This window comes from Salarchaeum sp. III (assembly GCF_036418315.1).
Taxonomy (GTDB): domain Archaea; phylum Halobacteriota; class Halobacteria; order Halobacteriales; family Halobacteriaceae; genus Salarchaeum.
The window spans coordinates 1-55,822 of sequence record NZ_JAZHPG010000021.1; the positions used below are offsets into that span (position 1 = coordinate 1).

The 55,822-nt window shown below is 58.9% G+C and carries 53 protein-coding genes and 13 pseudogenes (1 of these 66 cut by a window edge); 21 read left to right on the forward strand and 45 right to left on the reverse strand.

Going from position 1 to position 55,822, the window contains the following annotated elements; all coding sequences use genetic code 11:
- The 4 genes from U3A55_RS04640 to U3A55_RS04655 all read right to left on the reverse strand — a co-directional run.
- Positions 1-234, reverse strand: a 234-nt coding sequence (locus U3A55_RS04640) for a DUF7567 family protein (protein WP_442978270.1), incomplete at its 3' end; no start/stop codon positions are given.
- A gap of 73 nt (positions 235-307) precedes the next feature.
- A complete protein-coding gene (locus tag U3A55_RS04645; RefSeq protein WP_330990318.1) occupies positions 308-673 on the reverse strand; it encodes a DUF7568 family protein in 366 nt (121 codons plus the stop codon).
- A gap of 3 nt (positions 674-676) precedes the next feature.
- Positions 677-1,168 carry a hypothetical protein gene (locus U3A55_RS04650; RefSeq protein ID WP_330990416.1) on the reverse strand — a complete coding sequence of 164 codons (492 nt, stop codon included), beginning with the start codon at positions 1,166-1,168 and terminating at the stop codon, positions 677-679.
- Positions 1,169-1,272: 104 nt separating this feature from the next.
- Positions 1,273-1,689 (reverse strand): hypothetical protein, encoded by a 417-nt coding sequence (locus U3A55_RS04655; RefSeq protein ID WP_330990319.1) that lies wholly within the window; start codon positions 1,687-1,689, stop codon positions 1,273-1,275.
- 127 nt (positions 1,690-1,816) lie between these two features.
- On the opposite strand from U3A55_RS04655, the gene U3A55_RS04660 reads away from it, so the two are divergent.
- The gene (locus U3A55_RS04660) at positions 1,817-2,995 is read left to right on the forward strand and encodes an outer membrane protein assembly factor BamB family protein (RefSeq protein WP_330990320.1); all 1,179 of its coding nucleotides are present in this window, start codon (positions 1,817-1,819) and stop codon (positions 2,993-2,995) included.
- A 279-nt stretch (positions 2,996-3,274) separates the two neighbouring features.
- A complete protein-coding gene (locus U3A55_RS04665) occupies positions 3,275-5,149 on the forward strand; it encodes an ABC transporter permease (RefSeq protein ID WP_330990417.1) in 1,875 nt (624 codons plus the stop codon).
- A 5-nt stretch (positions 5,150-5,154) separates the two neighbouring features.
- Here the strand turns inward: U3A55_RS04665 and U3A55_RS04670 are convergent, their stop codons facing one another.
- From U3A55_RS04670 to U3A55_RS15205, 6 genes and pseudogenes are all read right to left on the reverse strand, one after another.
- Positions 5,155-6,057, reverse strand: a complete 903-nt coding sequence (locus U3A55_RS04670; protein ID WP_442978274.1) for an ATP-binding cassette domain-containing protein — start codon at positions 6,055-6,057, stop codon at positions 5,155-5,157.
- Between the two features lie 190 nt (positions 6,058-6,247).
- Positions 6,248-6,892 (reverse strand): hypothetical protein, encoded by a 645-nt coding sequence (locus tag U3A55_RS04675; protein WP_330990322.1) that lies wholly within the window; start codon positions 6,890-6,892, stop codon positions 6,248-6,250.
- Positions 6,893-7,015: 123 nt separating this feature from the next.
- Complete coding sequence (locus U3A55_RS04680; RefSeq protein ID WP_330990323.1) at positions 7,016-7,678, reverse strand: DUF6735 family protein; 663 nt, start codon at positions 7,676-7,678, stop codon at positions 7,016-7,018.
- Between the two features lie 90 nt (positions 7,679-7,768).
- Positions 7,769-9,880, reverse strand: coding sequence for a hypothetical protein (locus tag U3A55_RS04685; RefSeq protein WP_330990324.1), 2,112 nt, complete (start codon positions 9,878-9,880; stop codon positions 7,769-7,771).
- Between the two features lie 101 nt (positions 9,881-9,981).
- Complete coding sequence (locus U3A55_RS04690) at positions 9,982-11,094, reverse strand: KAP family P-loop NTPase fold protein (RefSeq protein WP_330990325.1); 1,113 nt, start codon at positions 11,092-11,094, stop codon at positions 9,982-9,984.
- A gap of 440 nt (positions 11,095-11,534) precedes the next feature.
- A pseudogene (locus tag U3A55_RS15205) lies at positions 11,535-12,416 on the reverse strand (biosurfactant protein 1).
- A 148-nt stretch (positions 12,417-12,564) separates the two neighbouring features.
- Between U3A55_RS15205 and U3A55_RS04705 the strand changes: the two are divergent.
- The 3 genes and pseudogenes from U3A55_RS04705 (at position 12,565) to U3A55_RS04715 (ending at position 13,942) form a co-directional block, all read left to right on the forward strand.
- Positions 12,565-12,876, forward strand: a complete 312-nt coding sequence (locus U3A55_RS04705; protein WP_330990328.1) for a hypothetical protein — start codon at positions 12,565-12,567, stop codon at positions 12,874-12,876.
- A 6-nt stretch (positions 12,877-12,882) separates the two neighbouring features.
- A complete protein-coding gene (locus U3A55_RS04710) occupies positions 12,883-13,380 on the forward strand; it encodes a type II toxin-antitoxin system VapC family toxin (protein WP_330990329.1) in 498 nt (165 codons plus the stop codon).
- Positions 13,381-13,391: 11 nt separating this feature from the next.
- Positions 13,392-13,942 (forward strand): annotated as a pseudogene (locus tag U3A55_RS04715) (DUF7342 family protein).
- Positions 13,943-14,023: 81 nt separating this feature from the next.
- On the opposite strand, the gene U3A55_RS04720 reads toward U3A55_RS04715, so the two are convergent.
- The 4 genes and pseudogenes from U3A55_RS04720 to U3A55_RS04740 form a co-directional block, all read right to left on the reverse strand.
- Entirely contained in the window at positions 14,024-14,161 is a 138-nt protein-coding gene (locus U3A55_RS04720; protein ID WP_004043292.1) for a hypothetical protein, read from the reverse strand.
- Positions 14,162-14,163: 2 nt separating this feature from the next.
- On the reverse strand, positions 14,164-14,454 hold the full coding sequence (locus U3A55_RS04725) for a hypothetical protein (RefSeq protein ID WP_330990330.1): 291 nt from the start codon (positions 14,452-14,454) through the stop codon (positions 14,164-14,166).
- A gap of 292 nt (positions 14,455-14,746) precedes the next feature.
- On the reverse strand, positions 14,747-15,907 hold the full coding sequence (locus U3A55_RS04730) for an ABC transporter substrate-binding protein (RefSeq protein ID WP_330990331.1): 1,161 nt from the start codon (positions 15,905-15,907) through the stop codon (positions 14,747-14,749).
- 204 nt (positions 15,908-16,111) lie between these two features.
- A pseudogene (locus U3A55_RS04740) lies at positions 16,112-16,806 on the reverse strand (hypothetical protein).
- A gap of 170 nt (positions 16,807-16,976) precedes the next feature.
- Here U3A55_RS04740 and U3A55_RS04745 point away from each other — a divergent pair.
- Positions 16,977-17,372, forward strand: coding sequence for a CopG family ribbon-helix-helix protein (locus U3A55_RS04745; RefSeq protein WP_330990334.1), 396 nt, complete (start codon positions 16,977-16,979; stop codon positions 17,370-17,372).
- 50 nt (positions 17,373-17,422) lie between these two features.
- Positions 17,423-17,518, forward strand: a pseudogene (locus tag U3A55_RS15210) (DUF7342 family protein); the annotation flags it as partial.
- A gap of 7 nt (positions 17,519-17,525) precedes the next feature.
- On the opposite strand, the gene U3A55_RS04750 reads toward U3A55_RS15210, so the two are convergent.
- The 3 genes from U3A55_RS04750 to U3A55_RS04760 form a co-directional block, all read right to left on the reverse strand.
- The gene (locus tag U3A55_RS04750) at positions 17,526-17,978 is read right to left on the reverse strand and encodes a hypothetical protein (RefSeq protein WP_330990335.1); all 453 of its coding nucleotides are present in this window, start codon (positions 17,976-17,978) and stop codon (positions 17,526-17,528) included.
- A complete protein-coding gene (locus U3A55_RS04755) occupies positions 17,975-18,487 on the reverse strand; it encodes a winged helix-turn-helix domain-containing protein (protein WP_330990336.1) in 513 nt (170 codons plus the stop codon). The genes U3A55_RS04750 and U3A55_RS04755 overlap by 4 nt, the downstream gene beginning before the upstream one ends.
- Before the next feature lie 76 nt (positions 18,488-18,563).
- A complete protein-coding gene (locus tag U3A55_RS04760) occupies positions 18,564-19,490 on the reverse strand; it encodes a transcription initiation factor IIB (protein ID WP_330990337.1) in 927 nt (308 codons plus the stop codon).
- 265 nt (positions 19,491-19,755) lie between these two features.
- Here U3A55_RS04760 and U3A55_RS04765 point away from each other — a divergent pair, with 265 nt between their 5' ends.
- Together U3A55_RS04765 and U3A55_RS04770 are read left to right on the forward strand one after the other, a co-directional pair.
- Positions 19,756-20,739, forward strand: coding sequence for a hypothetical protein (locus tag U3A55_RS04765; RefSeq protein WP_330990338.1), 984 nt, complete (start codon positions 19,756-19,758; stop codon positions 20,737-20,739).
- A gap of 3 nt (positions 20,740-20,742) precedes the next feature.
- A complete protein-coding gene (locus U3A55_RS04770; protein WP_330990339.1) occupies positions 20,743-22,611 on the forward strand; it encodes a hypothetical protein in 1,869 nt (622 codons plus the stop codon).
- 193 nt (positions 22,612-22,804) lie between these two features.
- Here U3A55_RS04770 and U3A55_RS04775 read toward each other — a convergent pair.
- The 7 genes and pseudogenes from U3A55_RS04775 to U3A55_RS04805 form a co-directional block, all read right to left on the reverse strand.
- Positions 22,805-23,672, reverse strand: a pseudogene (locus U3A55_RS04775) (DNA-binding protein).
- 548 nt (positions 23,673-24,220) lie between these two features.
- Positions 24,221-25,462, reverse strand: a complete 1,242-nt coding sequence (locus U3A55_RS04780) for an RNA-guided endonuclease InsQ/TnpB family protein (RefSeq protein WP_330990340.1) — start codon at positions 25,460-25,462, stop codon at positions 24,221-24,223.
- On the reverse strand, positions 25,459-25,635 hold the full coding sequence (locus tag U3A55_RS04785) for a hypothetical protein (protein ID WP_330990341.1): 177 nt from the start codon (positions 25,633-25,635) through the stop codon (positions 25,459-25,461). The genes U3A55_RS04780 and U3A55_RS04785 overlap by 4 nt, the downstream gene beginning before the upstream one ends.
- Positions 25,636-25,891: 256 nt before the next feature.
- The gene (locus U3A55_RS04790; RefSeq protein ID WP_330990342.1) at positions 25,892-26,575 is read right to left on the reverse strand and encodes an ABC transporter permease; all 684 of its coding nucleotides are present in this window, start codon (positions 26,573-26,575) and stop codon (positions 25,892-25,894) included.
- A gap of 86 nt (positions 26,576-26,661) precedes the next feature.
- Complete coding sequence (locus U3A55_RS04795; protein ID WP_330990343.1) at positions 26,662-27,597, reverse strand: ABC transporter ATP-binding protein; 936 nt, start codon at positions 27,595-27,597, stop codon at positions 26,662-26,664.
- Between the two features lie 582 nt (positions 27,598-28,179).
- Entirely contained in the window at positions 28,180-29,226 is a 1,047-nt protein-coding gene (locus U3A55_RS04800; RefSeq protein ID WP_330990344.1) for a PAS domain-containing sensor histidine kinase, read from the reverse strand.
- A 133-nt stretch (positions 29,227-29,359) separates the two neighbouring features.
- A complete protein-coding gene (locus U3A55_RS04805) occupies positions 29,360-29,869 on the reverse strand; it encodes a hypothetical protein (protein ID WP_330990345.1) in 510 nt (169 codons plus the stop codon).
- 337 nt (positions 29,870-30,206) lie between these two features.
- On the opposite strand from U3A55_RS04805, the gene U3A55_RS04810 reads away from it, so the two are divergent.
- Positions 30,207-31,913 (forward strand): MBL fold metallo-hydrolase, encoded by a 1,707-nt coding sequence (locus U3A55_RS04810; RefSeq protein WP_330990346.1) that lies wholly within the window; start codon positions 30,207-30,209, stop codon positions 31,911-31,913.
- A gap of 100 nt (positions 31,914-32,013) precedes the next feature.
- Here the strand turns inward: U3A55_RS04810 and U3A55_RS04815 are convergent, their stop codons facing one another.
- On the reverse strand, positions 32,014-32,220 hold the full coding sequence (locus U3A55_RS04815; protein WP_330990347.1) for a hypothetical protein: 207 nt from the start codon (positions 32,218-32,220) through the stop codon (positions 32,014-32,016).
- Between the two features lie 618 nt (positions 32,221-32,838).
- Entirely contained in the window at positions 32,839-33,204 is a 366-nt protein-coding gene (locus U3A55_RS04820) for a hypothetical protein (protein ID WP_330990348.1), read from the reverse strand.
- A 90-nt stretch (positions 33,205-33,294) separates the two neighbouring features.
- Here U3A55_RS04820 and U3A55_RS04825 point away from each other — a divergent pair, with 90 nt between their 5' ends.
- On the forward strand, positions 33,295-33,519 hold the full coding sequence (locus tag U3A55_RS04825; protein WP_330990349.1) for a hypothetical protein: 225 nt from the start codon (positions 33,295-33,297) through the stop codon (positions 33,517-33,519).
- On the opposite strand, the gene U3A55_RS04830 is transcribed toward U3A55_RS04825, so the two are convergent.
- Both U3A55_RS04830 and U3A55_RS04835 read right to left on the reverse strand, forming a co-directional pair.
- Complete coding sequence (locus tag U3A55_RS04830; RefSeq protein ID WP_330990350.1) at positions 33,520-33,711, reverse strand: hypothetical protein; 192 nt, start codon at positions 33,709-33,711, stop codon at positions 33,520-33,522. It lies immediately after the preceding gene.
- Between the two features lie 50 nt (positions 33,712-33,761).
- A pseudogene (locus tag U3A55_RS04835) lies at positions 33,762-34,265 on the reverse strand (transposase); the annotation flags it as partial.
- Here U3A55_RS04835 and U3A55_RS15215 point away from each other — a divergent pair.
- From U3A55_RS15215 to U3A55_RS04850, 4 genes and pseudogenes are all read left to right on the forward strand, one after another.
- A pseudogene (locus tag U3A55_RS15215) lies at positions 34,250-34,654 on the forward strand (hypothetical protein); the annotation flags it as partial. The pseudogenes U3A55_RS04835 and U3A55_RS15215 overlap by 16 nt on opposite strands.
- 235 nt (positions 34,655-34,889) lie before the next feature.
- Positions 34,890-35,789: an ABC transporter ATP-binding protein gene (locus U3A55_RS04840; protein ID WP_330990351.1), complete on the forward strand. Its 900-nt coding sequence runs from the start codon at positions 34,890-34,892 to the stop codon at positions 35,787-35,789.
- A 97-nt stretch (positions 35,790-35,886) separates the two neighbouring features.
- Entirely contained in the window at positions 35,887-36,354 is a 468-nt protein-coding gene (locus tag U3A55_RS04845; RefSeq protein ID WP_330990352.1) for a pyridoxamine 5'-phosphate oxidase family protein, read from the forward strand.
- 181 nt (positions 36,355-36,535) lie between these two features.
- Positions 36,536-36,676: a rubrerythrin-like domain-containing protein gene (locus U3A55_RS04850; RefSeq protein WP_330990353.1), complete on the forward strand. Its 141-nt coding sequence runs from the start codon at positions 36,536-36,538 to the stop codon at positions 36,674-36,676.
- Between the two features lie 82 nt (positions 36,677-36,758).
- Here the strand turns inward: U3A55_RS04850 and U3A55_RS15220 are convergent.
- A pseudogene (locus U3A55_RS15220) lies at positions 36,759-36,902 on the reverse strand (type II toxin-antitoxin system PemK/MazF family toxin); the annotation flags it as partial.
- A 102-nt stretch (positions 36,903-37,004) separates the two neighbouring features.
- Positions 37,005-37,172: pseudogene (locus U3A55_RS15225) on the reverse strand (RNA-guided endonuclease InsQ/TnpB family protein); the annotation flags it as partial.
- A gap of 235 nt (positions 37,173-37,407) precedes the next feature.
- Between U3A55_RS15225 and U3A55_RS04855 the strand changes: the two are divergent.
- Both U3A55_RS04855 and U3A55_RS04860 read left to right on the forward strand, forming a co-directional pair.
- Entirely contained in the window at positions 37,408-37,695 is a 288-nt protein-coding gene (locus U3A55_RS04855) for a hypothetical protein (RefSeq protein WP_330990354.1), read from the forward strand.
- Positions 37,644-38,366, forward strand: a pseudogene (locus tag U3A55_RS04860) (hypothetical protein); the annotation flags it as partial. The gene U3A55_RS04855 and the pseudogene U3A55_RS04860, both read left to right, overlap by 52 nt.
- A 180-nt stretch (positions 38,367-38,546) precedes the next feature.
- On the opposite strand, the gene U3A55_RS04865 reads toward U3A55_RS04860, so the two are convergent.
- The 4 genes and pseudogenes from U3A55_RS04865 to U3A55_RS04880 form a co-directional block, all read right to left on the reverse strand.
- Positions 38,547-39,788: a tyrosine-type recombinase/integrase gene (locus tag U3A55_RS04865; RefSeq protein WP_330990356.1), complete on the reverse strand. Its 1,242-nt coding sequence runs from the start codon at positions 39,786-39,788 to the stop codon at positions 38,547-38,549.
- A gap of 22 nt (positions 39,789-39,810) precedes the next feature.
- Complete coding sequence (locus U3A55_RS04870; RefSeq protein WP_330990357.1) at positions 39,811-40,338, reverse strand: hypothetical protein; 528 nt, start codon at positions 40,336-40,338, stop codon at positions 39,811-39,813.
- The gene (locus U3A55_RS04875) at positions 40,335-40,871 is read right to left on the reverse strand and encodes a DUF7437 domain-containing protein (protein WP_330990358.1); all 537 of its coding nucleotides are present in this window, start codon (positions 40,869-40,871) and stop codon (positions 40,335-40,337) included. Before U3A55_RS04875 ends, U3A55_RS04870 begins: the two co-directional genes overlap by 4 nt.
- A gap of 511 nt (positions 40,872-41,382) precedes the next feature.
- A pseudogene (locus U3A55_RS04880) lies at positions 41,383-42,416 on the reverse strand (transposase); the annotation flags it as partial.
- A 10-nt stretch (positions 42,417-42,426) separates the two neighbouring features.
- Here U3A55_RS04880 and U3A55_RS04885 point away from each other — a divergent pair.
- Positions 42,427-42,645 carry an ATP-binding protein gene (locus U3A55_RS04885; RefSeq protein ID WP_330990360.1) on the forward strand — a complete coding sequence of 73 codons (219 nt, stop codon included), beginning with the start codon at positions 42,427-42,429 and terminating at the stop codon, positions 42,643-42,645.
- 2 nt (positions 42,646-42,647) lie between these two features.
- On the opposite strand, the gene U3A55_RS04890 is transcribed toward U3A55_RS04885, so the two are convergent.
- Genes U3A55_RS04890 through U3A55_RS04925 form a run of 8 tightly spaced genes read right to left on the reverse strand, consistent with a single transcriptional unit; the run spans position 42,648 to position 52,655 of the window.
- Entirely contained in the window at positions 42,648-43,337 is a 690-nt protein-coding gene (locus U3A55_RS04890) for a dolichyl-phosphate hexose transferase (protein ID WP_330990361.1), read from the reverse strand.
- Positions 43,338-43,378: 41 nt separating this feature from the next.
- Positions 43,379-45,019, reverse strand: coding sequence for a GMC family oxidoreductase (locus U3A55_RS04895; protein WP_330990362.1), 1,641 nt, complete (start codon positions 45,017-45,019; stop codon positions 43,379-43,381).
- Complete coding sequence (locus tag U3A55_RS04900; RefSeq protein ID WP_330990363.1) at positions 45,016-45,537, reverse strand: gluconate 2-dehydrogenase subunit 3 family protein; 522 nt, start codon at positions 45,535-45,537, stop codon at positions 45,016-45,018. The genes U3A55_RS04895 and U3A55_RS04900 overlap by 4 nt, the downstream gene beginning before the upstream one ends.
- 26 nt (positions 45,538-45,563) lie before the next feature.
- Complete coding sequence (locus U3A55_RS04905; protein WP_330990364.1) at positions 45,564-47,573, reverse strand: ArnT family glycosyltransferase; 2,010 nt, start codon at positions 47,571-47,573, stop codon at positions 45,564-45,566.
- On the reverse strand, positions 47,570-48,673 hold the full coding sequence (locus tag U3A55_RS04910) for an ABC transporter ATP-binding protein (RefSeq protein WP_330990365.1): 1,104 nt from the start codon (positions 48,671-48,673) through the stop codon (positions 47,570-47,572). The genes U3A55_RS04905 and U3A55_RS04910 overlap by 4 nt, the downstream gene beginning before the upstream one ends.
- Positions 48,666-50,294 carry an ABC transporter permease gene (locus U3A55_RS04915; protein WP_330990366.1) on the reverse strand — a complete coding sequence of 543 codons (1,629 nt, stop codon included), beginning with the start codon at positions 50,292-50,294 and terminating at the stop codon, positions 48,666-48,668. Before U3A55_RS04915 ends, U3A55_RS04910 begins: the two co-directional genes overlap by 8 nt.
- Positions 50,291-51,445: an extracellular solute-binding protein gene (locus tag U3A55_RS04920; protein ID WP_330990367.1), complete on the reverse strand. Its 1,155-nt coding sequence runs from the start codon at positions 51,443-51,445 to the stop codon at positions 50,291-50,293. Before U3A55_RS04920 ends, U3A55_RS04915 begins: the two co-directional genes overlap by 4 nt.
- Positions 51,446-51,488: 43 nt before the next feature.
- On the reverse strand, positions 51,489-52,655 hold the full coding sequence (locus U3A55_RS04925) for an alpha-1 4-glucan-protein synthase (protein ID WP_330990368.1): 1,167 nt from the start codon (positions 52,653-52,655) through the stop codon (positions 51,489-51,491).
- Between the two features lie 75 nt (positions 52,656-52,730).
- On the opposite strand from U3A55_RS04925, the pseudogene U3A55_RS04930 reads away from it, so the two are divergent.
- Together U3A55_RS04930 and U3A55_RS04935 are read left to right on the forward strand one after the other, a co-directional pair.
- Positions 52,731-53,035 (forward strand): annotated as a pseudogene (locus U3A55_RS04930) (beta-CASP ribonuclease aCPSF1); the annotation flags it as partial.
- Positions 53,036-53,171: 136 nt separating this feature from the next.
- Positions 53,172-53,405: pseudogene (locus U3A55_RS04935) on the forward strand (sensor histidine kinase); the annotation flags it as partial.
- A 133-nt stretch (positions 53,406-53,538) separates the two neighbouring features.
- Here U3A55_RS04935 and U3A55_RS04940 read toward each other — a convergent pair.
- Positions 53,539-53,889 (reverse strand): type II toxin-antitoxin system PemK/MazF family toxin, encoded by a 351-nt coding sequence (locus U3A55_RS04940; protein ID WP_330990369.1) that lies wholly within the window; start codon positions 53,887-53,889, stop codon positions 53,539-53,541.
- A complete protein-coding gene (locus tag U3A55_RS04945; protein ID WP_330990370.1) occupies positions 53,886-54,257 on the reverse strand; it encodes a MarR family transcriptional regulator in 372 nt (123 codons plus the stop codon). The genes U3A55_RS04940 and U3A55_RS04945 overlap by 4 nt, the downstream gene beginning before the upstream one ends.
- Positions 54,258-54,588: 331 nt before the next feature.
- Here U3A55_RS04945 and U3A55_RS04950 point away from each other — a divergent pair, with 331 nt between their 5' ends.
- The gene (locus U3A55_RS04950; RefSeq protein ID WP_330990371.1) at positions 54,589-55,620 is read left to right on the forward strand and encodes a hypothetical protein; all 1,032 of its coding nucleotides are present in this window, start codon (positions 54,589-54,591) and stop codon (positions 55,618-55,620) included.
- Positions 55,621-55,643: 23 nt separating this feature from the next.
- On the opposite strand, the gene U3A55_RS04955 is transcribed toward U3A55_RS04950, so the two are convergent.
- On the reverse strand, positions 55,644-55,822 hold the final stretch of the coding sequence (locus U3A55_RS04955) for an ATP-binding protein (protein ID WP_330990372.1). The gene runs 1,012 nt beyond the window's last position; the window shows 179 of its 1,191 coding nt (coding positions 1,013-1,191); the start codon falls outside the window, past its right edge; the stop codon is at positions 55,644-55,646.

Consider the following 55,822-nt stretch of genomic DNA (forward strand, 5'->3'; position numbering starts at 1 on the left):
GCGCAGTTTCTCGTCGACGTGGAGGTTCCAGGTCGTGGTTGTATCGAAGCAGGCGAGCACGGCCTCCTCGTAGCCGCGTGTCTCGCGGGATTCCTGGAGTTCGACCTGGGTGTTGCAGTTCTTGCAGAACACCCCCTCGAACGGGATGTGAGTGAAGATCTCCTGCCCGCAGACGGGGCACCAGAGGAACTCGAACAGTGCCTCACTGTGTCGGTCAAGTACTTCAAGGGTCATTGGTTGACTTACCCGGTCGTACCGGGCCACCACCTCGTGCCCGGCCGAAAAACAGCGCCCACCGCTCACTCACTCACCGTTCGGCGCCGTAGACGATACGGGAGGGAGCTTCGTACCCACAATCGGGGCAGTCATACCACCGCTGGACTTTCGCCCCGTCTGCCGCCTTCTCGCCGACGCGAACGTCGACGTTCGGACACTCCGGACAGCTGAGGTCCGGTGCGGGCCGCTCCCGGAGCTCGTCACGGAACGATGTCGCATCCTTCGTCTCGTCTCCCCGCGACCAGACCGGGTAGCCGTCGACGAGAATCACCCCGCGCCACTTGTACCGGTAGGAGTCCGGCGCACGATGCAGGACGGCTCGCGCACCGGTCTCGGTGTTCCGATACGCGAGTGTCGGCGAGCGGCTCTCGCGTCGCCAGTTGGTGATGTGGGGCATTATTCAGAAGTGGACGTCAGCGGGTACGATCCAGAGCTCTTCACTCTCCTCGAGGAGTCGATCCAGCTGTCCACGGTGGCGAATGCCGGTTCCGTGTTCGGTGTACAGGAAGATCGTCGGGCCATCGTACGCACCGACCTTGTGGAAGGCGTGCCGGGCGAGGTCCTCGTCGCGCATGATCTCCTCGTCGGAGAGCTCGTCGATGGCCTCTTTCACCCGGTCGAGATTCCGCTCGAACTCTTCCTTCGTCACCTCCCAGCCACGCTCGAGGAGATCCTGGCCGTCATCAGAGTCGACGGGGGCTGCCGTCGGCAACTCCCCCCATCGTGCCTTCCCCGCAACGGACGTGTCCTCCTCGTCGAAGGTCACATAGTAATCGAAGACGGCGCCGGCGTGTGGGTTCGCGCCGACCAAGCGGTCGAACACCGACTTTCCGGTGGCCAGCGCGTCGTCGTGCGTCGATGCCTCTACCAGAGCGTAAATCACCATATGCATCTCGAACACCTCGAAACGCCGACGCCCCGGGAATCGTTGCTCGCTCCAGCTGCGCCGGCACCCATCGCCGGCGCTCGAAAAACTCTCCTCGTGACGGCGGATTCTTAGGATTCGTCCGCTCGTTCGACAGTGATGGTCAGGGCGCCCGATTCGTAGTCGGCCTCGAAGTCGACCGCGAACGCATCCGCCTCATAGGCGGCGTGGTAGGCGCGGTGGCGTTCGAGCGAGCCAGTTGCCTTGAAGTGGAAGAATGCGGCCGCCGTGTAGGGCTTTCTCTGGGCTTCGACCTGCGACTCGACGGATACGGGGAGCGCGATCTGGGGCGTCTCCGTGTCGATACTCGCAGCGAACTCCTTCGCTTCCTCGACGGTTGCTTGCGAATGTGCCGGTGTCTCGCCGGTGAGCACGTTCACCGGGGTTTCCGTCTCGTCGGTGAACAGGACGCCTTCGAAGGTGTGTGTCCCGAGGATCGCCTCGGGATCCAACTCGCAGTCGTGAAACGGGTCGTCGTCTGAGGTCATCGAATCACGAGCCTATGGCGGGGCTCACCCATTCCGGCCCCTGAAAAACAGCAGTTGCTACGAAGCAGATCTGCCATCGATAGATCTCCAAAACCCCTATGGGTTTTGTATCCGATGTTTCGGTTAGATGCCCTCCATATCGCGCCGTGAATACCTTGCAGTCTCAGCCACGACAGCTCTCGCGGCAACTGCCGGCTGCCAGACCAGCTCGTGTACGCCCACAGATCCTGGCGTCGCGCAGTGGCCACAGACACGTGCCTCTCCGCACAATACGAACGCCGTTCCCGAGCAGCCGACGCTCACGGCTGGCGGTGACTATTGGACGAGTTCCCTTACGGACGATATCGATATCACTGGACTCGTTGCCGCAAATGATACGGCTGTCGTCGTCGGCCGTACGTCCGGCGAGCACAATGGCATCCTGACCACCGTACAACTCGACGATGGGTCCTCCGATACGACCCACGAACTCAATCGGCGTCCAACTGGCCCACCAGCCCTCGCAGGTTCGATCGCTGTGACGCCCGTCCTTGGCGACTATACCGAGCCATCGACCGGTGGGCTCGTCGCACTCGACACCGCTAGCTGGACGACCACCTGGACACACGAGACGGCTGGACGGCCGAATCCACTGACCGTTGCTGACGATCTCCTCGTCGCCACGAGCGACCAGGGCGATGTCACTGCGCTTGCGGCGTCGACTGGCGACACGCAGTGGACGCGGACGTTCGGTGACGATCATCAGCGTGCAAGCATCCCTGCACCGCCAGCCGTCGACGACGACCACGTGTACATCACCGCAGATGGCTCTGCCGCCCAGGGCATCTACGCACTGGATCGCGAGACGGGTGAAACACAGTGGGAAATCCCTGGACCAAATATTCCGGTCCCATTAGTTCGCGCAGGAGATGTTGTCCTCGCGAGCTACGACCGCTATGAACTCGCGGCGTTCGATGCTGGGAATGGAGACCGGCAGTGGTCGAAGGCGATGTATGACGGTAGCTTGTTCGCGCCGGCAGTCGGCCATAGCCGCGTCTTCAGTGCGGACGAGGAAACCGTGTACGCGCTTGCCGTTGGGGGTGGCGATGTCCACTGGGAACAAGACCTCGATGTCGCAGGCTCCCCAATGGTCGTTGGGGAGTCGGTCGTCGTTCCGACAACCGACCGGATTGTGGGTCTGAGTATTGAGGACGGGAGCGATCTGTGGGCGCTGTCTGAGACATCTGCGACCGGATGTGTTCCTGTCAGTCGGGGCCTGCTTTACACGGCAGGCAATACGGTGACGCTGCGAACAAATTGTGAGTGAACTGGGGGGCCTCAAACCCACCGAACTCACCACATTAGCGAGAGCTCCCCCTAACCGTAGCGGGAGTAAATAAAGTCCGTGTTGGCAGCTACTGTTATCCAGAGGCGGTATCCCAACCCCTCCAGTTGCGGTCCTCTTGAAATGTCACCAGTGAGTGCAACGACGCCACACGAATTCAAACTCATAAAGCAGTCATTATCTCTCAAGGACTTCAATAGAGCCGATAGTCCCTAAGTTCGAGACTATTAAGTCTGATATGCTTTAGATACTCAAACAGTGATGCCCTCCATCTCAGTCACCCGTACTGAATGCCGCCGTTATCTTCGCGGCAAGACACCATGGATAGTAGGACTCTGTTTCATCCTGTTTAGCCGTCTTGTAGTTCAACCGGAACCCCCAGAACTCCAAATCCTCGGCGGAGCAGCCCCCCTCGTTAGCGCACAAATCGCAACCACGATCGTTGTCCCGTTCGTCACTGCTGTAATCGGCTTCCGTGCGATCACTCGAGAACGTGAATCCGGCACCGCCCGACTCATCCTCGGCACCAAAACCACGCGTTCGCAACTCGTCCTAAGTGTTGTCCTCGGGCGCGGAACGGCTCTTTTCGCCCCAATCGCAGCCGGGACGGTCCTCGTTGTCAGCTACGACGCCTTCCAGTATGGTCAATTCTCACCATTGTTGTTCCTCGGCTTCCTCGCCCTCACAACCATCTACGTGTATGTGTGGATGGCGCTCATCGTTGGCCTCTCCGCAGCGAGCTCGTCGACGACTCGCGCAGTGATTCTCGGGACGATCGTCACACTCGCGCTAACGCTTTGGAACGATGTGACACTGGCAGTCCTCTGGCAACTCACCACCGGCACAACACCTGGACCGCAGATGGATCATCAAACAGCATTCCAGATTGCTGGTTGGCTGTCGCCCCTCAGTGCGTTTCAGGTCCTCACAAACTGGCTGCTCGGCGTTCCAGTCGGCCCCGGTAATGCCGTCGCCCAGATATCTAACGCCCTCACTGAAACTGGAGAACTCGCGACGACGTCGCCACCGCTCTCAGCGTGGTGGGGATTCGGCGTCCTGCTCAGCTGGCCGATGCTCTCCCTCCTCGGTGGCATCACAGTCTTCCAGCGAAGCGATCTCGCGGCCCGTAGCCAACTCAAGATATTCCGAACGCTTCAACGGGTTTCTCCCTCACTTTCTCGAGTTGAGAGTCGGCTATTTACCCGTCTCACCGGGAATGGTGGGCTGATTGATGCGCTTCCTGGGTCGTGGCAACCGCTCGCGCGCCGTGAATTCCAGCGGCTCATTCGTACTCCACTCGTCTGGTGTGTCGGCATACTCGTGTTCGTCGCTGGTATCCTTAGCCTCTCACCAGCGATGTACGTGCAGGACGCACTGGGGTCTCGTGTGCCGCTTGCTGCCCTGCAACGACCGCTCACGTTCATCGGCGCTATCGGCGTGCTGTTCGGTACGTTCCGTTCGGTAAATCACGAACGTGATACGGGCGCAATTCGGTTCACCGCAGGCACTGCTATCTCACGAATGGGGACGCTGATCGGATTTACGCTTGGTCGAGCAGGTGCCTTCGCTGTCCCGATCGTCGGCGCGATTGTCCTGACGTGCCTGCTAGCAGTACCCCAGTATGGCATTGTTCCACTTGGTATACTTGCCGGCTTTCTGGTCTTCGCAGTCTTCTTTGTGACCGTGATCGCTGGGATTGGCGTCTCGATTTCGACGATTTTCCAAAGCCAAGCTATAGCCGGATTTACAATTCTCGTCTTTGTGGGCGTTCAAATCGCCTGGTTCACCGTTTCAAACACCATCTATAGCTTAATTACAGGTGTGAGTGTAAATGGACTCAATCCGCCGAGTGACCCGCTATATCTATTCCTCCGATGGGTACCTCCGCTACGACTCCCGAACGTCGTGACAAATGCTATTATTGAGGTTCCGAACTCCGCAGCGCCGGCCTCATCTGTGATTGGGGAGCTGCAACCCAATCAGTTCTCAAATATCGTTGTTGCACGATTAGTCCACGGGACTGACGTTCCAGCTTGGTATCTACATCCGTCAGTCGCACTCGGACAACTCCTCCTGTGGCTCATTCTTCCACTAGGAGTTGCACTCTGGGTTTATCGAACGAGAAACATCGATTAGTTGAGCTAACTTTCGGTCGCGAGTTCGACGAAAGCGTCCTCGATTGTGCCTTGTTCGATATCGAACGACTGGATATTCACACCAGCACTATCCAGTGTTTCGAGGACACGATAACAAACTGTCCGCGGACACGTCACTATGACCCGACCAGAATCATAGAAGACGTCCTCGACATCGGCAAGCTCACTGATTGCTTGTAGCGGCGGGTCATCGCTGTTGGTCTCAATGCTGAGTTGCGTTCGGACGCCAGCCATATCGCGGAGTTCTTTCGGCGTTCCTTCGGCAATTAGGTGGCCGTCGGAGAGTAGGCCAACGCGATCACAGACCCGTTCTACTTGATCGAGGACGTGGCTGGAGAAGAATACAGTCGCTCCTCGATCGCGTTCAGCAGCGACAACTTCTCGAACCAGCCGCACTCCGTAGGGATCGAGCCCGGAGAACGGTTCGTCGAGGATGAGTAGTTCCGGTTCGCCGGCGATAGCCATCGCCAGTCCGAGGCGTTGTTCCATTCCTTTCGAGTACCCGCCGGCACGTTGGTCGACAGCGTCACCGAGGCCAACGCGCTTGAGGATTGCTTCGGGATCGCCGGTCGCATCGTTCGCGTCGAGGATGTAGCTGGCGTGTTCGCGTCCGGTGAGCGTACTGTAGACGCCGAACTGGTCGGGGAGGATGCCAGTTCGAGCGTGAATTTCACTCGCATCCTGCTGGGCGTCACGTCCGAGAACGGTGAGTGTGCCTGTTGATGGACGGGTATAGTTCATCAGCATATCGATCGTCGTGGATTTTCCTGCACCGTTCGGACCGAGGAATCCATACACTTCACCGTTTTCGACTTCGAGATTGAGGTCTGAAACAGCTGGATTACCACTATACAGCTTGGTAAGTCCGGTTGTCTTAATCACGGACATGAAGAGTCCCCAGGGTTTGATCGGAACCGCCTGCTGGTTGAGAATGTTCTGTTGGAGGGCCCACATGCGATGTAGAAACAGGACTGTTAAAATATTTCTCGTAGCTCACGGTGTTCTGGACCTTTTTTGAAACCATCCTCTTTGTGACCGAATAATCTCAACTCCTCAACAGTTCCATCTCCACTTGTTCTCACCCAAACTCGAAGGTACCTGAATCCGATGCGGTAACGGTCTCCCCAAACGTCCCTGATTCGGTTGCCTGAACCGAGAACGAACACTGTAACATCGACGGGAGGGCTTGCGCGTCTCGAATGACAAACGGGAACTGGATTGTCCCATCGAGGCCGATTTCATCCATCTCCATTACGAACTGCCGGTGGGTCGTCCCATTCTGGATCCGCTGAAAGTAGGTGTTGAAGCTGTCACTCCGCGTTGGTGGGCTGATCAGGTAGGTGAGTTGGCCGTGTTGGTCGAAATAGGTGCTCGGGGTGGCGAACGTCGCCGTGAACTGGTCCAGTGTGTAGGCTGATGACGGGTCGATACTCGCGTTGAAGGTGAACCACCGTGACGGAATTGACTCCTCTGAGTCGAATTGTGGTTTCCTACTGATTTCGACGTACCCGATGTTCTCTGCGTTGGATTGGCCTGGGAAGTCCCACGACAGTTCGTCTGCCGAGTTTTCATGAACGACGGTATCAAGCGTTCGTGACCCCGTTCCAGGCAGTCCACTACATCCAGCAAGCGCGGCGGTGGCAACCACTCCTCCGGCAGCGAGGAACTGCCGACGTGTTCGGTTCCCGTGATCGTCCTGTGGAGAGTGCGGGGACTCAGGCATTCATAGCGAAGTGGTAAACAACTCGATTAGTGTCTTTGGTCTTACCGTTCCACCCGAATTACTTGCGATGGCTGTTTCGGAGGGTTCGATCAAGGTACAATCCGAATCGTACTGTTCAGTCCTCTAGGAGTGGTTGAGGCTCGCCTTCTCGAAGGGGGATTCCCCAGTCGGGGTGAGCAGCTCCTGTCGGTCTCCGGCTCGCTCGACCAGCTTCCGTTTCAGGTACTGTCTCGCCGTCGACGGCGTGAAGACCCCCTTGTCAAGCATGTCGCCGACGATGTCTTTGAGGGCCGCGAACTGGCCCTGTAGGTGGCCGTCGCCGACTGGCTCGCCGTCGTACCAGCGCACCGTCGCAAGCGCGCCGTTCCCGGCCGTCTCTCCCTGTTCGACTGTCTCCGAGTCGTACTGGAGCCCGAACCACAGCGTCCGATAGGCGGTCACCTCGAACGTCGTCGACACCACGAAGAACGCCTCGTGGTGGAGGTAGTCGAGATGGTCAGCGACGATCTCGTCGAGGGTGAGCCCGGTGGCGCGGGGCTTCGGCTCGATGATCGTCGACGGGCGATCCTCGTCGGCGAGGTAGCCGTCGACGGCTTCTGTCTCGAGGCCATCGGCCAGTTCAGCCAGCAGCTGTTTCGCCCACTTGGAGTCGGTGTCGTCGCCACCGAACGGCGACTCAGCCGAGATTCGGTGCTTGAGATTCAGGTTCGCCGCTCCCCAGTGGCTGTAGTGGAGCGTGTACTGTCCGTCCGTGCGTTCGTACGCAACGAATGCGCGGTGTCCCATCGAGCAATCCCCTCACGGGGCGACCGCGACTGGATCGCCCCGCACCCCTCTCGGGGGACGAACAACGCTACTTGTCGAACGATTCGCACCCTACGTTTTCAGATGTTTTTGGGCTTCTTCTAACCGACTCTGATTGACTTCTCCAGTGTCTTCCAGAGCATCGATTAGTTTCTCAGCACTTTGGTGGATCCTGCCGTTATTATTACTTTTGAGTAGGCTCTCAAGGCGTGTCAAGGTCTGTTCCTCTGTACCATAGTATTCAGAAAATCCCGTCAGTTCATCAATAAGAGTCGACACATGGTTGTTGTTCAGATTACGTCCCTCGAATGCATCCGTAAGGCGTTCAATCACCCACTCACCATCATCCTCATCCACATCTCCCGTTTGGACAAGCGAACTGAAGACATCTACTAACGGGAGCAGTTGATTAGGTTGTATGTTACCTGAGAGTTCTGACTGTAATTGACTCCGAATATTTCTGGCTATAGTCGTCTTCCGCTCCGTTACGATCTCATTCCCAATCTGGTTCCAAATCGCTTCGAAGGCCTCGTGATCACTCTGGTTGCCGGACAAGAGAGAATCTAACCGCTTGATGAACCCCTCCTTTTCTGGATTCTCCAAACGGTCATAGACTGCTGCCTCAGCCCGGAGATAAGTCTTCTTCTGATTGGTGTTTGCGTTACTAATCTGACGCTGGCAACACTCCAGCACAGAATCTTGAACCTCCTCAAACCGATCTGGATACTCCGAGAAAATCTTGGCAGCTATCAGATTCTGAGTATGGTCATCCTCCTCGGTAAGCCGTTCCACCATTTCGAAGAGTTGGTTATCATACTCTTCGGGGATAGCAGGGACTAAAGTCCCCATAATCCAATCAACATTACCCAGGGGTTCCGGAATCCGGCCTAATACACCAGCCACCGCTTGCTTATTATCGAGAATATCTACATCCTGGCCTGAGGTATGACTGATGATCTGCTGGGTGTTGCGTTGGTTCCATCTACTAATCAGATCAGCAATCCAGTCCCCAAAGTCCTCACGCGTCGCTGCATCATATGAGTCATAGAAATTGATAGCCACCTTCACCATATCCGTATCTTGACCGGACGAGGATACCCTCTGCTTCAACTCCCGGAACAGACGCGAACCGACATCTAAGGTGATCTGCCCCTCTAACTGATTCAATTCCTGTCGAAGCTGATTGTAATACTGATCCTCATTCTCACTATCTACGTCATTTTCCAAGTTGAGAAGTTGCTCGACGAAGTATTGTCGTCCACGCGGCTGGGCCTGACTATCGAACTGTTTGTAGTGCTCTGTTCCTTCGAACCGGTTCCGGTTTCCACTCCACGATACAAATGTTGCGGCACGCTCCATTAGCTCCGGTGAGGCCAATTTTTTCGATTCCTCTCGACGGCTCAACGTATCGAGCGCACCTCCGAGCTCATTATCACCCAAGTCTAGAAGCGACGAACACAGACTTTCGGAAGCCCTTCGTGGAACGTCTTCCGAGTTCTCAACGAAAACCTCTAGGACGTTCTCTCGTAATTCGCTATTTGTAGCTACGGTTGTAGCGAATCGGTTGAAAACCGTCGTCCGATCTGGCTCTGATACTTTGAGAACAACGGGGAAGAACTCCTCAGGATCAAAGTCAGTGTAAAACTCCTGTACCAGGTCTAGAACCAGGTATTCACCTACAATTTCTGCGACTTCTCTTTGGTCTTCTTCCTTGAGCTCGTCAAAGACAGCGACCAAGGTGTCTATCGTAGAGAAGAGCGGCCCCTCACGCCCTTCTCGTATATAATCATCCAACGCAGTATCAATCGCGCTGAGATACGGATTAAGCGGTTGTTCCTCCCGTTGCACGGTTTGAAGCTCTTCCCGGACTTCGTCTTCTTGGTTGGTCCGAAGGTTCTGGATAAGTGCATCCCTATCCGAAAGCTCGCTCGCGAACGATGGCTCCCCTAATTGGAGGAACGGTTTCGAATTATCCACCTTATAGCGGCGAGTGGAACGCAAAAATCGCTCTAGCTCTGTCTCACTTTCTTTCCCCTCTCCACCCCTTCCTAACAGTTCTTCAATACGCTTTCTTCGTCTGTCATCTGATAGATTTCCCGGAAAATAGTTATTCACATCTTCTAAGAGACGCGGATCATCCTGCAATTCACTATAGAACGAGGGATAGTCTTCTTCGAGAATCATTATTTTCGCCAGAAAGTCCATGTTATTAGTGAGCCTCCCCCTACTCAAGTGGTCAGCATCTTCCATCTGCTCAGAAAGGATTCGGAGCGTCGTCAATCGATTCAAAGACTGCTTGATTCGCCGGGGGTTTTGACATATGCCTTCGTGATAACATCTAAGACTGCGTCATCAAACGGTTCCGCTAGTTCTTCGTTCTGAGCCTTTGCATACTCTTCAATATCTTCTGCAATAAAGTCCGGGATACGAATATGTGTCTGGAAGAACTTACGCAGGAACTCGCGCTCGTTAAGCTGGTCTTCAAAGTAATCCCCCTCGGTATCGATTGATTCTATGTGGCTCTGAAGTGCCCGATCATCACACGGAATAATGTAGATACAATCCTCACTCTGAAGGAACGTCTTCAGCGAAACTAAGACATCATAGACCGTGTCGCTTTCACATCTGTCCAGATTGTCAATTGAGATTAGGACCTTATCGGCATCTGTCTCCTCGAGAATTTCGTCGAACAGTTGTTCGTACGCGCCCGACCACTCCTTCCGCGGGTGTTTTCGTCGAAGGGCAGAGGTTGCCTGCCGAACCTCACCCGCCATAAAGACAAATACAGAGACGAATAGCGGGAAGAGAAATGCACTCAGAACGCTATTAATTGAGGAAATCGTCGGATCCATAATTTCGACGAGACCCACAATATTCAACAGATTCACCACCGCCCCGACCATGATGATACCCAATATTAGGAAAGTGACTCCGCCAACGAGAGGAGATTCAGTATAGATCCGTTCTGCTTCCTCCCAAGCAGACAGATCCTCTCCACCTTGTTTCTCTTCAACATCGTATAGCTCCCTCGTAATCTTATCCTCTCCAAGTACTGCGTCGTTTCCTTCGTCATCAGTCTGACCGGTCTTTTTACCGATTGCTTGGTCCAGATTCAGCAGTAGATCGGTCCGAATCGATTCTTCGGCATGCTTCCAGGCATCGAACTCTACGCATACGTAATTGGTGTCCCTCTCTCGTAGACGAGAGTACAACATCCGGATAATCGAGGTTTTCCCGGAGCCCCACTCCCCGAACACCCCGATATTCCATGGGGGATTTACATCTTCAACCATCCGCTCCAGAGTGTCGACATATTCCTGGTGGCGGAACTCATCCTTGTCAACATCCTCGATCGGAGAATCAGACAAAAAGCGGTCCTTGTTCTCTTTACTACTCATATTGAAAACTCACACCTGAATGATAAAAATCTAATGTAGCGAAGAGAAGGGGAATACTAAACACCGCCCCCAACAAGACAACACAGGCTGTTGGAAATCTTCTTCATAAATCCTCCTTGCGGACCTTCTTACACCTCTTGAGGTCGATGCACTGACCGAAGTACCCCATATAGTGAATGGAGACGCCCTCTCGCGGTCTCGACTCGCTCTCGATCCGCGTCGTCCAACCGGTTGACGTCGAGTCGGTTGAGATTGCTGAGTATATGATGCATCCGGTAGCCCTGTTTGAACTCTTGCTCCATCGGAAGCGCCTCACCGCTCGCCGACGCGGAAAGACCCAGCATCGAGACTGGCGTCGGGCTTCCAGGAGCTCGCGGTCTTAACCAACAAACCTCGACGATACCGGTAGGCTGTTGGTTAATCGGCGGCCAGCACTGGCCCTACTCGAGACTGGGGCCGTAGCGAGCCGAGCCACACACCCGACACTCCCAGATCGGTTGTCCCGTCCACGCCGCATCTGGGACTGATTCATGGGTCTTGAACCGATGGTCGGTCGCCCGTCCACAGTCTTAACAGTCGAATTCCTGCGTCGTCGGTACCGACGACACCTGGCGATCAGCCGCAGCCTCGCCAGTAGATTCGGTCAGCGCCATCGCTGGAACCAGCCACACCGCGTCGTCGGCGTCGTCGAGGACCCTGTCGAGACGCGACGCGTCGCGGATGCCGTTCCCCCGCTGGTCGTAGAGCCGCGTCGGGGCCTGCTCTTGGTACTTCGACACTCCCTGCCCGTGCCACTCAGTCCGGTCACGGGCGGCACTGAGAAGCCGCTCTCCCTCCTCTGACGACACCTGTACCGCGTCGGGGAGTGAGGGCCATTGCTCGGCCAGCTAGCGCGCCGGCGCCTCGTCGAAATCGTAAATGAGACTGTCGTTGTCGACGGCCGGCTCCGCCGCATTGGCAGCGAGGTGGGTCGCCGCGGCGCCGCCCTTCGCCACGGCGCCGTAGAACGCCGTCGACTCGACGACCAGCTGGACGATGCCGAGGACCGTCGTCGACGCTGCCACGTTCGTGCTAGTGCCGTCACTCCCGAGATGGTTGCTGAGACAGAACCGGCATTTCGTCTGGCCGTCTGGGACTGACGCCCCACACGACTTGCACTCGCCGTCGGTTACCGTCGGCGCATCAGGATAGCCATCAGAGTTCGTCGCGACGCGTTGCCGCCGGGGGGCACTCTCACAGCAGTCGTCCAGCCTCGTGTCCGGAATGTGGGACGCCTCGCCGGTCGGCCGCAGTTCCTCGAAATCCAGATAGCGATCACGTATCGGTTGGTGTGGTTTGTCTCGGATTCGTATTTCAATGTCAGGGCCAGTAGTCCGCCCTGTCTCCCGCTCGAGTATGGGTAATGAACTAAGTCATGCGAACATCTTATACTTCATGAGCAAGTAGATGGGAGTAGCAACTGAGGTCCCTATGAGCAGCAACGACACCAAGCACGTGCAAACGGAACTGAACGAGGACGAATACGAACGCTTCCGGGAGTTCGCGCGAGAGCACGGGCTCTCGCTCAAGGAAGCCGGCCACGAGGCACTGGTCGAGTGGATCGAACGTCAGCAGCAGGCCGACCCGAACGACCCGGCGTTCACCGTCCTCGATGACCTCGAGGACGAGTCCCTTCCAACATCGGCGGCGACGGATGCCCGCGAGGAAGACGATCTCGTCGAGGAGTGGGACGGCAGCGACGAATCGTTCACGCTCGCCGATGACCCGTCTGCGCAATCCTGAATTTGGATGGCTGAACCAGCCGAAACCCCGATTGGGGCGATCACGCCCGAGCATTTTCGCCCGGGGCACGTCCGCCATCAGGTTGTCGTCGGGCCGAAGTTCCTGTACGCATTATTCAACCCTCAGGATCAGATGCACGCAGTCTCGCGGGCGTTCATGACCTTTGTCCGCGACGGTGACCTCCCCTATCGTCGCCTCATCGTCAACGATCACATTGTCGACGAGGCTGCCACACGGCTGAAAAAGCAAGCGTCGATGCGGAACGCAGCCTCGTTCCTGACGACGCTCGACGAGAGCACGCTCTATCAGTTCGAATCCGTCTCCGAGGACGTTTTCGATGACGCCAAAGCAACGTTCGTCGAGTGGACGGATCTAGATGCGTCACTCACCGATTTCACTGTTGCAGCCCATATGGACGCCGTAGGGGTCGATCACATCCTTACGTACGACCGGCACTACGATGCGTTCGACGTGACAACACTTCCGTATCGCAATCAGAGCTAGAAGTGCCCAGTATGTCCGAATCCCCGCAGGACGGCGTTCAGTCGTGGCCTGAGTCGATGAGCGTCCGCGACCGTATTCGAGCGGTCGCCGAGACGCTTCGCGAACCCCGGTCAGTCAACTGGATCAGCGAGCAGGCCGACGCCGCATGGAGTACGACCAACGAGGAACTCCAAGATCTCGTCGACCAAGGCCAACTGCGTCGCGTCGAGGTCGGCGAGACCACGCGTATCAGCCGGACTACACGCGACTGCTATTCGAGGAAATCCGCACGCTCATCGAGAAGAACACGCCCGAGGAGCTACGGAACGAACTGGCCGCGATCACGGAAGAGATCGAGGCGTGGCAGGCGACCTACGACATCGAGACGTGGGAGGAGCTCGAACAGTCGCTCGCCGACGGCGACCTCGCAAGTGACGAACTTCGCGAAAGGCGGGACGTAATTACGCGGTGGGAGGAGAATCTGGAAGATCGCCGGCTCATCAAGCATGCGCTGGCGCTCTACTCGGATGTTGAAGCTGCTCGCGAACAACTGATTGATTATAGCAATTCCCGTCAGCAGTAGAGGTGATTCGCTGGACTGATGGAAATCGGTATTGTCCGAACAGTCTGCGTACTTGATAGAACCCGCAGCTAAGAGATAGTCCTACTCAGTCGCGAGCTCGTCGTAGATTTCCTCGTGCTCGTCGAGGTCTTGGCGTCCGAGGAACCGGATGAGATACTGGCGTGCCTCCTCGGGGGACAGCTCATCGGGAATCTCGGGCTGCTCACTTTCAGCGGCCATCCTTACTCCTCACTATGGGGGTCATCGTCATAATCGTTCGGTTCGTGAGACTCATCATCAACTGTGCCGTGCTCCGTTGGCAGTTGGTCTGTGCCTTCGATACGTGACAGCCACAGGTTGATGGTTGCCTCGTACTCGGGGGCGAGCGGCTCTGTGTGCGCTCCGAGATACTCGATCACGTCATCCTCATTAACACTGCTCTCATCCGTAGCGAGCGCTTTCAGGATCTCTTTAATCTCCCGATTGTAGTCAAAGCGGCGGCCATTCAACGCGTAGAAAATTCGGGTCGACATGAGCGCCGTTCGCTTGTTTCCATCGACGAACCGTGGGACGAGTACAGGGAGATTCACGAGGATCTCCCGCTGTACAACGGACCGAAACCCGCTGAACTGGCCTCCTTCTTAATGGAACAGGGAATCGACGACGTCGAGTATGAACCGCTCCCCGACCCGGTCCTGTGGGGGAAGGAAGTCGAGTACGAAGCGTACGTCGTTCGAGGACAGCTTCCCGAATAAGTCTCAGTTGCGGCGTCGAACCAGCTATTTCAAATCGTTCTGACGGAAGCGCATCCGTGGCTACCAGTATTCAGACATTCCCGCTGACGATTTCTGCGATGCGCTCACGGTCGAATAGTGTCGCCCCCTCAAATGCATCGGGATAGATGTCCTTCGCGGCCTGATCAGTGTGATAGAAGTTGATTATCGGTCCTTGGTCGAGATACCCAGCATTATAGATCTCATCGTTTTCGACTGCGGTTATCCGACTGGTGACTGAATTCTCTTTTAATGGTTTGACAACGTTTTTCTGGAACTCGGATTCCGGTGTGCCGCCATAATTCCGTACTAATAATGCTTCAGGGTCAATCTCAACGAGGGCTTCAGGGCCAAGGGTTCCATCATCGGAGTAGCTGTAGTGGCCGACGTCAGTTTCAGCGAGCGCGTCACTCAGTCCAAGATCGCGCCACTGTTTGGTGCTAACTCCCCCATTGTTGATCCGGAATGGATAAAATGAGGTCCCGTTCTTGCCGGCCGGGTAGACGAGGAGAGCCGTTGGCCGTTGGTCGGCTGGTGGCAATCGCTTGTCAATCGTGTCGAGCATCTGATCGTGAAGATCAACGAATGCTTCGTATCGGTCCTGTGCCTGAAAGACGTCCGCCATCAACGCAAAGGCCTCATAGAGGTCGTAGTAGCGATAATCGTGCCACTTATCACTGTGCCGCCGGATGAAGCTCCCGAACAACGGGCCGATATTGCTCCTGACTTCATCGATATCGGATTGGTCCCAGTCGTACCAGAGCCGCAATATATGTGGGTCGATGAAGTGAGCCTCCGCATTCATCTCATAGAACAATTCCTTGTCAACATTTCCACTGACCAGCTCGACAATCTCATCTTGGTCGTGTTCGAGGCCCGGAAGTGCGTCAAAAGCCTCGTTTGCGTATCGATGGTGATTCTGGATTCCGAGCGTTTGGCCGCCACCAAGCGCAAAGCCCATATCCGCGAACGTTGGGAGCAGTGCGGTCCACTGCTCAGGTGGCCCGTCAAATTCAACGTCACCTACGGGTTCAATACTGACAGTATACGTGTCATCGGTAGTGGTTTCTTGGCTTGACGTCGGCGTGCTATTCTCTGTGGGTTCTTGGTTTGAGTCTGAGGAGCCACTACTGATGCAACCCGCAAAGAGTAGACTGCCAACTGCGCCACTTGCTCCGAGGAATTTTCGCCGAGTTGCTTTGTTATGCTGCATAACTCATTCTTTTAGGATCACCTAAAGTAGCTTGCGGAATTCGTCAAATCCCTGGTCGACTTACGCCCAGCAACCGAAGTTGGTTGACGAATGCCAGTCGCATATCGCCCGTCGCTGCCGTAGCCGACCGTAGAGCCATCAATCGGTATCAAGTCCGCCAAGAGATGGTCTACCTGAGGACAGCAGTCTCCTTCCCGGACAGGCTCAGAACAATCCAGCGATGAATCCGAGTCCCATAATGATGAGCGCAGCCGCAGAGAACGCCGGCAGATACGGGGTGTACTGTTTGACCTTCGCTTCGTAGTGCTGATAGCCGGCGATCAACAGCATCGTCAGCCCGACGATACCAATGATGACGGTAATCGCGTAGGCGCTCATCAGCTCAAGACAATAGTTCGACCCGGCACACAGCGCTCAAATTCTTCCTCGTGGGCGAACCCGAGTACGAACGCGAACCATGCGATGCCGAAGAGCCCACGTTCTGCAGCCTGATGACCGTCGTCGTGTGAATGGGAGTGACCGCCCACGAACGGAATAACGCCCTTTACTCGTTCGAGCAGGCCAACTTCTCCATGGTCATGTGAGTGCTCGTGGTCGTACCCGTGCGAGTGGTCGTGAACGTATTCGCGGATTCCGAGCGTAATCAGCAACACACCAGCGACGAGGGCAACCGGTCCACCGATGGAAATTGTCGTCGAGAACAGATCGACTGTGATTGGTTCGTTGACCTGTGTGCGGTTGAAGTATTCTTTCGCGTAGAAGAACACTCCCACCATCGCTATACTACTGATGAGGTGGCCCAGGCCGAGAATGAAACTCGCGACAAACCCGTAGACCCACTTGTTCGTTTGATCGAGGGCGTACGATGCGGCCACAGGCCAGCCGTGGCCTGGCTCGATTCAGTGAACCGCACCGAGGAGAACTGCCCCGACTAGGAGCCCGACCGCTTCACCGTGTAACATCGTAGAAGACACTCGGCTAACGAGGTGAATAACGGTTGTTAATACCGAACCGGTGATTCGTCATACGGAACGAGGAACTATTGTAGACTGGTGGCGACGGAGAACATATGCGAACGAGTTTCAACATTCCAGACGAGGTGGTCGCAGAGTTCGATCGCATCTGGCAGGACGAAGCACTCGAGAATCGCTCCAGAGCCGTTCGGGAAGCGATGCTCGAATATATCGAAGCCCACTCTCGGCTCGAGAACATGTCCGGCGAGATCGTCGCACTCGTCGGATTCGATTATCGGCACCACGACGTTATTCAGGAACTCCACGCCACCCAACACGACTACCAGGACGTGATTCTCAACACGAGTCACACGCACCAAGGCGAGTGGTGTCTCGAGTCGCTCTTCTGTCGCGGGTCAGCCGAACAGATTCGTGACCTCACCTACCGACTGCGGGATTTCGATAGTGTTCGGCGTGTGAAGGTGATGGTCATTCGCGATAAAGAGGTGTAGCGGGATAGCTACCAGAGCTCGTTGCAACGCGTTGCCGCCGCGATCACCTCCATTCCCGCCTAATCAAGCACGCGTTGGCGCTCTACTCAGATGTCGAAGCCGCTGGTGAACAGATGATGGATGTGGCTGACCGCGCTATCCGCTAATCCCGTCTTAGGGCGGGTTTGAGGCGCTATTCAGCTGCTCTATGTCGTCGTTCTCGTACGCCGCCCGCCACATCGCATGAACTGCACGCGTCACGAGTGACACCTCAGTCACGTCGATACAGGACGGTTCGGCGTCCGTTGTCGCGGCTTCAGGCGGCTGGTGGAAATGACTCTCGGGAGAGTGTGTGTTCGGGTGGCGATCGAAGCGCCAGTTGATATCGTCGCTATCGACGTAGTGGAACGAATACATCCCCAGTTCGCTCCACTGGATATCGAGCCGAGCGCTCTCGGCATCGGCGAGCCCATCGCTGAAGCTGATCTGCAGTTCCGTGGGGGCGACGACATCGTCGTACGCTGTTTCATCGACAAGCGGTTCGAGTTCGAGCCAGAGATCACGAATCCGCTGGAGCGCCGGCAGATAGATCGGCCCGAACTCGCCGGCGCGGTCGTCGTCGCTCATACCGCGAGCTGGTGGCTGGCCTCGTCGTACGCGAGTGCTGCTTGCGCGACGGCGAGATTCTGCCGCGTCGTGCGCCACGCGGTGAGGTCATCCCACCCCTTCATCTCGCCGGCTTCAAGATGCTGGGCGAGTTCTTCCGGGGACACCACATCGTACCGGTCCTCGTAGCGCCGGATCTCGGCCTTCATCTCCTTAATACTGTCGAGCAACTCCGCCCGGTCGACTTCCTCACGCAGCTCGCGAATCCGGGACATCAACACCCGGTCGCTGTTGCGCTTGTACAGCGTTGTTTGGCCGTCCTGTTCCGTTTCGGCGAATCCTGTGTTCACCAGCGTCTTACAGTGGCGACGTGCCGTCGGCTCGCTCACGAGGGCCCGGTCGGCGATCTCGGCCGCCGACTGCCCATCGTGGGTCTGTTCGACGATTTCGTACACACGTTCGAACGGTGTGGTGTCGTCCTTCCAGTCCGCCTTGACCTGCTCGTTGACGTCGTCCCACGTCTCAGTCATAGTGGGCCCTACGCAATCGAGAAACAAATAGTTTCCTCAGAAAATTATCTAACGTCCCAGCTGTGCAGGAGCGTTGTCAGGCTACATGCTCCGCTAACGTCTCGTGATGCGTCCGAACCGCGGTTGGCGTGACGTTTCCTGTCTCCGCGACGCTGCTTTGCGTCACCCACTTTCCCTGTTCCTGTCCCGCTTTGTAGAGACAGGACGCTGCGAACCCGGCCGGATGGACGCCCGTCGTGACGCCGCGCTCCTCGGCCTGCTCTGCGAGGGGTCGGGCCTGCTGTCGGATCTCGTCCGGACACTCGAGGTCCGAGGCGAGGCGCGGCACGAACATGCTGGGGGAGACGGGCTCAGCGGGGAGGCCCAGCTCTTCGTTCAACGTTTTGTACGCGTTCGTGGCTCGTGACTCCGCCACGCGGGCCATCTCGCTGACGTCGTCCACTAATCGCGAGAGGCCGTTGCACCGGCAGGCTCCGTAGACGCTGGCCGCGGCGATGGCCTCGATGGATCTGCCACGAAGCAGATCCTCGTCTTGGGCGCTCCGGAAGAGCTGACACGCCTGGTCGCAGACCGAATCGGAGAGTTCGAGGGCACTCGCCAACCGACGCACTTCGCCCAGCCCGTGTGCGAGATTCCGTTCCGCTTTCGAGCGCCAGCGCCCACGGGTCTGCTCACGGCGCATCCGTGCGAGTCGCCGTCGCTTCTGCCCGGAGAGTTCGTTCCCCTTCGCGTCGGTGCCGCGACCGATCTCCGTCGACAGGCCGCGATCGTGGCGAGCCGCAGTGAGTGGGGCGCCCGTTCGTTCGCGCTCCTCGTCGTCGTACGCCCGCCACTCCGGCCCGTGATCGATACGCTGTTCGTCGATGACCAGCCCACAGTCCTCGCAGACCGTTTCGACCGCGTTCGTGGTGACCCGGCCGTCGCACTCGGGACACTGGTTCGCACTCGATTCCGTTCGGACGTCTTCGTCGAAACCGCTCTCATAGATGTCTCTGGTTGCCATTGTTCTCACCGGAATATCGGGACCTCGCCTTCACGACGGGCCCCTCACCCATCGAGGGGTTAACAGACTCAGAACGAACGATACCCCTTCTATGATACCTACGACTTAGGAGCCAGGAAATTTACATAATGAAGATGTCATTAATCAAGTAGCTAATAGCCCGTTTTCTATCTTCAGCATAACCGGTTTTATATTGGTAGCGCAAAATGGTTGATTCGAGAATATTATGACCACAGTCCGTTCAATTTGCCTAATTGGCTGTGAGATGTCCGAAGACGGTTCGGACCCAGAGTTCGATGTTTTAGGAACTTTGCTGGAAGGGGATCTAGAAGAGGGCGAAGACGAATCTGAAGTACATCAGACCTGTCGTAGACTTATAGAGGATGTGTGGCACAAAAAATATGAAAGAGAGGATATTGCTAACGCTAGAAATCACCAATGGACAGAGAATGCATATGAGGCTATAGATATCGATTCTTCTGATAGTACCCCGATAGGCCTTCTTGAAGATCTGAGAGAAGGGACAGACTTTGAGAATAATTCTCGGAAGCTCACGGAACTATTTCTTCAACAGGTCAATCAGGTCCCTAACGAGATCGCAGTCTTGGATTTGCTTATATTTGGCCGGTTCAGTAGAGGGAATGACGATTTTGTAACAATAATTAAAACCCCGTATATAGACGATGCGTATAATATCAATCCAGATGCTGAGGATATCCTCACTGAAAACGAACAAGTAATTCGGGAACAGACCGATAAGAGTCTTCTCTACCCTCGTCATGACGGTGTAGATGAAGCAATTGATGATTCAAAAGTTCAAGTATTCCAAAAACGGGGTAGTTCTAACTGGGCTAATTACTGGTACGAGTTTATCGATCTTGGAGAGAATGAATACCCTGACGAACTTGTTGAAACTACATTCAAAGAGCGGGCAGCTGAAGGCGAGAGTGATGCTGTGTTTTCATCATATAGTGAGTTTGATGGAACTGATCTCGATGAAGAGTTCGATACAGATGGAGATCTCCATAGTGGCGATATTGCGATCCAATTTGCCGGTGAGAGACTGAAAATATCTATCGAGAAGGTGAAGACAGACGATCGGATTCAGTTAGCCAGATCGGATGATGGGGAAGAATACTATCTAATTCTCAAAGATTCTGACCCTGAATTCCCAGTTGGTCCATCAGGCTCGACAAATCCGCTGTTCGAGGACATAAGTGATTTGCCTGTAATTCAGGATCTGTTTTGAATTATGGTTGCTGACGAGGTCTCCGCTGTGAGGTCCTTAGTCGATTTCTTTCCTGAAGCAAACGAAGATCTGGATAGAATCAAACTCAGCGGCCAATATTCCGAGGTTGAATCCTCTCTTGAAGAAATATTGGAATATGTTTCTGAATACAGTCATATTTTGACTTCATTTGAAATCGAAGAAAGAAACGGACCTCGAATATTTTTCGAATTGTCTGGTGCTACGATTCGGAACGTCGGTTTAGACGATCTTGACGAAGAAGAAACAAATTATGATGATATCGAGCTATCTAGATTCCAACGCCGTCGGCAAGAGGGTGACTGGGAATCAGCGGGAACACACCTCACCTCAATATGTTCTGGTATCGCTGATTCAGTTGAACTTGTAGTTACAGCTACGGTCAACAAACCTCAGGTAGTCACCAGTATAGAGACTGCAGCTTCCTCGATCTTCGCTGGTATCGAAACTAATCCCCATTTTTGGCTTTCTGAGGGGAGTTTTTCACAATGGGCTGAAGATAAACATCCCAGCCGAATTGGCGAGGTAATGTTTGACGCAAATCGGCTCCCAATACTGTTTTTTGATGATCAATCTGAACTGACTGTTGACCAAACTGTTATAGCTGGTCTCGACACCTTGGGGCAACTTGATTCTGATACTCTGCAGCAGGCGTTAGTTGAGTATCGTGCTTCACAAGATTCTGTTAGAGAATATGTGAGCTGGGGTGAAGATATAACTCCAGTACATCCGGAACCTATCAATACACTCTATAATCACTGTTCATCGGGTCTACCGTCCCATTTGATCGTCTATTACAATCTTGGCTTGTTCTGTAGATCTGTAGCATGTGTGGATGACATCACGAAATTTAGTATTGAACTGAACCCTGAACTAGAAATTCGATTGGAAGACGGACAATTCCATGAAGGGTTTAACGATAACATCACATCCGGTTTGGTTGAACTCTACAACAACTTTTCATCTGAAAGTACTGAGTCATCTTTCCGCAGTCTATGGCAGAGAGCGCTGGCTGAAACTATTGCTGGAAGAGAGGAGGAAATTGAGAGTGAACTGGATAAGCTATACCTCATCGTTGAGTCCCGGAATGAAATTACTGAGACACTTGATCGTCTCAAGAGACAGGTAATAAAAGAGGATTTCCAGGGCCTCAGCGACGCGCTTGATGAAACCCAGGCCCTTATGGCAGATATTACGAGTCGGCTATCGGATGCCGCTACTGAAAGCTCCCGTAGAATTCAGGGGTTAGGATTCACGCTACTAGGGGCCATTATCGCCAACATCTTTCTGGTGCTTCGATGGAGTGAAAATCGGCTTGTTATTCCTTTTACAACATTCGTCACGATTCTCATTCTCACATTCTATCTGCCGTTGATCCAGGGGCAGATCGATGATTTGGATCGAGTTATCAGAGAATCCCAGAATGATTTCATTCTATACAGGGATCGCATTCGACAGTTCAATCAGGACCTCTTCGAATTCTCCCAATTAGAGTCTCGTATTAATAGCTATCAGGGGATTGCAGAGAAACAACGGGATAGAGCGCAGAATTGGATTGATCTTTCATTCTATGTTCTTCTGAGTCTCTGGATGGTTTTAGCGACAATTTCAGCGGTTGTTTTCTCTATAGGTAGCTTACACTTCCTTTCGATTATTGTATCTGTGCTGGTTTTTGCTGCGCTGGTGCTACCATTTGATTATTCGCCAGTGGGAAACGATTACTTTGAACGAACTGCAGTTATTGTAGCGATCGTAATTGGAATCTCCTTAATTTGTATTAGTATTTGGATAAGCCAGAATCCAGATGCCTATAGCTGGTTTAGCTCACTTCCCCGGTTCCAATCAAGTAATTAGCATCTGCTCTCTTTTTGTGTTATAAAAAGGATTTTCCACCTACCATCGGGACACCCGCCTAACGATATGTCTCTCTAAGCTGGACACAAGGTCGTGGCTGCCGGCCGACCGACGGGAGGCCGGGAGCGGAGGGTGGGGCGGTGGGGTCAGGGTCGGTCCGGCACACACCAAAAAAGAAGGGCGACGCGCTCGCCTACTCTTCCCACCACCGACCGCTCTCTGGGAATTCGATCCTGCTCCAGCCCGTGATGGCGATGCTGCACCGCCCCTGGTACCAGTTCTTCTTGACGGCCCGGAACCGAACCGTCTCACCTTCGCTCACGACCGTCTTCCGAGAGGTCTCCCAGATGGTGAACTTGATCTTCCCACTGTCGTCCTCGATTAACCCGACCTGCGAAATCGACGTGTCACTCGGATCCCAGAGTTGCGTGATTTCACCCTCGACCGTCACCTCACCGACCGGGACGTCCGGCACGTCCGCGATGGGCACGATCGCCCCCGGCGCCGCCTTCAGTTCTTCGAGGGTCTCCAGCACCGCCTTCGTGACGTCCCGACCGCGCTGCACCTTCTCGGCCAACTGCTTCGCGACGACCGCTCTCGACCAGCCGCCCTGCACTTCGTCGCTGATCCGCATCGCCTGCTCGTTGACCTCCGCGAGTTCGTCTTGCGTCAGCATCTCTCGGGGATCCGTGCGCTCCGTCGGCGCCGGCTCGTCACGACCACACTGCTCGCTGACGACTTCTCGCGTGCGCTGCTCGCGACCGTCCTGCGTTCCGAGCTCGGCCTGGGCACTGATGCGCTCCAGTTCGGCTTCCCGCGCCCGAATGCGCTCCTCCTGTTCGAGGGTGACACCGTGAATCCGGTCCTCGCTCGTGTCCGCGATCCCGTCCGGGTGGTTCGCATCCACCTTCGCCTGCGTCTCCTGCTCGACCGCGGCCTCGAACTCCGGCGTCTCGTCGACGACCGGGAATCCGTCTTCATCGACCGCCTGACCGCCCGCTTGCTCGAATGCCTGTTCATCCACCGTAACGACCTTTTCCGCTAGCGTTGTTACTGGACATTGGAGTTCACCAACTCCGAAGGCGCTCACGCGCCGACTCCGCGATGCTCCTACATCGCGGTTTTCCGACGACAACGACCGACAGAACCATCTGCGCGCTCTCGCTCGCGCCTTCGCGAGCGCCCCTTGGGGCGCGAGCGAGAGCGCGCCCGCACGGAGGGACTCAACCAGCGCCGCGCAGCCCCCCGCGCTTTCCCGCTGGCGTCGAGGGCACATTCACTTTAGCCCGGCAGTCCGCCCGCTACTGCAGGCAGACCGCCCGGAATGGTCGGTCGCGAGCGACGCGGAGGGCGGAACGCGGCGAGCGGTGCGGGCCGTAGAGTACCACACCAGCCAGCCGAGAGAGACTACTGCCGGCTCAATAAACCGCAGCTGAGTCGTTCAGTCAATTGCTGAATTCTGGCCAAACAACGCCCAAGAAGAGCGGTACTGAATGCGCTAGCAGCTGGAAAAGCGAGCGACCAGCGGATCGACATCCACTCCGCGGACACGGAGCGTCCGCTCGCTGGTGTCGCGGCGACACCACGGCGGCACCTTCGGGTCTGTGCGCTATTCGTTGGGCGCCACCACGTCCCCCTTAACGGGGTACCACTGGTGGTCGTCCCACTGGAACCGCACGGGCCGTGCCGTCGGCCTGACCGCGGTATTCGTCGCCTGTTCGAGCAGCGTCCGCGACGCGACGAGGTCGGCGTGCCCCCCGAAGCCACACGGACACCGCAGCGTCTCGCGATGCCGGCGCGTCCGCTCACGCTCCCCACACTCCGGACACGTCTGGGAGGTCCACGCCTCGGAGAGTGAGGCCACCTCGATGCCGTACTCCTCACAGACGTTCGCGAGCTGGTCGAGACACTGCCGATGCGCCCAGAAGGTACGCGCTTTGAGGTTCGCCTCGACGGACCAGTACTCGCCAAGGACGCCAGTGAGATCGCCGTGGTAGATGGTTTCGACGCCGTCGTCGTGAAGTCGCTCGACCAGATCACGAAGGAGCGCGTTCACGGCGTGGTCGCGCCTGCGGGACCGCTTCCGATAGAGCCGCTGGATTCGATTGCTGGTCTGCTGTCCATCCGGCAGCTTGGCTTTGGCGTCGGCGATGCGCTCGGTCGTTTCGCGGAACTGCCGGAACGGCTCCTGGCCACTGTACCAGTACTGGTCGCCGGCCGTCGTCGTACACGCCACGAGGACGTTCGCGCCGATATCGAGCGCGGCGGCGTCCGTCTCCGTCGGCGTCGCCTGCTTGCTCTCGGGCACCGTCACCGGCTGGTGGGCGCGATACGCCTCGTCGACGTCGTCGTAGGTGAGGTGGAGCCGGCCCTGCTCGCCCTGCCAGTGTGGTTCACCGCGGAGGGCAACCCGGAGTCGTTCGAACTGTCCGAAGCCGTACTCGTCTTTGAGCTGGCTGCCGATGGGCACTTCGAGCCGGGAGCGCTCGCCCCAACTGATTGTGTAGGCGTCGTTGCGGATGTAGGTCCGCAGATCCCGCCCGTCGGCTTGGTTCCCCCAGTAACCGGGTGGACTGACCTCCTGGTCGGCCTCCTCGACCGTCTCGAAGAACGACCGCCAAGCGGCGTCGTTGACGCGGGTGATCTGCTGGGTCGTCGCCGACCCCAACACGTCGACATCCTCGTCGTAGTAGCCATCACAGTCCCAGATGCTCTCGCCGGCGAAGAACTGCTGCCGACGCGCATACGTCAGCTGGTTCCAGAGGCTCGCTGACGCATCAAGGAGACGTTGAAGGACGGCCTCGTCTTGTTCGGACCGGGGGACGACCTCGAAGGTATTGGTCCGTCTCATGGCTCTGACTTACCCCACATTCGGGGCACGTAGCCGAGGTGTTCGATGTCGTCCGCGTAGTCCCGGAGGAGCCCGATCAGGACGATTTCCGGAACACCGTTCTCGGCCTGTTCGACTAGCCACCTCTCCAGTTCGACTTCAGCCTCCTCACTCTCGTTCAGTTCGACCGCCATCGGTCATTGCGCCTCCGGCTGTCGATACACTTGTCGCTGGTGGGGGGTGTCGCATCTCGGATCACCTGTGCTCTGCAGGCAGTCAAAAACATCACCGTACGACCCAGTCATTACCGGGCCGTAGACCAACTGGTACGCTCTATTTGAAGAGGTAGGCGCTGGTGGTCTCCTTTTCGGTACTGCCTTACTCGCACCTGTTTCCGGCTGAGTGGAACTATTCCCCGTTCACCATGATGGAATACTGCCGCCGCACCAGTTAGTAGTGCCCCAAGACACCGCGCTTGCGTGCGTTGGCCGTCCCAACGCGAAAAACCAGGAGTCCAACCGCTAGGTAAACAACCGACTGCCCAACCAGCAGCCCAAGGTCGAGCACTGGAAGGTCCCACACGCGGAGCCCATCCGTCATCACGCGTTGCAGTAAGTGACTCCCCAGCGACAACGGAAGGAGTTTCACCAGTGCATACTCTTGGACTGGCAGGGCAATCAGGCCGGCAAACGACAGTTGAATCAACGGGAACACCTTCTCGATCTGTTTGTAGACGAGCGCCGCCCCACCGAAGACGAAGCCGAGGCCGACCACAGGAAGCAGCGTCAACACGCCGAGTACGGCAAGTGAGAGAGGTGCAATAGCAAGCCACGTCCCCGTCGTCGCCATCATCACCAGCAGGAGGACGACACCGGTCGCGAACGTTCCCAAGAGGTTGACCACGGTCTTGACCGCCACAACCGCTGAGAAGCCGTACGGGGACATCGACAACTGCTCGAGAGTCCCCCATTGTGCCTCATCAGTAAGGTCGTGCGTGAGATCAGCGTATGCCGACACGGCCATCGTGAAGAGGAAATACCCGACAACGAGCGGACCTACGGATCGGGAAATCACCTCTGCTGCCACAAACTGGCCGCCGAAGAAAATCAGCGCGAAAAACACGTACAGCGTCACGAATCCGACCACCGTATTCACGAGATAGCGACGTGAGAGTGTCACTGATTTCCGCGCAATCACGCGGAACAAGATGAGATACCGATTCATGACTCCGCCGCCTCCGGTGACAGTGATGCAGCTGACGTCAGCTCCACGAAGACATCTTCGAGATCGGGCTCGATTTCAGTGAACGACCGGACAGTCGCCTCTGCCGTCTGCAGCACGTCGACGCACTCGTAGAACTCCGCACTCCCCGCAAGCGCAATCTCGAATTCTACGGATGTAGTGCCGGTCCGCCAGTCGAGAAGCTGGAAACGTGCGTCGAGTCGTTCTCGAAGGTGTGCCGGCGGGTTCTCGCTCAATTGGACGCGGTAGGTTTGGGATTGGAAGACGTCGAGTAAGTTGTCGACGGAATCATCAGCGACGATATCGCCGTCACTGAGAACGATCACGCGGTCACAGACGGCTTCGATGATATCCATGTCGTGACTCGTAATCACGATCGTTTTGTCCTCTTCTTGGGCGAGGCGTTGTAATTCGGTTTGGAGGTCTCGGGTCGTTTCGACATCAAGGCCAAGCATCGGTTCGTCAAGGAAGAGGACAGGAGTCTCGCGGGCGAGTGTACACCCGAGGGCGACTTTCTGCTTCATGCCACGCGAGAGATTCTTGGCCGGTTCGTCCGCCTTCTCGGTGAGCCCGAGCGTGTCGAGGATCGCCTCGTGTCTGTCGGTGCGGGTTCGTGGGTCGATGCCGTGAAGGCCGGCGAAGAACGCGAGATTTTCACGGACGGTCAACCGCCAATAGACGTTGCGTGCGCCTTCGAGGACGGCACTCATATAGTTGTAGGCACGCGAACGGTGTTCATGCACGGGAACGCCGTGGACAGCGACCGTCCCACGTGTTGGAGTGATGAGTCCGAGGACCGTTTTCACGGTCGTCGTTTTGCCAGCGCCGTTCGGGCCGAGCAGCCCGACAATTTGTCCGGACTCGATGGCAAAGGAGACGCCATCGACGGCAGTAATACGGCCTGTCTCTCCCATATAGGTTTTTGTCAGGTCTGACACCGAAACTGCGGGGGCATCTTCTGGAGGGGCAGTTGAGTGGGACCACATCGGTCAGTATCAAATTGCTACTCAGGGGGCGGGCTTAAGCGTACATACCGCGCAACGGGGAGATCAACAACTGATCGAGCGGTAGGCCCCCCACACCAGTATGGCAGTCCGGGTCGATGGTGAAAACGAATCCTTTGGAACCATTCCGTGTCAGTCTCTGCCAGAAGCCCTCCAGCCGGATGTGAGCAGCTACGCCGCCCACCCCCTCGCGCTTACCCGCTGGCGTCGAGGGCACATGCATTTTAGCCCGGAACGGGCGCGGGCGGTGTGGAAAGCGCCCGCATGCCCGGACTGGTGGGTCGCGAGCGACCCGGAGGGCAGAATGCGGGGCGCGGGGCGGGCCGTTGGGCGCCATGATGTGTTCTTGGGCGCTACAGACGACTAACGGGTATCGACAACAAATCCATTTCGCGCTGCACCGACGGCGTCACTGATACGAAGGGTCGTTGCCACTCATCTGGTACCCCTCTATGGATAATCCGTTGTATCGAATTAGTCGTGTAGAATTAGTTACTCTGCGAGTGGGAGCTGGACAACGAAGACAGCGCCTGTCGGTTCATTATCCTCCACCCAGATCTCGCCACCGTATTCGGTAACAAGCGTGTCAACAAGATAGAGACCGATTCCAGTACCGGGACTTCCGAGACCCCGTTCTCCTTTGCCGAACACGGTGTCTTTGTGGTCGTCGGGGATTCCGGGCCCATTGTCGGCGATTCGAACTTCAACCTCGTTGTCGCGTACCTCAAACGAAACCTCAATATGAGGGGTATCCGCGTCGCTGTGTTGGACAGCGTTGTTGAGGAGGTTCCTGAAGACTGAACTGAGCATACTGTTGGCAGCGACCTCTACGTTGGGCGGCGAATTTTCCAGGCTGAACTCTGCCTCCGGGAAGGATTCCTCGCGAAGCGACAGTTCGGTTTCCAGGACGGAACGCAGTGGGACGGGTTTCACGGCGACCGCTGCATCCGAGACGACCGTTTCCACGTACTCACGCGCGACCTCAGTCAGTTCAACGACGTGCTCGCCGCTAGCAAGGATTTTCTGCAGGTACTCGCGCCCCTCCTCGTCGACGTGGTCGTCAAGCATTTCCGCCCAGCCCAGCACGACCGCCATATCGTTGCGGATATCATGTCGAACGATCCGATTCAATAGTTCAAGTTCTTGCTCGCGGCGTTTTTGATCCGTGATATCCGTGGAAATGCCGATGATTTCCGAGACATTTCCCGCTTCATCCTGTAGTATAACTTGCCGATTGAGCGTCCATCGAACCGAACCATCCGGGCGAACGACGCGCCCCTCATACTCCGTATCACGGAGTTCGCGGGTTGACTCCTCGATGTTTGCACGAACACGCTCTCGGTCGTCGGGATGAATCGACTCAACCAGTTTCCCGATGTCGTCTTCGATCTCTTCAGGTGGGATACCCCAGATATCTTCGAAGCCAGCACTGATGTACTCGAATTCCCCCGGTTCGGACGCTGTCCAGAGAGCGACGCCGTCCAGTTCATCGAATAGCGACCGAAAATCACGACGCTTCCCCAGCGATCCGTTGCTCATACGGCTCCCAGAAGACCAAATCGTATAAATTCTGGTTCGTACCTCTCGACTCCCCGAGTTCTCATCAGCTAGTGGCGGCGAGCGGCCGAGGGCTTTCGAGGGCCTTCTCCCACTGAATCAGACTAGCAATCAGTCAGCTGTTACTGGCGACCAGGTCCTCGATGAACCGGAACCCGTTCACGAACGTCACCGAGTCACCGTACCCCTCACTCGCGAGTACGGTTTCGGCCCCCTCGCCGGCAGCGATGTCGGTCGTGTAGATGTATACCTCGGTCGCCGTCCCCGCGCTGAGATGCTGGGCAGCGAGGGCGGCGAGGGCGGCGTCGGCACGGTCGACCTCGCCGGCAGGGCGGTCGTCGGCGTTCGCGATGTACCGCTGGACGCCGTCCATCACCCGCGAGACAACCGGTTCGGAGAACTCGAGCGACGCTGCAACCGTCGCCCAGTCCTCGTCGATCGCGGTGTCAATCGGCACTTCCTCGACATCCGGATCGTCGACGGTCAGCTCTTCGTACACCCGTTCGAGGAGGACGAAGGTGATGTCGTTCCGGCGAGCGAACCGCCGAACGGCCTGGTAGCGCCTGTTCGAGGGCTGTCCCATCGCGACGAACAGGCCGGTGTCGGCGATGTGGAGCCGGCTCACGGGTCACTAGTGTCGTCGCCGTCGTCTCGCTGACGTCCGCCGTCGAGGGGCGGGTTGCATCTTGGTCCTGGGCGAGGAGGTCGGTTTCGAGTCGTTCATAATCGGCTGTCGTATCGTCGAATGCGTCTGGTTCAGTCAGGGGTACTCTCGCGAATCACGGTCAGAAGCGCGCCTCGCGCCTCCTGGCGCCGATAGACATGAAGCAGAGATTGGGAGCAGGGAGGTGTCTGCATGACGCAGACTCGTCCATTGTACCTCGACGGTAACCTCACAACACGGTTTGCTCCACCGGAGATGCGATGATATATTATGCCAGCGTCTGATGGGACGTATATCGATGGAGATCCAGTTCCAGCACACGAACCCGTATTCCGGGCGCGAATCCATCGTTCTGCGGATTGATGGGTTGCTCGCCGACCAGACGGTCTGCGTGCTCGTCGATGCTGGCCAGAACGTTTCGACCGACGATCTCCTCGACGATGACGCCGACGAATATCTCTCCGCGATCTGTCTCACCCACGCCCACCTCGATCACTACCAGTCGCTCGGCGACGCCCTCGTCCACGGCGCACCGGTGTACGCCGCCACCGATACGGCAACCATGCTCAAGGACGTCTTCGCCGCCGGGGCAGACCATTACGACCTCTCGAATACGGATCGCGTGCTCAACCACCTGGAACCGATCGCGGGATGGACGCAGATCGTTCCCGGCCTCCGCGTCCATCCCGTGCCAGCCGGCCACACGCCGGGCGCCGCGGGCTTCCTCTTCGAGGTCACGGCCGACGACGAACGCCGAACAATCCTCGTCACCGGTGATTTCACGACCCGACGCGCCGCCGGCTATCCCGGCTTCGACCGCGACGTGCCCGTGGACGTCGATGTCCTCGTGCTGACCGCTGCGACCAGCGAGGACTTCGAAGCGACGCTCACCGACGCTGTCGGGACGATCTGTGAACGCGTCTGGGCCGGCTCGACCGTCCTCACGACTGCCAGCGGCCTGACTGGGCTGCATCTCGCGTACCTCCTCGGCCACCTCGCCGACCAGTGGGACGAACGACTGCCCATCACGCTCGCTGGTCACGTCGCGAAGCTCTACGACCGCCTCGAATACACCGTCCCGAACGTCGAGACGACCGCCGAGTTCGCTGACCCAGCAGCGGTGTTGGAGGAAGATGGCGTGACGATCGCCGGGCCAGAGGTACCGATCGACGGCAGCGCCAAACGCCTCTTCGAGACGATTTCTGACGACCCCGGCGCGACGCTCGTCCAACTCATTAACGGCGGGAGCTCCCCGGTGACAAGCGCGGCGTGTACGACCCACCACTTCTCGCTCAGCAACCACCCGACACCGCAGACGATCGATGACGTTGTCGAGGCGTTCTCGCCGGTCCACGTCGTCATCACGCATCAACAGGGCGCCGCCGCGAACCAGTACAAGGACAAGTACGCCAGTTACGTCTGGGCGACCGACGACACGGACTGCTATACGCTCCTGGACGAGTCGGGCTGGACGCCGCCACCGTGGGTGACGGAGTCGACGAAACGTCGAGTGCAGTCTGGGACGACCACGATGGGTGGGACGCTCGGTGACGCGATTACGGACGCGGAGATTCCGCTGCCGCCGGTAACGCGACTCGAGGACGCGGATCTCGAGGCGGAAGGACTCGACCTCGCAGCGCTTCGCGACCGGCTCTCGGTGGAGCCCGACGCGCAGACGCACCAAGAGACAGCTACCACCCAGCAGGATGCCGACGGACGGAGAAATGCGACAGGCTCAGCGCTAGCTGACGGGTCGGCCGAGGACTCGTCGGCGGCAGACGAAGATCTGGATATCGGGACAGTCCTCGCGGGAATGGATGCTCGTCTCGATCGGATCGAAGCGGCCGTTACTGACCGTGGTGTCGACGCCCGCGTCGTCGATGCGGGCAACGGCACGCTCTTGCTTCGCCTCGAAGACCCACCAGACGATCTCGAACACGGGCAGCGTCTGCGGGTTGTTCTCCCGGGCGGACGGGTTTCGGATGACGACGACCACGCTGACTAGGAATAATCGCCGCTCTCGGCTGTGTTGAAGCCTATTCGTTCGATACGTTTCCTATTGGAACAACCGTTAGATGGCTCGTGCGAACTTACCGCTCCTTCACTCAGTCAATCGCAAACTCGCCCCATTGTTGAAGGATAGCGACACCAATCAGTGTTAATGCGAGTCCACCAATTACACCGGCGATATTGGCAATCCCAGAGCGGCTTGTCCACGCGTATGACGCCTCGATAAGGGTGCTGACAGATGATCCCATCGTCAGTATACCGAGAATCAATGCAGGAAGGCCCATCGCGCGCGGGTTCTCCATAGAAGGACGTTCAAGCCATTTATAGAAAGAAATGCCGGTGTAAAGTAAGAACCCTATACTTACCGTTTCAACGTGTCTGCCCTGTTAGCGGCTGGCGATTTTAATCGAGCTCCGCTCTGAGGGATGGTGGAGCGAGTGGCTGTCGCTCGACGCACACCCGAATTCCTAACCCCTGTTCGTCGTATATTGAACTAATACGGGGTTCGGGAACGCCAATTAATTCCAGTGAGGAAGCCGCGCTCGAGCACCTCGAGCGGTACGTCGACACGTTGGGGAGTGATGAACGCCTCACGCGAGCGGACGCAGTCGCGCATCTCGTGGAGCAAGGGAGTGAACGGCCCGACGCACGAGAACACATCGAGCAACTGCTTTTGAAGGGCTATCTGTACGAAGTCGACGACGACCTGCGGATTCCGCCACGACCCTGACGAGGGAGGACAATACCTGCTCCTTGCTGCCAGCCGTTACAGCCAGATGGTCGCGACGACGACAGTGAGGAACACGAGTGCAATCCACGACTCGTGGTCCAGCGCGTCGATCCCGCATCCGGGCGAACCGCTTTGCAGCTGACTGTCGTTTCGTGCCAGCCGAGACGCACGCTTCGTCGCAGTTTCGCTGTTACTCGGAGCTACTCCCGAACAATCCTTTTGCCCGGTCCCACACGGACGCTGTCTCGAACTCGGTACCGTCCTCACCAGAATCGACAGTGGTCGCTTCGTGGGGATTACTTGGCTCTTGGTCACGGTCTGGGGGTGCTTCGGTGAGTCGTTCGACTTCTGCTTCGAGGGTGTCGATCCGCTCGTTCTTCTCTGCCAGTGTCGCCTCGAGTTCGTCGACATCGCCGGTCTCCGGATCGCGACAGTCGTCCAGATCGACGCCGACGATGGAGTCGTCGTCGGTGAACACGAACCCGACGCCGTCCGCGTGCTCTGTCTCGGTGTACTCGAGTGCCGTCTCGAAATCACTGGCTCTGTTGAAACCCAATTAGCCAGATACTATCTGAGGTGAAACAGCCAATAAGTGGGGTTGCGGTTTTACCACACAGTTTTCACCTATGCGGGGATGTGATAGGGTATGGTGACTCGCCCGTCTCTCCGAGGATTTGGCGCAGCCCTCGTTGTTGGTGTCGCTATCCTCTGTATGGGCGTGATTGCGCTCGGCTTCCTCATGCCCGAGCGACTCTTCGAGAGTACTGTAGGATTAGTCGCCTTCTTCGCCGCCGGCCTCCTGATAGTCGTCTGCGCAGTCATTGCGAACCTCTACGACCTCCGAGGGATTCTCCACAATAAGTTCGGCTAATTACTCACTGAACACTCGCAGTCCAACATAGTACGCGCCCCCGATGACAACCCCGGAAATAGCCGCTGTGCCTGCCGCCGCAACCGGCCCCGATGAATAGTTCAACGCGAAGGTGACAATGGCAACGACGACCACGCCAACCAGTGCTTGTCCACGAAGGGACTGCCCCTCCAACCACGCGTTGATGCGCATAATACCCTCTCACAGCGCACTCAGTTTAAGCGTTCGTCTATATCTAACGTTCAGAGTACCTTGTCGATGTTGTGAGTGAGACAGACGACAACGAGTTCCCGGAACTGCTTCCATCAGTGCCGTGAGCGGACGAATGCGCCGTATTTCCGTTTAATGCGAGAGTTTACCGTCTCGTTCTGGCTGCGTTGACCGTAGAGATCGGCATCCAACCGAGCATTCCACGCTTCGTGAAGAGACGAGAACTCGCGGTGCTTGATGAGCGGACGAACACCAGTCTTACGGGCTAGCGCACGAATCTTCTGGTCATCGTATCTCTTGTCACCAAGGAGAATTGCCACCTCACCAGTGTTCCGCTTCATGAGTGACGGCGCGATCTGTGAATCGTGTTTTCGTGTCGTCGTCACGTGTATGTCGATGATTGCGTTCGATCTCGTATCTACGAGGAGCGTGACTTTCAACTGCTAAATCGTCAACTTCGCTCGCTTCGTGAGTACTGGAGTACGCCCGCGACCGGAGCGCCCTATTCTGGGGCCTCCTGATACCGGTCGGCTGGTACGGGCTCTTCGGCCTCGCGATCGGAAGCGCACCCGACTCACCCGCCGCCCGCGCGTCAATGGCCGTCGCCGTCGGCGTGTTCGGTGCCTTCACGGTAACACTTGTGAACTTCACTACAACGCTGAGCTCTGACCTAGCGGAACGCCGCTACCGAAAGCTACGCTCGCTCTCCGTCTCTCCGCTCGCAGACTACGTCGGCCGGTTCCTCGGCTCCGTGCTCGTTGCCGTAGTCTCCTTCTGCCTCGTCCTAGGTGTGGGCGCCGCCACCGGAGCGGCCTACACCCTCCGATCACCCCTCTCCATCGCCGTGGTTGCACTCGCACTCGTGCTATTCTCCCTCGTCGGGACGGCCGCGGCGGTCCTCGTCGCCACGACCGTCACCGAGGGCGAGTACGTTATCGCGGTGTCGAACGTCCTGCTCCTCGGGCTGTTCTTCATCACCGGATACAACGGACTTACGCCCGGACTTGCACCAGAACCACTTCCGCAGTACGTCAACCTCGCACCGCCGCCGCTCCCATCCGATCCGGCATACGTCGCTGTGCTCGCGGGTACGCCGTGGTGCTGTCAACGGGCGCTGCCCTCTTGCTCGGACACCGGGTGTACGACGTGGACGGGGGTGAGTGACCGTGGACGCCACGGACCCGGCCGTCGCGGCCCGAGACCTCCGGAAACAGTTCGCCGACGGTCCCGGCGTGCTCAACGGAGTGGACGTGACCGTCGAGCGCGGCGAGACGTTCCTGCTAATGGGGCCCAACGGATCTGGCAAGACGGTGCTGTTGGCGTGTCTCGCCGGCGGCCTGCATCCCGACACCGGCACCGTCTCGGTGTTCGGCAAGGACCCCGACGACGCGGCCGACCAACTAAGCTTCCTCCTTCAGGGCGGCCTCGCACTCCCCCGGCTCTCCGGGGACGAGACGCTTCGCTTCTATGCCGACCTCCACCCAAACGCGACCGACACCTGGCGCGACATTACTAACCGACTCGACCTCAACGCACTCGACCGACCGGTACGGGATTACTCCGGCGGGATGGTCCGGAAGCTCGAGCTCGCGGCCACGCTCTCGGTAGATGTACCGCTCTACCTACTCGACGAGCCCACCGTCGAACTCGACATGACGGCCGTGGACGCACTCCACGCGATGCTTGCGGAACGACGCGGAGCAGGCGATACGGTCGTACTGACCAGTCACCAACCACGGGACATCCGCGCAGCTGACCGGGTCGCCTTCGTCCGTGACGGCCGCATCGTCGCCCGCGGATGTCCTAGCGACCTTCGCGACGACATCTCCACGGTCGTTGACATCGGTAGTAACGGGGCGCGACGGGACGCACTCACCATCCATCTCATGGGCGGGCAGGTGTTCGAGAGCGATGAAACACAAACCGGGTTTCTGGCCGCGGACGCGGACCTCGCCGACCTCCGGGAGGCCGTGGGAGAACATGGCGCCGTGGAGACCCGCGACCCGACTCCCGCCGACCTGTTCAACTACTACGTCCATGTCGCCCCGGACGAGAAGTGAAGTTCACCAGATCGGTACTATCTGTGGTGAAACAGCCGGTACGTACGATAGCGAATATATCGGTACACGTATCATATGCGAATAGAGGGGTGCAAGTATGGAGCTTGTTGAGAACACACTCGATGGTGACCTTGCGGCGTTCCTTGAGCGGCCGCTGTTTTGCTTTCTGGCAACGATAGCTGACGGAGCGCCTTGCGTGTCTCCACTCTGGTTCCTCTGGGAAGACGACGCAATCTGGAGTATCGCTGACGACCAGAAGACGTACCCAGATCGTATCCGAGAGCAGCCAGCGACAGCACTCGCGATCGTCGATTTTGACCAGACCCGGGGAACGGTCCAACACGTTGGGATGCGTGGGCGCACAACAGTCACGCCACACGATCCAGATCGAGCGATCCGCCTGCTCACGAACTACCTTGGTCAGGACATGTCTGAATGCGATACTACCCGCTTCCCGGATCCCAACACGTGGGGTGACGAGATGGTGATGCTTCGGTGTGCCCCCGAAACAATCGTAGCACGCGACCAATCCTACGTCCCCACACCGGCGATGAATGACACCTAAGCGAGCCTGCAAATAGTCGGCGGCGGAACGCTTCAACGGCTACCAGAGCCCGGTATCGGCCGGTACGTGGGGTGTGCGTGGTTACGAGTACGTTTCGAGGTGGTCTGGGGTTGACATTAGTGTGGGTGTAGCGTGTTGGGTGGCCGCATACCTTATCCGCCCACATCCATAATAATCGATTATGGTAGAAACGAATCCTGATCCCACCGAATCCACGCTCTACGTCTGCGAAGACTGTGGCGCTAGCGTCGAAAACCCAGACACAGACAACTGCCCCGACTGTGGCGGCCCAGTACGAAACACCACTGTCGCACACGACTGAGCTACTCACCGCTCAGTAGTTGAGACTGGTTGTCTCAATGCATTCGGATCTGACACTAGTTTCTTCGCAGAGAGAGTCCTGATCAGTCGAGTCCGAATTTGAGCGCGTCGTCGATCTCACCCATTGTCGAATCGTCGAGACTCCCAGCCACCGACTGGATTCGCTTCTCGACAGCGACAACTCGAATTTGATCAAGCCGTACGGAGGATCCTTCCTCGAACAGTGATACAACTTGACATTATCCTCCGCCTGAAGGCGGAGGAATCCCACGGCACCGTGCCGCTGGCTTGGGATATCAGGGTTTGCAGGCCACCACTTGTGCCTGCGGCTAGAATCCACTGGACAAGTCGTGAAGGGAGACTCCGGGCTGTGCCAACCAGCCGGTACTCCTATCCCCACCCAAATCGGGTGCAAACTCAGAGTTACTTTGATTGCTATCGAGACGGGTGTTCTCTGCCCCATTCACGTCAGCGTTGAACGCCGCGTCACACTCCTCTCAGACGTACAAGGGAGCGAAGCGACCAAGTAGCGCAGTAGGGAGGGGACTTAGCGCCTAGTTCCAGTTAATGCGGCCAGGCTGGAGGTCCATTGGTTCGTCCCCGATGACTCTTACCGCCAGACACTGTTGAGGTCCTAATTCACTGATAGTTTTTCAAGGTAAGTAATCCCGCGAATTGTGAACTTCCGCGACTCACCCGTATTATGTTGGGGTAGTATGGTCTTGGACGGATATGCAAGTGCAATTAGACCGGGATGACTATGAGAAACAACTATGGGTCGCTGTGACCCTCGGCAGATTACAAGAAAATAAGGACGCGAATCTCGGCGATGTTGAACTTATTCGTGACAAAATCTACGAGACACCGGACTCACGATTTAATGAGGGCGAAAATGAGCTTGGAGTCGAAGAGCTGGAGAACCACTTAGAAGAATTGCAGTTGTTCGGTATTACCAGATACAGACCAGACATTCAGAGATCAACTCTGCCCAAGACATCGACTTCGATCAGGAATAGCTGAGCGACCGTATTCGTGACCTCCCCCGTGCTGGGCAGGTTGTCGCATTCCGATTAGTAGAGTTGCTCGAAGCCGCGGTCGATGTTCGAGATGAGGATGAGTTCCGGCTCTACAAGGAGTTCGAACCGCAAAAGATCCAGCTGGCACTGGATCACGTCTCCGGGGGAGCACCACTTCCGACCGTCGCTGGAGAGGTGATGTCGAATTTGATTCTCCGACACTCCCTCCCGAATGCGAATCATCGAACTGGCATCGCGATGCTGCAGTTCTGTATTGAGAGTGTGGACCCGGATTTTGAGATGCCACGAACACACGTCGACGACGATACTTGGCGAGAGTGGGTCAATCCCTACATCGTCGATTCCAAGCGGCTCATCACGGTCCGGCGGAACAACCTCCGTTTCAAGCAACTCGAAGACTTGGACGTCGACCTCGTCGAACGGAAGGACGGGATCCAAATCCGATTAGCCGAGTTCGAGCTGGATATGCACTGGCGAGAAGCCCTCTCAGAGTACGCTGAGCAGCACGAATTCCACTGTACGGACTTCGCGCAGGCAGTTCTCGAACGAGCAGCACAGGACGATCTGCTCGACCGTCAAGGACCAACGAAACAAGAGTTCATCACGTATCTGGAGAACGGCCTGGTCGAACGGGACTTCAGAGAAATGTTCTGATCAGTCGCGAAGCTCGGCGACCGACTGTCCGACCTCGCGAACGTGTTCACTTCGCTCGAGGTCGAGTTCCTCGGCGAGGTAGTCAACCGTCTCTTCGAGGCTCATATTGGAAAGAAGTCCGTCAAGCGGTATAAACATAGTGCTGACGCAGCAATGTCGCCCATCAGAGGAAGCGCCTCTTTATGTGAGACTATCAATCTCTTCTAGTGCCTCAGTTGCGACATCACCAAGTTCACCAGCTTCTATATGTGAATAACGCTCTCTCACCATTTCCTCGGAGTTATCCAAGTAACGAGCAGCGACGGTGTAACCGAACGCACGGACAAGCACCTCACCCATCCCGCGGCGACCACCGTGCGGAGCAAGATAATCGTGTTTCGGATGGTCGATGTCGATTTCGGCGGCCTCCGAGAGCCGTTGGAGAATCGACCGAGCTCCGTCCGTCGTGATCGACGGCGGCCGGATATCCTCATCGAGCGCCAGCAACAGGTCTCGAGCGTACTCATCACGCCGCTCAGTAATTGCCTCTGGGGGTTCCCCTCGGTCGGCAAGCTCTTCCCGGACGAGCTCCGCGAGCGTCCGTTGGTCGAACGTCGGAAACACCGGCCACCGCTCCGTTGGCGGGTCCATCAGCTGGTGATAGCTTCGCAGCGGGGAAATCACTGGATCGGGGAGACTCGCGGCGTCCCACTGCTGTTTCTTCCGATAGACGTCCATACTGCCGTCGTCGAGGGAGAGGTCCTCCCAGCGGACGCCGCGCCGGCGCGGGTCGTTGGGATCCCGGAGTAGCTCCCCGACCCGAACTGCGGTGTACGCGAGGACGAACACCAGCGCCCGGTCACGAGCGACTTTCAGTGCCGTGTAGCGTGCTCGCTGCTTGTCGAGAGGGTCAGTATCCTCCGGGAGTTGTGTGTACGTCTCGACGGCGTCGCGGACCCGTTCGTCGACGTGGCGGGTGAGGGCGTGGCGCTGTTCGGACGTCCAGGCCTGCTGGTCGCCGGGCTTGCGGCCGTCGTCCGCCGGCAGTGGCGCCATCGCACTCGCTCGCTGCGCGTAATGCGCTTCGAGATATCCTTCGTTGACGCACCAGCCACACCACGCAGAGATATAGCGGTAATAGGTTTGTACCGTGTTCTGCTTGAGTCCCCGGTCTCCTCCGAGATGCCGAGCGTACTCCCGAAACACGCGTTCGTCGAGATCGTCGAAGGTCGGCTCGCGGTCGACATCTTCGGGGACGATCCCGGTCCAGTCGTTGTCGCCGCGGTCGCCGGCGGCCCACTCGGCGAACCGTTCGAGCTCGCGTGCAGCGTTGCGTCGATAGTTCCCGCCGTCGCCACCACGGCCTTTCCCTTTGTCCTGGAGGTAGCGCTCGAAGCTGTCGTCGAGAGCGCTTTCAGAACGAGAAGAGCGATCATCGATCATCGTTTCTCAGCCCGAATCTGCGTTATCGAAATTCGTTGGCTGTGATTGTCTCGAGATATTCGACGCTGACATACCGGAATTCGATACGGTCGCTGAAGCCGTGCTGTGGCAGGAGTGTCTCGGCCGCCCGTCCTGCCGGTTTGTCGGTCGTTAAGAGAACGACGTGGTCGGCCTGCCCGGTGTCGAGTACTCGGGCAGCAAGCCCAACGAGTGCCGTATCCGCTTTCTCGGTGATATCCTCGTCGCGGTCGGTCTCGTTGGCGATGAACCGGCGTGCTCCGTCCATCATGGTCGAAACGAGTGGATTTGTGTAGTCGAGTTCGTCGGCGACGACGATCCAACCTTCTTCGAATCCATCTGGATAGGGAATATTCCCCGAGGGATACGCCTCCGCTGCCGGATCGCCTCCGAGTTCTTCGTAGACACGCTGGGGGACACGCAACGAGACATCTGCCTGTCGGAGGGCCCGACGAAGCCGTTGAAATTTGTCGTTGTCCGGGCCACCACATCGAACGAAGACGCCGGTATCGGCGATATAGACCGTCGTCATGCAACCGCGTCGGCGTACTCGGTGGCAACCGGTTCCAGCGCCTGGAGAATGATCTCGGCCTCAAGCGGGGAGAGGTCAAGTTCCCGGGCTGCAATCCGATTGTTGACCGTTCCGTCGACGTACTCGTAGGCATATTCGAGGGCGACAGCAAGGCCGTCGAGCCCATGACGTTCGATGTAGACATCGATGTCCTCATCCTCATCACGACGGGCAACGGCGTCGATAAGTGCTGGTGTGATCGTTTGGGTCTCGCCGTCCGTCGAGAGCGTGAGTGCAATCGACTCCGCGTCGTATTCATACGGGCGCTGATCACGGGTTTTCTCCACTAAGCCAGCCGTTTCGAGGTTCTGCACGTAGTCGTAGGCGGTCCCCTGTGGAATGCCGAGCTCGTCGACAAGCTCGGACACGGTGACTGGACCGTGTTGCAAGATGTGGGCGTATAGCCGAGCAAGTGCCGGCGTTTCGAGGAGGTCGGCGACCGTCTGAAGCTGCTGAATTGGTGGGCGGCCTGACCGGGGAGGTGATTGCGCCATCTCGGTTACGAATTATGGATAATTCGTGATAAGACTTCCGGCGATAGAGCGGAACTCGCGACCGATCCGACACTCGCCGAGAGCCAGCCGCTCGCAGCGGCTCTATCCTGGGGGAAGCGTCGTCGTGAGGCGGTTGCAGCATTCGTGCTTCACCGACGGCGTCGGGGTACTTCAAAGTGGTCGTGATTATGGGCATAATCAGGATCACTTGCTGTATTCGCCCCATCGGCAGAAATCGGGGGGTCTAGAGTCTCTTAGCGCCGGAACTCCGCATTACCGTAGAATGTATATCGTATATCGCTATACAAAATCTCGGTCCTGTGAAGTTGAGACTACAGTGGGTTTAGCGGGGCTGTAATGCGTGGTTTCGGGCGAATTTGTGAGTGGGAACTGCTTCAGAACCCTCTCTAAACGACCATTCTTATTGAATTTCTTACCACCTGGGCGATTTTCTACAACTTTCGATAGCGTTGCCACTCAGACGACGCTCTAACACGAGTAGAGCACCGTACTATCCGATTCCCGTCTCCTTCTTCAACAGCGTAAGCGTATTATCGGCAGTCACCATCGGTGCGTGTTCGTATTCACCTGTCAACTCGACTTGGACGAGTAGATCGACCGCTCGCCAGATCGAGTACCAAAGATACGCGAATGTGAAGTAGAAGAACCGCAGCCCGAAATCCGTGGACGTTGTCGCGGCCATGAATCGCTTGATCGACCGATAGCCACTCTCGATCTCCCAGCGATACCCATACTCGCTGAGGAATCCACCGCCACGGTTGGACATGAACACCGAGTACTGTCGGTGCTCGTCGTGCTCAGAGTTCTCTTTCCGTCGGTAGATCAGTGTCGTCTCGTGCCACTCATTCTTCCTGAGATGGAGTTTGCGGTCGGTCTCGTATCGGTCTTGGTCGCGCTGAAGGAGTCGCTTGGCTTGGGCTTTCTCGCTGGTCTGCATCCGCTTCGGGACGACGTAGGAGGTCCCCGCTGGCTGATCATCTATAGAATGTGCTGGCTGTCGAACTCCCGGTCCATCAGCACGTTATCGACGTGGACGAGCTCTTCAGCCGAATCCAGCAAGTCCTCAACGATTTCCTTGCGTGACTCACCTCGACGAACTGGCCGCGCATCAAGCACAAGTGGGACAGCGTCGCCGACGAGCTGAACGGTCGCCCATTGGTAGGCGTACTCGTCGGTCTTCTCCTTCGTCCCGATTATCTCATCCTCGTGGCCCGTCCTATCACCCGTAAAGGGATCGTCTTCAGTGATGTCAATGGCAACGATGCCTGCGCGGAAGAACTCCTCCGTCCCCGCGAGTTTGTTGATGAGCTGTCGGATTGCCTGTCGGTACATCTCGCGAATCTGCTCGATGGAGAGCTCCCGAATCTGATCGCGATGGCCGTGTCCGAGTGGTGTTCGATCACGCGTCGACTCGTGGATGAAGCTCCGAGCGCCCTCGTTAGCCGCCAAGTTCTCGGGGAGCCCCAAGTAGGTCTGTAAGCTCCAGTAAGCGTTCTCGGGTATCTCACAGCCCTCACCCCGGTCTCACTCGACGATGTGCTCCACGCGGAACTCGTCGTTGTTCCGGAACCACCTTGAGAACGCCGTCCGCACTCCGATCGCGACACCGATCGTCACCGTCTCTTGCACCGAACGCGACGACACCGTCGAGGTTCGCGTCGCGGACGATGGTACTAGAATTCTGGACGACCGAAAGGAACGGCTGTTCGCTCGCGGCGTGGTGTTCGTCGTCGGACTGGAGCGTGCGGTGTAGTCTCAGCGGCGGCGTTCCTCGATGCCGACGGTGAGGATTGATTTGGCGATTGCGAGGCCTCCAGTGAGGGGGTCAAGCGTCGTCTCGCCGGCGCGTTCGCGGTAGTCGATGGGAAGTTCGCGAACCCGGTAGCCGCGGGCGAGCGGGCGGAGGAGGAGTTCGGCTGAGAGGCCCGTGTTCTCTGTCCACGTGATGTTTTCGATGACTTCGCGTCTGTACGCGCGCATTCCGGTGGTGGTGTCGTGGACGCGTTCGCCGAGGAGGAGGGAGGCGAGGAGGGCGAACGCGACGTTCCCGTACCGGTTGGTGTCGGGCATCGCGTCCGCACCGTGGTAGAGGCGGTCGCCGCTGACGACGTCGTAGCCGTCGTTGATGGCGTCAAGAAAGTCGGGGAGTCGTTCCATCGGATAGGTGTCATCGCAGTCCACGGTGACGACGATGGGGCGATCGGGAGTGGTGATGGCTTCGTGGACGGCGACGCCGTACCCCTGCGGGGGTTGTTCGACGACGGTCGCGCCGTGTTCGCGTGCTATCTCGGGCGTTCGGTCCTGTGAGCTATCGACGCAGACGACGGTCGCGCGGTCGCCGGTGACTTCGGCGATGTCGGTGAGAACCGTGTCGATGGCCGCTTCTTCGTTGTACGTTCCCATGACGACGCTGATGTCGTCGAAGGTGTACGGATCGTCGGGCATGTACGCCTACACACCCGCCAATGTTTTAGGCTTACCTAAATCTACGCGAGGGCTTCGTGCAGGTGCTCGGCCGCCTTCAACGAGAGCGCTGCGAGCGTCAGCGTCGGATTCATCGCCCCACCCGTCACGAAGACGCTACTTCCCGCTATCCAGAGGTTGTCAAGGTCGTGCGTCCGCAGCTCCGGTGTCACCACGCTCTCTGTCGGGTCGCGGCCCATTCGCGTCGTCCCCATGTGGTGGAACGCCGGCCCCGTGTTCTCGGGGCCGACCTGCCACGTCACCTCTGCTCCCAGCTCGTCAAGTACGTGCTCCTGAATCTCGTTCGCGCGCTCCAGCGTCCGCCGCGTCACGTCGTCGAGACCCCAGTGAACGTCCGGCACCGGGTTTCCGTGATCGTCCGTCTGCGACGCGTCCAACCCCACGTAGTGCTCCGCGCGCGGCCGCTGCTCGACCAGCCCGCCCATCGCGATGTGGTTGCCGTACGACTGCCGGAGCGACCCAAGCAGTGCGTCCCCCCACTCCTCGCTCCCGAGCGCCTCCCGCACCGGCGACGGCCCCGCGTAGTTCAGGAACTCGAGTTTCAACCGCGCGTAGTCGCTCGCGTCGCCGTCCGCACTCGGCACGCCGCGCTCAGTCCCGCGTGCGGGGTCGTCGTAGAACTGGTGGGACTCGCTCGTGAGGAACCCGATGTGGTTCTGCCGCGTCTCCTCATCTAGCACACCGCCCGTTCCCGCGAACACATGGTCCATGAAGTATCGGCCGACCGCGCCACTCGTGTTCGCGAGCCCGTCTGGATAGGCGTCGGACGCAGAGAGCAGAAGGAGGCGCGGCGTCTCGACGCCCCCACACGCGACCACGAACTCACTGGCGTGCTGGCGGTGCGTCTCGCCGTCCGGCGTCGCGTACACCGCCGCAGTCACCCGGTCGCCGGAGGCGTCGTGTTCGAGTCGCTGCACCGCCGCCCGGTCGATGACGCGCGCGCCCTCGGTCTCGGCCGACGCGACGTGCCGGGTCGCGTCATACTTCGCGCCCGACGGACACACCGGCTTACAGGTCCCGTAGCCGATACACGGCGGCTCGTCCGCGTAGGCTTCCGAGTTCCGCGCGTTCGGAACCGAGTGCATCGCGATTCCGAGTCGCTCGCACGCGTCTGCGAACAGCGAGTCGCTGTACGACGGTTCGAACGCCGGCATCGGATGTGGTTCCTCTCGCGGTGGCGCGAACGGATTGTCGTCCGCGCCCGCGACGCCGAGCGCGCGCTCCGCCGCGGCGTAGTACGGCCGGAGGTCGTCGTAGTCGAGCGGCCAGTCCGCGGCGACGCCGTGGCGGGACGCCTGCTCAAAGTCGAGTTCGTGCAGCCGCATCACCATCCCCTGCCAGTGGAGCGTCGACCCGCCGACGCCCTTCACGCGCGCCCGGTTCAGCGGGTAGCCGCGGTCGCCCGACGACGTGTAGGCGTCGCGCTCCCCGCCCATATTCCAGACGGAGAGCGGGCCGTGGCCCGGTCGGATATGGCGTTCCATACGGTCGAGTCGACTGTCCTCGTCGAATCGCTCGCCTGCTTCGAGCACGACGACATCATGGCCGCGCGCCGCGAGCGTGTCCGCGACGAGCGCACCCGCCGGTCCTGCGCCGACGATGCATACGTCCGCCGAATCGGACGGCGTTCGGTCTCCACTCATGGCGGTTGCTGGTAGCTCCCTGTCCCTCCGGGGTGGCCGATCGGGTTCTCGATGCCGACGAGCTTCCCGCCGGTGGGCGACGCGTAGAGCGCGTACAGGAGGTCGTTCACAACGTAGTACCGGACGCGTTCCACGTCGTTCCCCGAGGGGTCGGGGTCGGCGGTGTCGGCGTTCATCGCGTGGAGCGCGTCCGAGCGCGTCAGTCGGTGGAGGTCGGCGAAGTCCTCGTCGTGCCAGGCGCGGGCGTAGTCGTCGAGGTAGTTCGTCGCAGTCGCGATACCCGCGGCGTGGTCGGGGTGGTCGTGGACGCGGCCGTTGAGGAAGGTTTCGACGAAGGACGCGACGTTCTCGACCGGCGTCGGGTAGAGGGTGTGGGCGGCGGCGATCATTGTCTCTCTGCTGTCGGCGTCGAGCGGGCGGTCGTTCGACTCGTCGTCACTGGTGAGGACGACCGCACCGCCGACCGCCGTACCGGTCGCGGCGAGCGCGGCGAGGGCGTCGCGTCGACTCAGCTTCATCCACCGGTGTTTAGGCGGGCCTAAACTTAGTGGTTGTGTTCGGCGGTCATCGACACGGTCACGAACACGCTCGGCCGTGACGACGACGGAACGTACGCCGCCGCACCACCACACGCCCGGACGTTCGCGCACCGCTCAACACGCGGTGACAGCGCTCGAACACCGGTCCCGTCTGCATCCACCGGCAGAGACAGGCGGTACGTGAACCCGTCTCCGCCGCCGTACTGCACGAACGCCGACACCCGCACCGTCTCCTGGCCAGTCACGGTCAGCGACTCGCCCCCCACCGCGGACACGTCGCCCGCGACGACCACCCGGCCGTCACGCACGGACACGTTCAGGTCGACCGCGCCCTCCGTAGGTTCGGCCGTGTAGTACGCGCTCTCGCCGTCGGTCGCGACGCGAATCGTAGTCGCCGTCGCTGCCGCCGGGACGCCCATTCGTGCCTCCATCGTCACCGCCGCCCCGGACACGTCCTCGACGCGCTGGAGGCGAGCGTCGGACGGCGACCCCGCGGCCGGATTCCAGGCCCCACGATAGACGTATCGATAGAGCGACCGGTTCGGGAACGCGTTCGATACCGCGAACGGCCGGTCGTCAATAGCATACACTACCCGCCCATCGAACCCGGGGTCGTTCCGCAACACCTGGAACGGATGGTTCAGCCAGTCGCCGTACGGGTCGGGAATCAGCACTACCGAATCCGCGGGAGCACCGTCCTCGAACGGCGCGTACGCCGTTTCGTACGTCTCCGTTACGTCGAGATTCGTCTCCACGGGATCCGCCGCGTTCCCCGCGGTCACGACCGCACCGCCCCCCAGACTCACCACGACGACGAGCGCGACTGCGGCGCGTGCGACTCGCGGGTCGAACCGCTCGCGCGCCACCGTACGGAGCAGCGTGACGCCGCGGGCGGCAGCGAACGCCGCGAACACGGCTGTCGGGACGAGGAGGTCGAAGTGGTAGTACGGGCCGAGCACGGACACTAGCCCGTCGCCCGGCGCGGAGATGTTTCCAAGGATGTTGAACGTCCCCCAAAAGTAGACATTCCCCGCGGAGACCGTGACGAACACGCCAGCCACCGCCGCGGCGCGCGCCGACCACTCGCGGCGGGCCGCCCACGTGACGCCGGCGGCGGCGAGCAGGCTACCGAACACACCACCTGCCACCCACTCAGTGAAGAACAGATCGAGGACGATACGGTTCACGCGGAGCGCGAGTTCCGGCGTGTACACGATTTCGTGACCGAGCAGGCGACGTTGCCCGAACCCGAGTCCGTCCAGCGGCGCGAACGCCTGATACGGGAACACGAACGGGCTCCCGGTCACTAGCGCGTTGTAGCTGAGGGTGATGGCAACTCCGAGCAGGCCGAACACCGCGGTCACCGCCTGCCGCGAGAGCACCGCTCGCCAGCCTCCATAGAGCGTCCAGAGCGCGTGCGCGATGAACGGGGTCGCGAACAGGACGGCGGTGTACGGGCGGGAGAAGAACGCCAGTCCGACCGCGCCGCCGGCGACGGCCGCCCACCGACGACTTCCGGTGCGATCGGCTCGCAGGTAAGCGTACGCGAACGCGAGGTTCAGCAGCGTCGTCGGCGCGTACGGTAGGAACACGCCCGATTCAATGATAAATAACGGAGACGCGAGCACGAACGCACCCGCGAGCAGGCCGACGCGAGACCCGAACACTTCCCGGGCGACGAGCGCGGTGAGCGCAACGACGCCGGCGGCGATACCCGGTAGTGCGAGCCGGTACGCCCCGAACAGCTCGCCGAGCGCGAAGAAGAGCGCCGGAACCGGCGCGTACTTCGCGTACAGTCGGTCTCCCGCCTCCACGAAGAACCACGGCCGGAGCGCGTCCTCCAGCGGCGGCCGGAGGAACACCTGACCGTCGAGTAACATCGCGGCCTGCTGGAGGTAGACTCCCTCATCGTGGTTCAGGGAGTGATGGGGGAACATCGTCGTCGACACCAGCCACGCGAGCATCGCCGCGACACCGGCGAGCACGAGTACGCCCCAGTGCCAGCGCCGAGTCATTCTTCGGTCGGGAACCACGCGAGCTGATGGTCAAGGTCGAGGTCGACACGAACCCGTTCGTCGAGAGAGAGCTGATCGGCGTGGTTGTGTTCGCAGTACACGAGTCCGCCGGCGTCGAGCTGCACGCGGTAGACGAACGCCGGCCCCGTGTACTGGCGGTGGACGACGCGTCCGTTCCCTTCGTCTGTGGGGACCGCCCGCAGGTCGTCGGGACGGACGAGGATATCGACCTTCGCGCCCTCGTACTCCGCGTCGAGGCCCGCGATAGCGTCTCCGGGCACGTCCCCCACTGGGGTCTTCACCGTTCCGTCGGCGAACCGCCCGGAGACGAACCCGGCCTCCCCGATGAACTCCGCGACGAACCGGGACGTTGGCTGTTCGAACACGGTCTCCGGTCGCCCGATCTGTTCGAGGTGGCCGTCGTTCATCACCGCGACGCGGTCACTGATTGATAACGCCTCCTCCTGGTCGTGTGTCACCGAAATCGCCGTGACGCCCGTCTTCTTGAGGATTCGACGCACCTCCTCGCGCATCTCCCGCCGTAGCGATACGTCGAGGTTCGAGAACGGTTCGTCGAGCAAGATGACATCCGGTTCGGGTGCGAGTGACCGCGCGAGCGCGACACGCTGCTGTTGCCCGCCGGAGAGCGTGTCCGGCGCGGCGTCCGCGTAGTCCGCCAGGCCGACGAGGTCGAGGAGGTCGTTAACCCGGCGCTCTACCGCGTCGTCGGGCCGGTCCGCGATACCGTACGCGACGTTCTCTCTGACTGATAGGTGAGGGAACAGCGCGAAGTCCTGAAACAGCAGGCCGATGTCGCGGTTCTCCGGACGGACGAACGTTTCGCCGTCCGCGACGACATCACCGCGGACGCGGACGCGGCCGTCGTCGGGACGTTCGAGACCCGCTATCAGGCGGAGCGTGGTGGACTTCCCGCAGCCGGACGGTCCGAGCAGTGTCAGGAGTTCGCCGTCGCGCACGTCAAACGAGAGCGAATCGACGGCGGTTTCGGGACCGAACGACCGCGTCACCCCGTCGAGTTCGAGGACGGCTGGTCGGTCGTGCTCGTCTCCGCCCGGTCGTACTTGAAGTGTCTCACTCATTCGTGTCACCGTCGGCCGTGTCTTCCTGTGCGAGGATGACGGCCATCGAGAGGCCGGATACGACGACGAGAACGAGCGCTGGGAGCGCTGCTCGCCCGTACAGCCCCGCTTCCTGTACTCGCCAGATGTACGTGACGAGCGTATCAAAGCCTAACGGACGAAGGATGAGCGTGGCGGGAAGTTCCTTCATCGTCGTGAGGAACACGAGCGCCGCGCCGGTGACGATGCCGGGCGCGATGAGCGGGAGCGTGACGGAGCGGAACGCCCCGAAGCGAGACCGACCGAGCGTGCGTGCGGCCTCGACGAGCGTCTGGTCGACTTGGAGCGTCGAGGTCCGCATCGACCCGATTGCCTGCGGGACGAATCGGACGACGTACGCGAACACGAGCAGGGGAACGGTCTTGTAGAACGCCGGAACGACGTTGAGGCTGAAGCTCACGAGCGCGATGGCGAGCACGATGCCGGGGGCGGCGTACCCCGCGTACGGGGCGCGGTCGGCGAGCACAGCCAGCCGTGAGTCGGACGCAGCCGACCGGAGCGCGATGGGGAGCGCGACGAGTACGGACGCGACGGCCGCGAGGAGTGCGACGTAGAGCGAGTTCCAGCCGTACGTCCACGAGAACGTCATCGACCCGCCCGCGTAGCCGGGACCGCCGTTCGTGAGCCAGAGCCCGAACACGACGACGGGGAGGAGAATCGCGGTCGCGCCGACGAGGAGCGGCAGGAGGAGGAGCGGGTAGCGGAGCCAGCCGAGGCGGATGGAGAGCGCGCCACGATTCCCGCTGCTCGCGTACGCGCCGGAGTCGTCCGCGCCAATGCGGGATTCGACGGCGAGAATGACTGCGGTGACCGCAAGTAGCTGGAGAGAGAGGAGTGCCGCGTAGTCCTGCATGAACCCGGTGTAGCGCGCGTAGATGAACTGCGTGAACACTTCGACGCGCATGATGTTCGGCGTGCCGAAGTCGGAGAGCGTGTAGAGCGCGACGAGGAGTGCGCCCGCGGCGACGCCTGGCAGTATCTGGGGGAGAGTGACGCGACGGAACGCCTCCCAGCGGCCCGAGTTCAGCGTTCGCGCGGCCTCAACAAGGGACGCGTCGAGCGAGAGGAGAGAGGCGCGCGTCGTCAGGAACACGTACGGGTACGTGTAGACGGTGAGGACGAGCGCCGCGCCGGTGAATCCGTCTACCGTGGGTATCGTCTCGACGCCGATCGGCTGGAGAGCGTTCGCGAGCACGCCGCCGCGTCCGGTGGCGGAGACGACGGCGAACGCGCCGAGGTAGCTCGGGACGGCGAGCGGGAGCGCAGCCAGCACGGTCCAAAAGCGCTTGAACGGGATGTCGGCCTGCACGGTCAACACCGCCAGTGGAACGCCGACGAGGACGCTTCCAGCGGTGACGACGACGACGAGCGCGACGCTGCGCGCGAGCACCGCGAGCGTCGTCGCGGACGTGGCGAGGTCGATGGCTCGACCGCCGAGACCGAGCACGTCGACGAACAGCCAGCCGAGCGGGATGACGAGCACTGCCGCGACGGCGGCGGCGAGGAACGTCAGGCCAGTGCCGACCGCCGTGTCGTCCGTGAGCCGGTCGAGGAGGCTGTTCAGTCGGTCGCCGACACTCATCCCAGAACGCCGGCGTTCCGCATGATTTCGAGCGTCTTCTCGAGGTTAGAGAGTTCGGAGAGGTCGATGTCCGGCGGGCTCAGTTCGTCGATGGTCGGGAGGTCGCCGACTGGTTCGACGCCCGGAATCATCGGGTACGCGAAGCTGACGGTGGCGAAGAACTCCTGGGCTTCCGCGGAGAGCAGGTGCTTGATGAAGTTGTTCACGAGCTGGTCTTTCTCGGTTCCCTTGATGCGGAGCGCGCCCGCGACGTTGACGAGGGCGCCGGCGTCGTCACTCGTGAACGCGAGGTCAAGCGGGGCATCGGGACGCTGGTTCTTCACGCGGAGGGCGTAGTAGTGGTTCGCGAATCCGACGGGGATGGCTCCGTCAGCGACACGCTGGGAGACGACAAACTCGTCGGGGAAGCGCTGCGCGCCGTTCTCTCGCATTGCGACGAGCCACTCGCGGGTGCCCTCGGGACCACGGAGCAACCGCATCGCGGTGATGAACGACTTGAACGCGCCGTACGTCGGTGCCCAGCCGACCGTGTTCGGGAACGAAGCGGCCGACGGGAATTCCTGCACGGTGTCGGGGATGTCGCTCTCGGAGAGCTGGTTCGTGTTGTAGGGGACGCTGCGTGCGCGTCCGGCGACGCCGACCCACGCGTTGTCGTCGCCCTGGAAGCCGCTCGGGACTGGTTCGACGACGTCCTTCGGGAGTGGTTCGTAGGCGTCGTTGTCGGCGACGTACCCAAGGGAGCTGGCGTCGATAGACCAGAAGACATCCGCCTGAGCAGCACCGGCCTGCACTTCCTTGACGATGTTCTGCGCGAGCGAGGAGGAGGCGGCGCTGCTCTCGTAGACGGTAAAGTCGGGGTATATCTCCTGGAGCATTTCGACGAAGCGGTAGTAGATTCCTCCTTCGCCGCCGCCGATGTAGAGGTTGAGTTCACCGGAGAGGTCAGGAAGCTCCTCGATGGATGTGCCATCAGGTGCGGGCCGGCCCTCAACGATGGCACCGGAACCGCGGAACGTGGCGAGTTCGGGAATCGTTACGCGTTCGTCGTCCGAGCTACTGCCGAGGAGGCCCTGACAGCCGGCGAGGCCGGCGAGCGACCCGGCGGCCGCCGTCTGGAGAACTCGTCGTCGGGTTCGTGGTGAGTCGCGCATATGATTTAGGCGAGCCTAAAGTACCTAAGTGTTTGTGGTTTCGTCAGTCGAGCGCGGTCGGTGTCGGGGCCTCGGTCTGCCGTTCCTCGATAGCGTTCAGACAGTCGAGCCACGACCGCATCGCCTCCCCGCACTCGTTCAGGAACGCGCCGTTGTTCCACTCGCTCCAGTCGCCCGCCGCGAGCTCGTCCGCGATTGCGCGGCACACGCCCGCATAGGAATCGGCGTCTTCGCCAACCCCGTCCGCGACCTCCCAGACGTGTTCGTTCAGTTCGAGGCCCGCGACCTCGTTCTGGAGGTCGTCGAACGTCGACCGCGGCGCCTTGTTGTGCTCGCACAGCGGATCGCCGTTGTAGATTTGCGTACCGAGGATGTCACACGCGCGCTTCAGGAACACGCCCGACCAGATGTCGTCGAACCGTCCGACCTCCCAGTCGTTGTCGTCCATCGGCAACTGGTAGAACGCGGGCACGACCTCCCGACGGAACGCGAGGTTCATCGAACACACCGTCAGGTACTGGCCGGGCGTGGCGACGAAATCCGTCTCGAAGTCCTCGCGGGTGGTTCGCGTCTGCGCCTGCCCCTGGAGGTCGCCGTCCATCAAAATTCGCACGGCGTCGAGGTCAGGAACGTTCGTCCAGAGCCCCTGCGAGGCGACCACGGAGTCGACGTGCTCGGTCTCCACGGTCACAGATTCGTCCATCGCCGCGTACGGGTAGCCACGCGGGTAGAGGTCGTTGTCGCCCTCGTGGAGGACGTTCACCCACTGTTCGTCGGAGCGCACCGACCGCAGGTCGCCCTCGTAGTGGAGGTTGTCCATGTGCGTTCCGAAGAAGTTCACGTCCGCGTGCGGGAGCGTGTCGTCGTCGATGAACACGCCATACTCGAATCGGGGGTCGTCCCAGAGGTAGAGCAGGCCGAACGAGGTCTGTGCGTGACTTGCCGCGGGAATCAGGTCGGCGTACTCGGAGAGGCCGCGGTCGTCGAACCACGCCTCGCGGGCGGTTCCGTCGAACACCGCGCCCGATACCTCAAGGTCGTCGAGCATCCGCTCCATCGCGACGGTATCGCAGAAGTCCTCGGTGATGAGGACGAAGAACAGGCGGTCGGTGTCGAATTCGTGCTCTCGGGCGTTCTCGACGTAACTCCGTACGCAGTCGTACTCGCGTATCGTCGGGACGATGACGCAGGTGTCCGGGCGGTTACTCATTCGTACCCCAAACGATGTTTAGGCCCCCCTAAAAACTATCGGGATGGTGTGAGCTGGCGGAGGAGGAGGGCGAGTTTTTCGGCGGTGACAACGAGTGTGACGGTGAAGGCGTACTGGAAGCGGAACGACTACCGGACGGATCAGGCAGAGGCCGAGGAGACACTTCTCGAACTCATCAACAACACACACGAGGAGGATGGAAAGTCGTCATCCCCGCGTTCGCCGTTGGCCGCAGCCAAGAGCTCATGCCCATCTTAGAGGGGGAGATGCGAGAGGAGGTGCCAACGATGCCGATCTATCTCGATGGGATGATTCAGGAGGCCACCGCGATCCATACGGCATACTCCAAGTCCCTCCGTGACGGACGCCATGATCGCATCCGCGCTTTGATGAAAAGCACATGAGGCGCTTCTTGGATGGTCTCGCGGAGGTATTGCGTGAAGCGCTCGTTCCATGTGCGCCACAGTATCGATTGATAGGGTACCGAGTCGAAGCCGAGTTGCTCACTAATCTCGGGTGACCGTGGGTGGACTAGACGGAGACGATGGATCCTACGTTGAGGATACTGACAGCGGGATTCCCCAAGAGAATCAAGACAACGTGTTCAAACACGGCGTCACCTCCAGCGAGGGAGGGACCGGGTTCGGGCTCTCGATCGTGGCCGAGATCGCGAAGGCGCACGGTTGGACGGTTTCGGTGACAGACGGAAGCAATGGCGGGGCACGGTTCGAGTTCAAGCGGTCGAAATAGTACCTGTTGTCAGTGAGCAAACCGTCCCTGCGGCCTATGCATTGAGAGAACCAGTCTCAACTATCCTTCTAAATCGGAAGATGAGACTACAGCCAGGAGATGGGGTGGGTAGAAGCGCGAATTTCGAGAGTAGCTACTGAAGTTCGTTAACGAGAGCAGTGACTGCGGTCTCGACAAGATCATCCACCAGACGGCCTTGCCAGAAGTCGATATCTTCGTGGTCGATCGATTGGACACCCCACGGAACAATTCGACTTTCATCCGGGGTCCCACCACGACGCCAACTCTCCGCTGGAATCTCGATTAGTCCGTCCATCCATGATTTCGTTGTGAGCGTCACTGCGATATACTGCTCGCCGTGGAACGGACGCCCGTCGTGGTTCGAGAGAATGAGCCAGGGACGAGCGTCCTCCTCGCCTTTGAACGGATCATTCCCGTAGACGACATCGCCACGCTCGAAAACCGGGGTCCCTTCGTCGGTCACTGTTCGTCCTCGACGCTGGGGTGCGGCTCACTCGGCGCGTGTTCACGCCAAGACTCCTCGTCCTCTGTACCGAGTTGCTCGTTGAACAGTGTGGTCGCTCGTTCGTAGCCGCTGTACCCGTCGAGACGTTCCTCGTCGTCGGTCACCGCCCAATACGTTGCCTTGTGTTCGACGAGGTCTCGGTTCTTCAACCGTGAGAGTGCCGTGCTGACCGCACCCTCGTCGACGCCGATCTGGGAGGCGATTTCGCGCGCCTTGAACGCGCGATCCTCGTTGGCAGCGAGAAACCCGAGGACTTGATCGGGGACGGAGAGGTCCGCGAGTTCGTCCTCGTTCGTGTTCTCGAAGGTATCTCGGTCGATGGACATCGTTGAATGGAGGTACGTCATCCACTGCAAAGAGTGTTAGGAGTGAAAGCTACGAAAATTCTGAAGGATATTTCACCCCATACCATAAATCGGTTCGGGAACCGTATGCATTGAGAGAGTCAGTCTCAACTAATCTTCTCCCGAGAATTCTGAAGGAGCTACTTCGTCTATGGCTACAAAGCTGATTGGGGCCGTATGCATTGAGACAGCCAGTCTCAACTAATCGGCAGCTCCGGCTGGTCGAGTAGGCAACGCAGCGCAATCTATTCCAAGTATTCTTGGAAGTCCAAATATAGACAAATCTTATGGGGGTGGGTGTTGACGTTCATATATGGCGTACGCAACCCACCCAGACTCACTCTACGACGAAATTATCGAAGACCGCGAGTACATCACCGTCAACGGGACTACCATCCCAATTCAGGCCAGCACGATCGACGCAATCCAAGAGTTCTCTGGAGAGACAGAAGTTCACCTCGAACGGACTGACGGAGGTACGCACACACTCACCGGGGAACAACCCGTCCCAAATCGTGAACAGCTCAAGAAGGATCTGGCTGCCGCCCAACGCTCGTTCAATGCCCTTCCCGTCTCGGCACTGAATAACCTCTACGGCGGACGTCTCGGCCCACTCCATTATACTGATACGACCGCGCACTTCACGGTCGGGGAGTCCATCTTCAATGCACGTCCGCAACGTGGAACCGGCCCGCTCCCCGAGGAATTCCGGACACTAGGGGTGAAAGCCGCGCATCTGTATGAGGGGTTGGAGGTCGCGCGGAATCTCCCCCATCACTGGGTGGACGGTGTCGGCTGGGAGATCACGAGAGAAGAATCGTTCCGTGAGGCCACAGAAGGCAAGAGTATTCCGGACGATCGTGCACCGCCAGTTGAGGAGTGCTTCATCATCAATGTCCCAAGCGTATTTCCTGCACAGAGCTTTGGACAAGCAACTGGCGTACCGGCAGAGATCGTGAACAGCGCCATCTCCCGAACCGAGCGAACGCTTGACGACACACTCCTAACCAAGCGCATGGCGCAGCTGGACGCCATCGAACAGTACTACGCGCTTTACCAAGCAGAGTCCCACAGGGACCCCCTCGACCAGGAACTCTCGAAAGATGTAGACACCGTCGCTCAGGAAACCTTCCACATCTCAGAATCAGGGCTCGCCTCCCTTCGATCACAGGTCAAGACCCGGAAACAGGAGGCCTTCGAGACCGTCCGGCGGCTCTCTGGTTCGGAGGACTTCAACTATGTTATGGAGGAGTTCGCTGAAACTATCGACGAGCTCGGCGAGCTTGCCATGCTCGGCACAAAATACCGTGAAGAAGTCCTCAATGAACCTCCAGGATTCTACTGAGAAGCGGACGAGATGGGAGTTCATCAGTTCGTACCGTGGGCGGTGGGGTCAACCGGGGTGACAGACTCAAACGCGGCTTCGAAGTTTTCCATGGAGAGCCGGTCCTGGTCGTTGAGATAGACGTTCCAGGCGGCTTCGTTGACGAGCTGTTCGATGTTGCTGGTGCTGTAGCCGTCTGTTTTGTTCGCGAGGATGTCGATCC

Bases quoted from the DNA above. Each gene is read 5' to 3' on its own strand.
- U3A55_RS04655 (WP_330990319.1), bottom strand. From the start codon at position 1,689: ATGACCTCAGACGACGACCCGTTTCACGACTGCGAGTTGGATCCCGAG.
- U3A55_RS04855 (WP_330990354.1), top strand. From the start codon at position 37,408: ATGCAAGTGCAATTAGACCGGGATGACTATGAGAAACAACTATGGGTC.
- U3A55_RS04895 (WP_330990362.1), bottom strand. From the start codon at position 45,019: ATGAGTGGAGACCGAACGCCGTCCGATTCGGCGGACGTATGCATCGTC.
- U3A55_RS04875 (WP_330990358.1), bottom strand. From the start codon at position 40,871: ATGGCGCAATCACCTCCCCGGTCAGGCCGCCCACCAATTCAGCAGCTT.
- U3A55_RS04765 (WP_330990338.1), top strand. From the start codon at position 19,756: ATGTCCGAAGACGGTTCGGACCCAGAGTTCGATGTTTTAGGAACTTTG.
- U3A55_RS04810 (WP_330990346.1), top strand. From the start codon at position 30,207: ATGGAGATCCAGTTCCAGCACACGAACCCGTATTCCGGGCGCGAATCC.
- U3A55_RS04785 (WP_330990341.1), bottom strand. From the start codon at position 25,635: ATGGCGGTCGAACTGAACGAGAGTGAGGAGGCTGAAGTCGAACTGGAG.
- U3A55_RS04815 (WP_330990347.1), bottom strand. From the start codon at position 32,220: ATGGAGAACCCGCGCGCGATGGGCCTTCCTGCATTGATTCTCGGTATA.
- U3A55_RS04665 (WP_330990417.1), top strand. From the start codon at position 3,275: ATGCCCTCCATCTCAGTCACCCGTACTGAATGCCGCCGTTATCTTCGC.
- U3A55_RS04760 (WP_330990337.1), bottom strand. From the start codon at position 19,490: ATGGCAACCAGAGACATCTATGAGAGCGGTTTCGACGAAGACGTCCGA.
- U3A55_RS04915 (WP_330990366.1), bottom strand. From the start codon at position 50,294: ATGAGTGTCGGCGACCGACTGAACAGCCTCCTCGACCGGCTCACGGAC.
- U3A55_RS04800 (WP_330990344.1), bottom strand. From the start codon at position 29,226: ATGAGCAACGGATCGCTGGGGAAGCGTCGTGATTTTCGGTCGCTATTC.
- U3A55_RS04900 (WP_330990363.1), bottom strand. From the start codon at position 45,537: ATGAAGCTGAGTCGACGCGACGCCCTCGCCGCGCTCGCCGCGACCGGT.
- U3A55_RS04925 (WP_330990368.1), bottom strand. From the start codon at position 52,655: ATGAGTAACCGCCCGGACACCTGCGTCATCGTCCCGACGATACGCGAG.
- U3A55_RS04850 (WP_330990353.1), top strand. From the start codon at position 36,536: ATGGTAGAAACGAATCCTGATCCCACCGAATCCACGCTCTACGTCTGC.
- U3A55_RS04945 (WP_330990370.1), bottom strand. From the start codon at position 54,257: ATGTCCATCGACCGAGATACCTTCGAGAACACGAACGAGGACGAACTC.
- U3A55_RS04710 (WP_330990329.1), top strand. From the start codon at position 12,883: ATGGCTGAACCAGCCGAAACCCCGATTGGGGCGATCACGCCCGAGCAT.
- U3A55_RS04825 (WP_330990349.1), top strand. From the start codon at position 33,295: ATGGTGACTCGCCCGTCTCTCCGAGGATTTGGCGCAGCCCTCGTTGTT.
- U3A55_RS04680 (WP_330990323.1), bottom strand. From the start codon at position 7,678: ATGGGACACCGCGCATTCGTTGCGTACGAACGCACGGACGGACAGTAC.
- U3A55_RS04755 (WP_330990336.1), bottom strand. From the start codon at position 18,487: ATGACTGAGACGTGGGACGACGTCAACGAGCAGGTCAAGGCGGACTGG.
- U3A55_RS04830 (WP_330990350.1), bottom strand. From the start codon at position 33,711: ATGCGCATCAACGCGTGGTTGGAGGGGCAGTCCCTTCGTGGACAAGCA.
- U3A55_RS04910 (WP_330990365.1), bottom strand. From the start codon at position 48,673: ATGAGTGAGACACTTCAAGTACGACCGGGCGGAGACGAGCACGACCGA.
- U3A55_RS04725 (WP_330990330.1), bottom strand. From the start codon at position 14,454: ATGTCGACCCGAATTTTCTACGCGTTGAATGGCCGCCGCTTTGACTAC.
- U3A55_RS04870 (WP_330990357.1), bottom strand. From the start codon at position 40,338: ATGACGACGGTCTATATCGCCGATACCGGCGTCTTCGTTCGATGTGGT.
- U3A55_RS04845 (WP_330990352.1), top strand. From the start codon at position 35,887: ATGGAGCTTGTTGAGAACACACTCGATGGTGACCTTGCGGCGTTCCTT.
- U3A55_RS04795 (WP_330990343.1), bottom strand. From the start codon at position 27,597: ATGGGAGAGACAGGCCGTATTACTGCCGTCGATGGCGTCTCCTTTGCC.
- U3A55_RS04745 (WP_330990334.1), top strand. From the start codon at position 16,977: ATGCGAACGAGTTTCAACATTCCAGACGAGGTGGTCGCAGAGTTCGAT.
- U3A55_RS04690 (WP_330990325.1), bottom strand. From the start codon at position 11,094: ATGAGTAGTAAAGAGAACAAGGACCGCTTTTTGTCTGATTCTCCGATC.
- U3A55_RS04920 (WP_330990367.1), bottom strand. From the start codon at position 51,445: ATGCGCGACTCACCACGAACCCGACGACGAGTTCTCCAGACGGCGGCC.
- U3A55_RS04950 (WP_330990371.1), top strand. From the start codon at position 54,589: ATGGCGTACGCAACCCACCCAGACTCACTCTACGACGAAATTATCGAA.
- U3A55_RS04770 (WP_330990339.1), top strand. From the start codon at position 20,743: ATGGTTGCTGACGAGGTCTCCGCTGTGAGGTCCTTAGTCGATTTCTTT.
- U3A55_RS04780 (WP_330990340.1), bottom strand. From the start codon at position 25,462: ATGAGACGGACCAATACCTTCGAGGTCGTCCCCCGGTCCGAACAAGAC.
- U3A55_RS04705 (WP_330990328.1), top strand. From the start codon at position 12,565: ATGAGCAGCAACGACACCAAGCACGTGCAAACGGAACTGAACGAGGAC.
- U3A55_RS04670 (WP_442978274.1), bottom strand. From the start codon at position 6,057: ATGTCCGTGATTAAGACAACCGGACTTACCAAGCTGTATAGTGGTAAT.
- U3A55_RS04750 (WP_330990335.1), bottom strand. From the start codon at position 17,978: ATGAGCGACGACGACCGCGCCGGCGAGTTCGGGCCGATCTATCTGCCG.
- U3A55_RS04660 (WP_330990320.1), top strand. From the start codon at position 1,817: ATGCCCTCCATATCGCGCCGTGAATACCTTGCAGTCTCAGCCACGACA.
- U3A55_RS04720 (WP_004043292.1), bottom strand. From the start codon at position 14,161: ATGGCCGCTGAAAGTGAGCAGCCCGAGATTCCCGATGAGCTGTCCCCC.
- U3A55_RS04650 (WP_330990416.1), bottom strand. From the start codon at position 1,168: ATGCATATGGTGATTTACGCTCTGGTAGAGGCATCGACGCACGACGAC.
- U3A55_RS04905 (WP_330990364.1), bottom strand. From the start codon at position 47,573: ATGACTCGGCGCTGGCACTGGGGCGTACTCGTGCTCGCCGGTGTCGCG.
- U3A55_RS04675 (WP_330990322.1), bottom strand. From the start codon at position 6,892: ATGCCTGAGTCCCCGCACTCTCCACAGGACGATCACGGGAACCGAACA.
- U3A55_RS04885 (WP_330990360.1), top strand. From the start codon at position 42,427: ATGTGCTCCACGCGGAACTCGTCGTTGTTCCGGAACCACCTTGAGAAC.
- U3A55_RS04685 (WP_330990324.1), bottom strand. From the start codon at position 9,880: ATGATTCTCGAAGAAGACTATCCCTCGTTCTATAGTGAATTGCAGGAT.
- U3A55_RS04865 (WP_330990356.1), bottom strand. From the start codon at position 39,788: ATGATCGATGATCGCTCTTCTCGTTCTGAAAGCGCTCTCGACGACAGC.
- U3A55_RS04890 (WP_330990361.1), bottom strand. From the start codon at position 43,337: ATGCCCGACGATCCGTACACCTTCGACGACATCAGCGTCGTCATGGGA.
- U3A55_RS04730 (WP_330990331.1), bottom strand. From the start codon at position 15,907: ATGCAGCATAACAAAGCAACTCGGCGAAAATTCCTCGGAGCAAGTGGC.
- U3A55_RS04645 (WP_330990318.1), bottom strand. From the start codon at position 673: ATGCCCCACATCACCAACTGGCGACGCGAGAGCCGCTCGCCGACACTC.